This window comes from Duganella sp. HH101 (assembly GCF_001758795.1).
In the GTDB taxonomy this organism is placed as follows: domain Bacteria; phylum Pseudomonadota; class Gammaproteobacteria; order Burkholderiales; family Burkholderiaceae_D; genus Rugamonas; species Rugamonas rivuli.
Window position 1 is genome coordinate 221,624 of the sequence record NZ_LRON01000009.1, and the last position, 43,343, is coordinate 264,966.

A 43,343-nucleotide genomic window follows, 5' to 3' on the forward strand; every position below is an offset into this window, starting at 1 on the left:
CCCTCGAATCCCACGCCGCCGATGCAAAAGACTGGCAACTGCGCCAGCTGTTCGCCGCCGACGCGCAGCGCTTCCCCAAACTGACGGTGGACGCGGCCGGCCTGTTCCTTGATTATTCGAAGAACCGCCTGGACGCCGACACCATCGGCCTGCTGCTGGACCTGGCCCGCGAACGCGGCGTGGAGCGCCAGCGCGACGCCATGCTGGGCGGCGAAAAGATCAATCTTACCGAACATCGCGCAGTGCTGCACACGGCGCTGCGTATGCCGCGCGGCAAGGCGCTGAGCGTCGACGGCCAGGACATCGCCCACGACGTGCACGCGGTGCTGGACCATATCAAGGACTTCACCGACCGCGTGCGCAGCGGCGCCTGGCTGGGCTACACCGGCAAGCCGATCACCGACGTCGTCAACATCGGCATCGGCGGCTCCGACCTGGGGCCGAAGATGGCCGTGCTGGCGCTGCGCTCTTACGCCCACCCTCGCCTGAAGATGCACTTCGTCTCCAACGTCGACGGCCATGACATGGACGCCGCGCTGGCGCAAGTCAATCCGGAGACCACGCTGTTCATCGTCGCCTCCAAGACCTTCGTCACCGCCGAGACCATGCTCAACGCCGGCACCGCCCGCACCTGGTTCCTGCAAACGGCCAAGGAAGAAGACCTGGCGCGCCACTTCGTCGCCGTCTCCACCAACACCGCGGCAGTGCAGGCCTTCGGCATCGATCCGGCCAATATGTTCCCGTTCTGGGACTGGGTCGGCGGCCGTTATTCGGTATGGTCGGCGATCGGCCTGGCGGTGGCGCTGGCGGTGGGCTTCGGCTACTTCAGGGCCTTCCTGGACGGCGCGCATGCGATGGACGAACACTTCCGCACCGCGCCGCTGGAGCAAAACATGCCGGTGCTGCTGGCGATGATCGGTTTCTGGAACCGCCAGTTCCTGAACGCCGGCTCGCTGTCGATCGCGCCGTATCACCAAGACCTGAGCCGCTTCCCGGCCTACCTGCAACAGCTGGACATGGAGAGCAACGGCAAGCGCGTCACGCGCGCCGGCGCCGAAGTCGACACGCCGACCTGCCCGGTGGTGTGGGGCGAATGCGGCACCAATGCGCAGCACGCTTACTTCCAGCTGCTGCACCAGGGCACCGACGTCACGCCGATCGACTTCATCGCCGCGCTGCGCGCCACGCACGACCTCGCGGGACACCACGATTCGCTGCTGGCCAACTGCTTCGCGCAATCGGAAGCCTTCATGACCGGCAAGACCGCCGCCGAAGTGCGCGCCGACCTGACCGCGCAGAAGCTGAGCGAAGCCGAGATCGGCGAACTGGTGCCGCACAAGACCTTCCCCGGCAACCGTCCGTCCAACACCATCCTGATGGACCAGCTGACGCCGTCCACGCTGGGCGCGCTGATCGCGCTGTACGAGCACAAGACCTTTGTGCAGGGCGTGATCTGGGACGTCAACAGCTTCGACCAATGGGGCGTGGAGCTGGGCAAGGTCCTGGCCAAGAACATCCACGCGGAGCTGACCGGCGACATCCAGCCGGAACGCCACGACAGTTCCACCAATGGCCTGATCATCATGGCCAAAGCCGCACAGCACATCTAAGACCATGAGAACACCACACATCGAAGTAGCCTGCGACGCCGTCATGCAAACCGGCGAGTGCCCGCTGTGGCACGCGCAGGAGCAGGCGCTGTACTGGGTCGACATCCCCGCCTTCACCGTACACCGCCTCGATCCGGCCAGCGGCGCGCACCGTTCGTGGAAGCTCTCCAGCGAACCGGCCACGCTGGCCGTCAGCGACCAGGGCGGCCTGGTGGTCGCCATGCGCAGCGGCTTCGCCCACCTGGACACCGGCAGCGATGAAGTGCGCCTGACCGAAATCGCCGCCGCGCCCTACGACACCGCCATCACCCGCTTCAACGACGGCCACGTGGACGGCGCCGGACGCTTCTGGGTCGGCACCATCTACGAGCCGCGCGACAAGCCGGCCGCCGAGATGTTCGTGCTCGAAAAAGGCGCGATCCGCAAGGCCTGGTCGGGCGGCATGACCAACTCCAACGGCCTCGGTTTCAGCCCGGACTACACGGCCATGTACCACGCCGACACCAGCGCCCACCGCGTCACGAAGCTGGACTTCGACGTCGCCACCGGACTCGCTTCCAACCAGCGCCTGCTGCACCAGTTCTCGATGGACAAGGAGCACAACTACGGCGGCCGTCCCGACGGCGCCGCCGTCGACAGCGAAGGCAATTACTGGGTGGCGATGTTCGAAGGCGCGCGCCTGGCCAAGCTGTCGCCGTCCGGCGAATTGATCGGCGAGATCGCGCTGCCGGTGCGCTGCCCGACCATGATGGCCTTCGGCGGCGCCGACCTGCGCACGCTGTACGTCACCAGCGCCGGCGCCCGCCCCGCGCCCGAACTGGAACAGTATCCGCTCAGCGGCAAGCTGCTGGCGATCAGCGTCGATGTGGCCGGCCGCACGGAGCCTGCGTATATCGAATAAACTATATGCTGCAACCGCAGCATTTGTAGTAAATTTTCTTGCAAAACGATAATTTGCGTAGTAAATTTACGGTCACGACTGGACATCCCTCTTTCAGCACTCTACATACTGCGAATAATTATGGCTCTTACCGATTTTGACCTGGTTCTGTTTGGCGGCAGCGGCGATCTGGCGATGCGCAAATTGCTGCCCGCGATGTACGCCCGCGACGTGGCCAACGACTTGCCGGCCACCGCCCGCATCATCTGCGTCGGCCGCGCCGACGCCAGCCAGCAAGACTTCCTCAACACGGTAGAGACCACGTCCAAACCGCACATCAAGTCGCCGGCCGTCACGCCGGCCGCCTGGGCCAAGTTCACCGCCCGCATCGTCTACGTCTCGCTCAACGCCACCGACTCCGACAGCTACAAGACGCTGGTCGAGGCGCTGCGCAAGGACGACGCCATCACCAAGGTCTACTACCTGGCGACGCCGCCGGCGATCTTCTCGCAGATCTGCGAGAACCTGAAGGCCAACGGCCTGGTCACGGCCAATTCGCGCGTGGTGCTGGAAAAACCGCTGGGCCGCGACCTGGCCTCGGCCAAGCAGATCAACGCCGAAGTGGGCAAGGTCTTCGAGGAATCGCAGATCTACCGTATCGACCACTACCTGGGCAAGGAGACCGTGCAGAATCTGCTGGCCCTGCGCTTCGGTAACATCCTGTTCGAGCCGCTGTGGCGCCGCGAGTGGATCTCCGACGTGCAGATCACCATCGCCGAGAAGCTGGGCGTGGGCAACCGCATGGGTTACTACGACACCTCGGGCGCGCTGCGCGACATGCTGCAAAACCACCTGCTGCAACTGCTGTGCATCGTCGCCATGGAACCGCCGACCTCGATCGCGCCGGACGCCGTGCGCGATGCGAAATTGCAGGTGCTGCGTTCGCTGAAAAAATTCACCCCGACCACGCTGGCGCAGAACATCGTGCGCGGCCAGTACCGCGCCGGCCACGTCGACGGCAAGGCCGTGCCGAGCTATCGCGACGAACCGGATGCGCCGGAACATTCGCGCACCGAGACCTTCGTGGCGATGAAGGCGGAGATCGACACCTGGCGCTGGGCCGGCGTGCCGTTCTACCTGCGCACCGGCAAGCGCATGGCCGACGGCCTGGCCGAGATCGTCGTGCGCTTCAAGCAGATCCCGCATTCGATCTTCGCGCAGCCGACCAACAGCTTCCAGCCCAACTCGCTGGTCATTCGTTTGCAGCCGGACGAAGGCCTGCGCATGAACCTGATGGCGAAAACGCCGGGCGACGGCATGCGCCTGAAGCAGGCCGAGTTGGAACTGGACTTCCGCGAATCGTTCAAATCGCCGCGCATGGACGCCTACGAGCGCCTGCTGCTCGACGTGCTGCGCGGCCAGCTGACGCTGTTCATGCGCGGCGACGAGCTGGAAGCGGCGTGGGAATGGGTCGAGCCCATCCTGAACAACTGGGAAGCCGACGACAGCTTCCCGATTCCCTACGCCTCCGGCACGTGGGGCCCTGCCGCCGCGTCGGCACTGATCGGCCGCGATGGCCTGCAGTGGCGCGAAGAAGCCTTGCCTGAGGATTAAATGCTTTTAGACTCCATCCGCACCCAGCTCGACTCGCTCTCCAAATCGGAGCGCAAGGTCGCGCTGGCCGTGCTCGATCATCCGGGCCAGACGGTCAGCCAGAACATCACGGCGCTCGCCAAGAGCGCGCAGGTGTCCGAGCCGACCGTGGTGCGCTTTTGCCGCACGCTGGGCTACGACGGCTGGCATGAGTTCAAGCTCAAGCTGGCGCAGGGCCTGGCGCTGGCCCTGCCCGGCCTGAACGAGCAGCCGACCCAGGACGACCTGGCCGCAGACCTGGTCAACAAGATCTGCAGCCGTTCGATCAACACCCTGCTGGACCTGCGCAACAACCTCGACCCGGAAGCGATCCAGAAGGCGCTGGACATCCTGTCCAAGGCCAACAAGATCGAGTTCTACGGCCAGGGCACATCGGGCATCGTGGCGGCGGACGCGCAGCACAAGTTCTTCCGTTCCGGCGTGCCGACGGTGGCCTACGCCGACCCGCACATCCACAGCATCGCCGCCGCCCTGCTGCGCACCGGCGACGCCGTGGTGGCGATTTCGCAGCGCGGCAACAGCCCGTCGCTGGTGCGCTCGATCAAGCTGGCGCGCCGTGGCGGCGCCGACGTCATCGTGCTGGCGCCATCCGGCACGCCGCTGGCCGACCTGGCGACGGTGCTGATCCCGATCGACCTGATCTTCAACATCGATCCCTACACGCCGATCTCGGCGCGCCTGGCCTACCTGGTGGTGATCGACGTGCTGGCGGTCGGCCTGGCGCTGCAACGCGGCCCCGAGTTCCGCAAGAAAATGCAGAACGCCCAGAAGGCGCTGCAGGAGTTCGACCTGCAGTTCGATTCCTTCATCGGCTGACCAAGCCGGCCAACAAAGCTTCTTGACGTCTTGCGACACGTGTCACATAATGCGTGACATCTGTCGCACAAAGGCGCCGCATGGCCATTTCCACCCTCCTGCTCTTCCGTTTTCTGCTCGCCAGCCTGGGCTGCATGGCCGCCGGCCTGGTGGTGTGGGCGTTGACGGCCGCTTGCCGCCGCTGCCTGCCCCAGGTCGCCGTGCAGCGCTCCACCTGGCTGCTGGGCCAGATGACCATCATCGCGACCTTCCTGGTCATCCTGCTGCCGCACAGCGAGCGGCTGCGCCTGCTTCCAGCGATAGAACTGCCCGAGACCATGCTGGCCGCCGCTGCCGCGCCGGACCATGCCGCCACGCCTGCGCCGGCAGCCGCCGTGGCCGATAGCGGCGATGCGCCAACCGACTACCGCGCCTGGCTGACCGGCGGCGCGCAAGCCTGGCTGTCGCTCTACTTGCTGGGGCTGGCCTACACCACGGGCCGCGTGCTGCAGGCGCACCGCACGCTGAACGGCCTGGCCGCCACCGGCGAGCGCCTGATCCTGGCGGGCCGGCATCCGGGCCTGGACGCCGCCGCAACGCGGCCGCCATCGCTCACCGTCATCGAAGTCGATGCGCCGATCTCGCCGATGCTGTTCGGCTGGTTCCGCCCGCGCCTGCTGCTGCCGCGCCACCTGCGCAGCTTCGACCCCGGGCAGCAGCAGATGATCGTCGAACACGAACTCACGCATCTGCGCCGTCACGACTTGCAATGGATGAGCGCCGGCATCGTGCTGCAAACGCTGCTGTGGTTCAATCCTTTCATGCGTCTGCTGCGCGACAACCTGGCATGGGCGCAGGAGCTCGGCTGCGACCGCGATGTGCTGCGCCATCGTCCGTCGGCGCAGCGCAAGGCGTATGCGGCCGCGCTGGTGGCGCAACTGCGCCTGCAGCCGCATCCGGCCACGCATCCGGCCACGCATCCGGCCACGCATCTGGCCAATACCGCGCTGGCATTCGGCGGCGTCTGCGCCCGCACGGTGGCCGCGCGCATCAGCCTGATCCGCGAACCGGGCGCCACGCCGCGCGGACCGTGGGCGCGCGCCGCCACCATCACCGGCCTGGCGGGCGTCTTCGCCACCAGCCTGGCATTCCAGCCCGCGCTGGCCGACCGCGCCGCGACGCCGGCGCACGCGGCAACGCCGGCCACCTTCAGCTGCACCGAAATGGTCGATGCCGCCAGCGGCAAGCGGCTGGTCCACGACGGTCTTTGCGACGAGCGGGTCACGCCGGCATCCACCTTCAACATCGCCGTCAGCCTGATGGGCTATGACAGCGGCATACTGCGCGACGCCCACGCCCCCAGCCTGCCGTTCAAGCCCGGCTATATCGACTGGAACCCCGACTGGCGCGCCACGACCGACCCGACCAGCTGGATACGCAATTCCACCGTGTGGTACGCGCAGCAGGTGACGGCCGGTCTCGGCGCGCGCCGCTTCCAGCACTATGTGAACAGCTTCGGCTACGGCAACCGGGATGTCTCCGGCGACGCCGGCAAGGACAACGGCCTGGCCATGGCCTGGATCGAATCCAGCCTGAAGATATCGGCGACCGAGCAGACCGCCTTCCTGCGCAAGATCGTCAACCGGCAGTTGCCGCTGTCGGCCCACGCCTACGACATGACCGCCCGCCTCACCGCACTGGGCACCTTGCCGAACGGCTGGCAGCTCCACGGCAAGACCGGCACCGCCTCGCCGGTGCTGGCCGACGGCAGCGACGACCCGCGGCACAGCTACGGCTGGTTTGTCGGCTGGGCCGCCAAGGATGGGCGCACCGTGGTGTTTTCCCGCCTGGTACTGGCCGACAAACAGGCCGGCTCCGCCGCCGGCCCCAGAACCAGGGACGCGTTCCTGCGCGATCTGCCGGCGCAACTGGACGCCCTGTAGATCCGCCTCAACCCACCGAAGGAAGCCTATGAATTTTCGCCACATCATGATGGGGGCGCTGTGCGGCGTCGTCTCGATTTCCGCCGCGCGCGGCGCCGAAGTGTGCACGGCGCTGGCCGACAGCGGCGGTGTGCCGCTGTTCCAGCGCGGCGATTGCCAGCGCCAGGTGACGCCGGCGTCGACGTTTAAAATCGCCATCAGCCTGATGGGCTACGACTCGGGCTTCCTGCACAGCGAGCACGCGCCCACGCTGCCGTTCCGCGCAGGCTATGTCGACTGGCGCCCCAGCTGGCGCCAGCCCGCCGATCCCGCCCGCTGGATGAGCGAATCGGTGGTATGGTATTCGCAGCAGGTCACGCGCTCGCTCGGTACTCGGCGCTTCGCCGACTACACCCGCCGATTCGGATACGGCAACGCCGACGTCTCGGGCGACGCCGGACACGACGGCCTGACGCTGTCGTGGATAGGCTCGTCGCTGAAGATCTCGCCGCTGCAACAGCTGGCGTTCCTGAACCGGCTGGTCAACCGCCAATTGGCCGTCAGCCCCCGCGCCTACGACATGACCGGGCGCCTGACCGCGGTCGACAAGGAACTGGCCGGCTGGCGCCTGCACGGCAAGACCGGCGCCGCCGACGGCTACGGCTGGTACGTCGGCTGGGCGTCGCGCGGCGCGCGCACCGTCGTCTTCGCGCACCTGCTGCAAAAGGACAGCACGCAGCCGCAAGACGTGCCGGCCGGCGTGCTGGCGCGCGAGGCGCTGCTCGCGGAACTGCCACGGCTGCTGGCACAAGCGAGTGTGGGCTGGCGAACAGCGGGGGAACAATAGTTCTTCTACAATCCCTTCCGGTACGCTACAGTGCGGCTTGTACGCCGCACGCGCAATATTGCGCTTTTTGCAACTGCAACATTTGCGGCCGCATACAGCCCCGTGAGAGTGGACATGACGACCTTGACTTCCAGCACCGCCCATAGCACGCCGCGCATTCCCCTGCTGCGCACCGGCGTGGACGGTTTCGACCATATTCTGGGCGGCGGCTTTCCCGCCCACAGCCTGTACCTGATCCAGGGCCTGGCCGGCAGCGGCAAGACCACGCTGGCCTGCCAGATCGGTTTCCAGCACGCGATCGAGGGCAAGAAAGTCCTGATCCTGACCCTGATCGCCGAGACCCACGGCAAAATGCTCAACCACCTGAGCAGTTTCTCCTTCTTCGACGAGAAACTGGTCGGCGACCGCATCGTCTTCCTCGGCGCCTACAGCGAGCTGCTCAAGGGCGGCCTGCGCCAGCTGCTCAAGTCCATCGCCGACACGCTGGCCGAGCAACGCCCCGACATCATGATCATCGACGGCTTCCGCACCGTGCGCGACGCCAAGCCGTCCGACGTCGCGCTGTCCGAATTCATGCTGTCGCTGAACTCGCTGGTGTCGACCATGGAATGCACCACCTTCCTGCTGTCGCCCACCGAGGGCAACGTGGCCGATTCGGAAAACACCCTGGTCGACGGCTTGATCGAACTGAGCCAGTACGAACAGGGCCTGCAACTGGTGCGCGAAATCAAGGTCTTCAAGCTGCGCGGCAGCAAGCACCTGCTGGGACGCCACGTGTTCGAGGTCGGCGAGCATGGCGTGGCCATCTATCCGCGGCTGGAGGCGGTCAGCTCGCTGTCCGGGGCGGCGCCGTCGGCGTCGCGCCAGCGGCTGGGCTTTGGCATCGAAGGCTGGGACCGGCTGACCAACGGCGGCGTCGCCAAGGGCTCGACCACGGCGCTGCTGGGCAATCCGGGCGTCGGCAAGACCTTGATGGGTTTGCATTTCATTTACGACGGCCTGCAGCGCGGCGAGAATTGCCTGATCGTCGGCTTCTACGAGTCGCCGCAGCGGCTGATCGAGAAAGCCGGCAGCGTCGGCATCCATCTCAAACCGTATTACGACAGCGGCGCGCTGCAGCTGATCTGGCACCCGCCGCTCGAAGTGCTGGTCGACAGCCTGGCGCAGCAGGTGCTGCGCCAGGTCGAGCAACGGAGCGTGTCCCGGCTGCTGGTCGACGGCCTGGACGGCCTGCGCGAGATCGTGCTGCACGAGGGCCGTTCGCGCTCCTTCCTGGCGGCCTTCGTCAACGAACTGCGCTGCCGCAACGTGACCACCTTCTTCACGCAGGAACTGCCCTACTTCGGCCAGGGCTTGCCGCACGGAGAGATCTCGGCGTCGATGCTGTTCGAGAACATCATCCTGCTGCGCTACGTCGATGTGAACGGCGTCAACCGGCGCCAGATCGGCGTGCTCAAGCTGCGCGAAAACAGCTACGACGCGGCCAACCATATCCTGCTCATCACCGACCAGGGCATGAGCATCGAAGGCGCCGTCGGCGGCGCCGTTAGCCCCGGTCCGACGCTGTAGGCCGGCATGATGAGCGACACCTCCGCAATCATGGACGCCAACCCGGACGGCAAGCTGATCCTGGTGGTCGACGACGAGTTCGACGTGCTGTCGGCGTACACCATGCTGTTCGAGTATCACGGCTATCGCGTCCGCACCGCCGCCAACGGCGAATTGGCGCTGGCGGCCGCCGCGGCCGAGCGGCCGGACATCGTGGTGTCCGACTACATGATGCCGGTGATGGACGGCGCCGCGCTGTGCCTGCGCTGGCGCGCCGATCCGGCGCTGCGCGCCATCCCCTTCATCCTGGCCAGCGCCGGTATTCCGCGCAAGGATGTCGAGCTGCCCTACGATACTTTCTTCAAGAAGCCGATCCGCTTCGAAGTGCTGCTGGCGGAGATCGAGCGCCTGATCGCCGGACGGCCGCCCGGGCCCGGCATTGCCGAATCGGCAAACTGAGCTTTATTGCGTGTCTATATGGAGACTATTGGATTTCGCTTTCTTTAACAATTCTTCACGGTTGAGTACAATAAGACAACCCATCCCCCCTCAACTGATTGGCAGCGCACATGAACCAGCTCGAACAGCTCAAGAAATTCACCACCGTAGTGGCCGACACCGGCGATTTCCAGTCCATCCAGGCCTACACCCCGCGCGACGCCACCACCAATCCTTCGCTGATCCTCAAGGCGGTGCAAAAGGACGAGTACAAGCCGCTGCTGGAAAAGGCCGTCCGCGACAACCTCGACAACTCGATCGCCGACACCATCGACCATCTGCTGATCGCCTTCGGCAAGCAGATCCTGCGCATCATCCCGGGCCGCGTGTCGACCGAGATCGACGCCCGCCTGTCGTTCGACGTCGAGGGCTCGGTGGCCAAGGGCCGCGAGCTGATCAAGCTGTACGAGCAGGCCGGCATCGAGCGCGAGCGCGTGCTGATCAAGATGGCCGCCACCTGGGAAGGTATCCGCGCCGCCGAGATCCTGGAAAAAGAAGGCATCCACTGCAATATGACGCTGCTGTTCTCGCTGGGCCAGGCCATCGCCTGCGCCGAAGCGGGCGCGCAGCTGATCTCGCCGTTCGTCGGCCGCATCTACGACTGGTACAAGAAATCGACCGGCATCGACTACGTCGGCGCCGAAGACCCGGGCGTGCAATCGGTGCGCCGCATCTACAACTACTACCGCAAGTTCGGCTACAAGACCGAGGTGATGGGCGCGAGCTTCCGCAACACCGGCCAGATCCTGGAACTGGCCGGCTGCGACCTGCTGACCATCAGCCCGGACCTGCTGCAAAAGCTGGCCGACTCCAACGCGCCGGTCGAGCGCAAGCTGAGCGCGGAGAGCGTGCCGGGCGCCGGCATCATCAAGCTGTCGCAGGATGAGAAGACCTTCCGCTTCCAGCTCAACGAAGACCAGATGGCGTCGGAAAAGCTGGGCGAAGGCATACGCGCCTTCTGCGCCGACTCCGGCAAACTGAAGCAAATCATCTCCGGCATGCGCTGATACGGCGCAGTGCGGAACACCAGGCGGGGACGCGGCGCAGGCCGCGTCCCCGCTTTTTTTCGCCTTTGACCTATACAAAACGTTACATTACTGGCTGTATTACAATGTTGCGACCTTAGCCAGCGCCCCAGCATGGCTGACCAAGCTCGATACATACCTCCTTTCACGAGACCCATCCATGAGATCAGTCCCTCGTAATACCGCCGTCGCCTCCGCCGTTTTCGCCTTATCCCTGTTGGCCGCCTGCGGCGACAAAGCCGCGGCGCCCGCCGCTCCGCCCCCCGCCACCGTCGCCGTCGTCACCGTCGCTCCCGCCGCCCTCACGCTGAGCACCGAACTGCCGGGCCGCACGGAAGCGTCGCGCATTGCGCAGGTACGCGCGCGGACCGCCGGCATCGTGCTGCAGCGGGTGTTCAAGGAAGGCGGCGACGTCAAGGCGGGCGAGGTGCTGTTCCGCATCGATCCGGCCCAGTTCCAGGCGTCCTACGACAGCGCCCAGGCGGCCGTCGCCAAGGCCGAGGCCAACGTGGCCCAGGCCGAGTTAAAGGTAAAACGATATAAACCGTTGTTGGCCGCGCAGGCAGTCAGCCAGCAGGAATACGACGATGCCGTCACCGCGCAGAAGCAGGCCGCCGCCGACCTGGCCACGTCCAAGGCCGCGCGCACCAACGCCGGCCTGACGCTGGGCTACGCCACCGTGACCTCGCCGATCTCCGGCCGCATCGGCCGCGCGCTGGTGACGGAAGGCGCGCTGGTCGGCCAGGGCGAAGCGACGCCGATGGCCACTGTGCAGACGCTGGACCCGATCTACGTCACCATCACCCAATCGTCGACCGAGCTGCTGAAGCTGCAGCGCGCGCTGGCCGAGGGCAAGCTCAAAGGCGCCGGCAAGAACGAGGCGCGCGTGACGCTGGTGACGGAAGACGGCCAGGCCTACCCGCAAGCCGGCCGCCTGCTGTTCTCCGACGTGTCGGTGGACGAGAGCACCGGCGCGGTGGCGATGCGCGCCGAATTCCCCAACCCCAACCGCACCCTGCTGCCCGGCATGTATGTGCGCGCCCGCCTGGAGCAAGGCGTCAGCGAGGCGGCCATCAGCGTGCCGCAGCAAGCCGTGGTGCGCAGCCCCGAGGGCTCGTCGGTGCTGATCGTCGGCGCCGACAACAAGGTGATCTCGCAGCCGGTGACGGCCACCGCCAACGACGGCCAGAACTGGGTGGTCAGCTCCGGCCTCAAGGGCGGCGAGCGCATCGTGGTCGAAGGCTTCCAGAAGGCCAAGCCCGGCGCCACCGTCAATCCGCAGCCGTGGAAAGGCCCGGCGGGCACGGCGCCAGCCGCCGCGCCGGCTCCGGCTGCCGCTGCCGCCGCAGCTTCCGCCGCATCCGATCGCGGCACCGCCAAATAACCCCGGAGAGTCCTGATGGCCAAGTTTTTCATCGACCGCCCCGTGTTCGCGTGGGTGATCGCACTCTTCATTTTGCTGGGCGGGATGCTGGCGATCACGGTGCTGCCCGTATCGCAATACCCGACCATCGCGCCGCCATCGATCGTGGTGACGGCCAACTACCCCGGCGCCACCGCGCAGGTGCTGGACGACGCCGTCACCAGCGTGATCGAACAGGAGATGAACGGGGCCGACGGCCTGCAGTACGTCGAATCGTCCAGTGAGGCCAGCGGCGCCGTCACCATCACCGTCACCTTCGTCCCCGGCACCAATCCCGACCTGGCGGCGGTCGATGTGCAGAACCGCATCAAACGCGTGGAGTCGCGCCTGCCGGCAGCCGTCACGCAGCAGGGCGTGCAGGTCAACAAGGCGCGCTCCAACATCCTGATGTTCGTCGGCCTGACCTCGACCGACGGCCGCCTCGATCCGACCGGCCTGGGCGACTACATGGCGCGCAACGTGGTCAACGAGATCAAGCGCATACCGGGCGTGGGCCAGGCGCAGTTGTTCGGCACCGAGCGGGCGATGCGCATCTGGGTCGATCCGGCCAAGCTGATCGGACTGAAGATGAACATGGCCGACGTCACCGCCGCCATCCGCGCGCAGAACGCCCAGGTCACATCGGGCACGCTGGGCGACCTGCCCAGCCCCGCCAAGCAGACCTTCTCCGCGCCCATCGTGGTGACGGGCCAGCTGTCGTCCACCACCGAATTCGGCCAGATCGTGCTGCGCGCGAATCCCAACGGCTCGCTGGTGCGGCTCAAGGACGTGGCGCGCATCGAAATGGGCGGCGCCAGCTTCAGCATCAACGCCCGCCTGAACGGCGCGCCCTTCTCGGCGATTGCGGTGCAGCTGTCGCTGACCGGTAATGCGCTGCAGACAGCGACCGCGGTGCGCGAGAAGATGGACCAGCTGGCCAAATACTTCCCGCCCGGCGTGAAGTACACCATCCCCTACGACACCTCGCTGTTCGTCAAGATCTCCATCGAGGAAGTGGTCAAGACCCTGCTCGAAGCGGTGGTGCTGGTGTTCCTGGTGATGTACCTGTTCCTGCAAAACTTCCGCTACACGCTGATCCCGACCATCGTCGTGCCGGTGGCGCTGATGGGCACTTTCGCCGCGATGCAGCTGTTCGGCTTCTCGATCAACGTGCTGACCATGTTCGGCATGGTGCTGGCCATCGGCATCCTGGTCGACGACGCCATCGTGGTGGTGGAGAACGTCGAGCGCATCATGAGCGAGGAAGGCCTGTCGCCGCGCGACGCCACCCGCAAGGCGATGACGCAGATCACCGGCGCCATCATCGGCATCACGCTGGTGCTGATCGCCGTGTTCATTCCGATGGCCTTCTTCGGCGGCGCGGTCGGCGCGATCTACCGCCAGTTCTCGCTGGCGATGGTGTCGGCCATGCTGTTCTCGGCGCTGATGGCGCTGACGCTGACGCCGGCGCTGTGCGCCACCATCCTGAAACCGGTGCAGGCCGGCCATCACCACGAGAAGAAAGGCTTCTTCGGCTGGTTCAACCGCCAGTTCGCGGTGACGGCCACCGGCTACCAGGGCGTGATCGCCAAGATGATCAAGCGCACCGGCCGTTACCTGGTGGTGTTCGCGCTGATCTGCGGCGTGGTGGGCTGGCTGTATGCGCGCCTGCCGTCGTCCTTCCTGCCGAACGAGGACCAGGGCTACCTGATCGCCAACGTGCAGTTGCCGGCCGGCGCCTCGACCAGCCGCACGCAGGCCGTGCTGGCGCAGGCCGACGCCTACTTCCGCAAACAGCCGGGCGTGGCCCGCACCATCGCGGTGGCCGGTTTCAGCTTCTCCGGCAACGGCCAGAACGCCGGCCTGGTGTTCATTCCGCTGAAGGACTGGAAGGAGCGCGGCCCCGAGGAATCGGCACAGGCGATTGCGCAGCGCGCGTTCGGCGCGCTGTCCGGCATCGCCGACGCGGTGATCTTCCCGCTGTCGCCGCCGCCGATCCGCGAACTGGGCAACGCCACCGGCATCACCGCGCGCCTGCAGGACCGCAGCGCGCTGGGGCACGACGCGCTGATCGCTGCGCGCAACCAGCTGCTGGGCATGGCCGGCAAGAGCGCCATCCTCAAGGGCCTGCGTCCCGAAGGGCTGGAGGATTCGCCGCAGCTGCAGGTGGATATCGACCGCGAGAAGGCCAACGCGCTGGGCGTGAGCTTCGCCGACATCAACTCGATGATGTCGACCGCGCTCGGTTCGTCCTACGTCAACGACTTCGCCAGCAGCGGGCGCCAGCAGCGCGTGATCGTGCAGGCCGACGCGCCGCGCCGCCTGCAGCCGGAAGACATCATGCAGCTCAACGTGCGCAGCGCCAGCGGCACGATGGTGCCGTTCTCCTCGTTCGCCAAGTCGCACTGGATACAGGGGCCGGTGCAGCTGGTGCGCTACAACGGCTACCCCGCCATCAAGCTGACCGGCGACGCCGCGCCAGGCCGTTCGACCGGCGAGGCGATGGACGAACTGGAACGCCTGGCGGCGCAGCTGCCGCCAGGATTCAGCATCGAGTGGACCGGCCAGTCGCTGGAAGAGAAGACCTCCGGCTCGCAGGCGCCGATGCTGTTCGCGCTGTCGCTGCTGGCCGCCTTCCTGGTGCTGGCGGCGCTGTATGAAAGCGAATCGATCCCGGTGGCGGTGCTGCTGGTGGTGCCGCTCGGCGTGCTGGGCGCGCTGCTGGGCGCCACCATGCGCGGACTGCCGAACGATGTGTACTTCAAGGTCGGCCTGATCGCCATTATCGGTTTGTCGGCCAAGAACGCGATCCTGATCATCGAATTCGCCAAGGACTTGCAGGCGCAGGGCAAGGGCCTGATCGAAGCGACGCTGGAGGCGGTGCACCTGCGCTTCCGTCCCATCATCATGACCTCGCTGGCCTTCATCCTCGGCGTGCTGCCGCTGGTGATCGCCACCGGCGCGGGTTCGGCCAGCCAGCGCGCCATCGGTACCGGCGTGATGGGCGGCATGATCACGGCCACGGTGCTGGCGGTGTTCCTGGTGCCGGTGTTCTTCGTCGTGATACGCAAGATCTTCAAGGGCAGCGAACGTCAGCGCAAACTGGCCGCACATGAAATGAACGATAAGAACCATGAAACCTATGACTAAGTTTGTCCATAAGCCTGCCCTGCCCCTGGCCGTATTGGCGGCGGCCCTGCTGTCGGCCTGCTCGATGGCGCCGACCTACCAGCGTCCGGCCGCGCCGGTGGCTGCGGCCTTCCCGGTTGATACGGCCGGTGCCGCCGCCCGCACCAGCGTGCCGCTGCCGTTGGCGGCCAGCGCCCGCGACGCGGTCGATACCGGCTGGCGCGATTACTTCGCCGACCCGCGCCTGCAGCAGTTGATCGCCGCCGCGCTGGAGAACAACCGCGACCTGCGCACCGCCGCGCTGCGCATCGAGGAGGCGCGCGCGCAGTACGACATCCAGTCGGCCGACCGTCTGCCCAATCTGAACGCCAATGCGGCCGTCACCAAGGCCAAGACGCCGGCCTTCCTGTCGCCGAGCGGGCAGACCTCGATCGGCAAGCGCTATGACGCGGGCTTGGCGATTTCCGCTTTCGAACTGGATTTCTTCGGCCGCGTGAAGAGCCTGAACGATGCGGCGCTGGCGGCCTACCTGGCCACCAGCGAAGCGCGCCAGGCGGCGCAAATCAGCCTGGTGGCGCAGGTGGCGCAAGCCTATTACACCGAACGCGCCTACGCCGAGCAGTACGCGCTGGCGCAGCAGACCTACGACGCCCGCGCCCGCACCTACAAGCTCACGCATCAGCGCGCCGAAGTGGGCGCCTCGTCGCGCCTGGACCTGCGCTCCAGCGAGACGCTGATGGAAACCGCCCGCGCCGCCGCGCTGACGCTGGCCCGCCAGCGCGCGCAGGCGGACAACGCATTGACGCTGCTGGTCGGCCAGCCCGCCAGCGGCGCGGGCGCCAATGCCGTTGCCGGCGCTGGCGCTGACGCCGGTGCCCATGCCAATGCCGGCGCGGCCGGTACCGCAGGCGCCATGCCCAACGACCGCCAGATCGATGACCTGAGCGCGCTGCCGGCCGGCTTGCCGTCGGACCTGCTGGCCCGGCGTCCCGACCTGCGCGCCGCCGAGCAGCGGCTGATCTCGGCCAACGCCAACATCGGCGCCGCGCGCGCCGCCTTCTTCCCGCGCATCAGCCTGACGGCCGCGCTGGGCAGCAGCAGCCCGTCGCTGAGCAGGTTGTTTGACGGCGGCTCGGGCAGCTGGTCGTTCGCCCCGCAATTGACGCTGCCGATCTTCGACGCCGGCCGCAACCGCGCCAACCTGGGCCTGGCCGAAGTGCGCAAGAACATCGCCGTAGCCGACTACGAGAAAGCCATCCAGACCGCCTTCCGCGAGGTAGCCGACGCATTGGCCGCACGCGACTACCTGGGCGAGCAAGTCTCGGCGCAGCGCGCGGTGCAGGAAGCGCAGGCCGACCGCCTGAAGCTGCTGCAACTACGCCAGGACAACGGCGTCGCCAGCTCGCTGGACGTGCTGGACGCCCAACGCGAACTGTTCAGCGCACAACAAGCCCTGGTGCAAGCCCGCCTGCTGCGCACCACCAGCGCCATCGACCTGTACCGCGCCCTCGGCGGCGGCCTAAAATAACCCTGGGGTCAAGTCTGACATTTGGACACGAGCCCTGCCGTAATGGACGCTACAGCCGAGTTCGTGTCCGAATGTCAGACTTGACCCCGACTTGCTACGGCCGAGTTCGTGTCCGAATGTCAGACTTGACCCCCGACTTGAAATGACTGCTCCGATCACCATCCGCCTGGGCGCGCGCGCCCGGCAGCGTATTGCCGCCGAGGGCGTGCGGGCGGCCGATGTCGCCATCGTGCCGGCCGCCGCCGGCGGCCCCAAGGGCCTGATCCTGCACGGCCTCGATTGCTGGATGTTCGGCGGCTGGCTGCAGGCCGCGCCGCGCCGGCGCCGCCTGGTCGGCGCCTCCATCGGCGCCTGGCGCATGGCCGCCTCCACCTTCGACGACCCGGTCGCCGCCCACCAACGCCTGGCCCGCCTGTACGCCGCCCAGCGCTACCCCGCCAAGGTGACGCCCGCCTACGTCAGCCAGACCTGCCGCGCCCTGCTCGACGAACTGCTCGACGGCCGCGCCGCCGAAGCAGTCGGCCATCCCGACCACCACCTGTCGGTGCTGACGGTGCGCGGCGTCGGCCCGCTGGGCCGCACCGGCGGCCGACGCTGGCGCGAGATGGCCGGCTTCCTGCGCGCGGCCGCCAGCAACGCCGTCGCCCGCCGCCATCTGGCCGCATCGATGGAACGCGTGGTGTTCCACCACGCAGCCGACGACGCCGGCTGGCTGCGCCAACCCTTCGACGCCTTCGCCGCCCACTTCGTCGGCCTGGACCCGGCCAACCTGCGCGACGCCCTGCTGGCCTCGGGCTCTATCCCGCTGGTGCTCGACGCCGTCTCCGCCATCGCCGGCGCCCCGGACGGCGCCTACTGGGACGGCGGCCTGATCGACTACCACCTGCACCTGCCCTACCAGCGCGATCCTGGCCTGGTGCTGTATCCGCACTTCAGCGACTACATCGTGCCCGGCTGGCTGGACAAGGCCATGCCCTGGCGCCGCGCCGGCGGCGGCGATCCGGCGCTGGACAATGTGATCCTGGTGTCGCCGTCGCCCGCCTTCGTCGCCAGCCTGCCCAACGGCAAGCTGCCCGACCGCCGCGACTTCAAGTTCTACGGCCAGGACCACGCCGCCCGCACCCGCGACTGGACCCGCGCCATCGCCGAAAGCGAACGCCTGGCCGAGGCCTTCGCCCGCTGGTGCGAGCGGCCCGACCTGGGCCAGGCCGCCGCCTTCTGATTGTTTCAAAAAAGCAACGGGATCATCCGAAGTTGCATGACCGCCGGCCGGCGGCAGGCGCATACTTAGGTCCTGCAAGCCGTGCCTTCCGGCACGGCCAGCCGCCTCCGGAGTGACATCATGAACTTTCTGGCTCATCTGCGCATCGGCACCCGCCTCGCCGTCGGCTTCGCCATCGTCCTGCTGCTGGCCATCTTCGCCACCTCGGTGGCGCTGTACAACGCCCGCGCCAACGCCGAGGCCACCCGCCACATGATGGAAAAACCGCTGGCCAAGGAGCGCCTGGCCTCCGACTGGTACGTGCTGATCTACTCGGCCGTGGCGCGCACCGCGCTGATCGCCCGCAGCAGCGACGATACGCTGTCGACCACCTTCGCCGACGTCATCGCCGACAGCACCAAGCGCGGCGGCGAACTGATAGGCAAACTCAAGGAGCTGCTGGTCAGCGACGAGGAAAAGGCCGTGTTCGACGCCTCCGCGGCGCTGCGCGCCACCTACCAGAAGGCCAAGACCGACATCATGAACGCCAAGAAGGCCGGCAGCGCCGAGGAGGCGGAAAAACTGTACAAGGATGTCTTCATGCCGGCGGCCACGGCTTACCAGAACAAGGTGCAGGCGCTGCTGACCTTGCAGCGCAAGGCCATCGACGACACCGCCCATGCGATCGACGCCGCCAACGACCGCAGCAACATGCTGCTGATGGTGCTGGCGGCGCTGATGGTGTCGATAGGCTCGCTGGCGGCGTGGGTGATCTCGCGCTCGATCACGGTGCCGCTGAAGTCGGCGGTGGACATCGCCGCCACCGTCGCCAACGGCGACCTGACCACCCGCTTCGACGCCGAGACCACCAAGTGCGAGATCGGCGACCTGATGACCGCCCTGAAGGGCATGAACGATGCGCTGCGCAACGTGGTCAGCCAGGTGCAGAGCGGCACCACCACCATCGCCACCGCGTCCAACGAGATCGCCGCCGGCAATATGGACCTGTCGTCGCGCACCGAGGAACAGGCCAGCTCGCTGGAGGAAACCGCGTCGTCGATGGAGGAGCTGACCTCCACCGTCAAGCAGAACGCCGAGAACGCCAAGCAGGCCAACCAGCTGGCCCAGGCCGCGTCCGACGTGGCCGAACGCGGCGGCACCATCGTCGGCCAGGTGGTCGACACCATGGGGTCGATCAACACCTCGGCGCGCAAGATCGTCGACATCATCGGCGTCATCGACGGCATCGCTTTCCAGACCAACATCCTGGCGCTGAACGCGGCGGTGGAAGCGGCGCGCGCCGGCGAACAGGGGCGCGGCTTCGCGGTGGTGGCTTCCGAAGTGCGCAACCTGGCGCAGCGTTCGGCGGCGGCGGCCAAGGAGATCAAGGAGTTGATCGGCAATTCGGTCGAGCAGGTCGACATCGGCGCCAGGCTGGTGCAGCAGGCCGGCACCACCATGGGCGACGTGGTGGCCAGCGTGCGCCGCGTTACCGACATCATGGGCGAGATCACCTCGGCCAGCAGCGAGCAAAGCCTGGGCATCGACCAGATCAACATCGCCATCGGCCAGATGGACGAGGTGACGCAGCAGAATGCAGCCCTGGTGGAACAGTCGGCGGCGGCCGCGGCCAGCATGCAGGAACAGGCAGCGCGCCTGGCCGATGTGGCTTCGTCGTTCAGGCTCGGGGACGAGGTGCGGCAACCGGCGCTGGCCGCGCCGGCGCGATCGGCCCCTGCCCCTGCCCCGGGAAAGGCGGCGGCGTTGCCGCCGGCACGCCCTGCCCGTCCGGCCTCCGCGCCGGCCCTGCGCAATGCGGCGCCGGCAACGGCGGCGCCGGCTGCCTCGCGGTCGGCCAGCAAGCCGGCCACCGTCGGCGGCGACAAGGACTGGGAAGAGTTCTAACCCTTCAGGAACATCTGCTGCAGGTCGTTGAGGAAGCGCTGGCCCAGCTCGGTCGGCTTGATCAGCTTGTAGTCGCGGTAGAGCAGGCCCTTGGCTTCGGCCGCGTTCAACTGCTGCTCGATGGCGTTCAGGCTTAAGCCCGTGCGCTCGCTGAACAGGTTGGGATCGAAGCCGCCGTGCAGGCGCAGCGTGTTGAGCATGAACTCGAAGCCCATGTCGTCGCGCCCGATCTCGTACTCGTCCTGCACCGGCGCGCCCAGGCGCACCTGCTCCATATACGCCTTGGGCTGCTTGTAGCGCGCCTGGCGCAGTATGCGGTGCGGGAACGACAGCTTGGAGTGCGCGCCGGCGCCGATGCCGAGGTAGTCGCCGAATTCCCAGTAGTTCAGGTTGTGGCGCGCGCGCCGGCCCTCCTTCGCATAGGCCGACACCTCGTACTGGCCGTAGCCGTTGGCGGCGGTCAGCTCGGCGATCAGGTCCTGCATGTCGGCGCTGGCGTCGTCGTCCGGCAGCGCCGGCGGGTACTTGGCGAACAGCGTGTTCGGCTCCATCGTCAGGTGGTACAGCGACAGGTGCGGCGGCTGGAAAGCCATCGCGGTCTCGACGTCGTGGCGCGCTTCCTCCAGCGTCTGCGACGGCAGCGCGTACATCAGGTCGAGGTTGAAGTTGTCGAAGTTGGCCTGCGCGATTTCCACCGCGCGCCTGGCTTCATTGTCGTCATGGATGCGGCCCAGGGCCTTCAGGTGGCGGCTGTTGAAACTCTGGATGCCGATCGACAGGCGGTTGATGCCGCTGGCGCGGTAGGACTTGAACTTCTCGGCCTCGAAGGTGCCGGGATTGGCTTCCATCGTGATCTCGCAGTCGCTGTCGAGCGGCAGCAGCGTGCGCACGTCCGACAGCAGGCGGTCCAGCCCTGCGGCCGACATCAGGCTGGGCGTGCCGCCGCCGATGAATATCGTATAAATCTTTCTGCCCCAGATCAGCGGCAGCGCCATTTCCAGGTCGGTGCGCAGCGCGTCCAGGTATTCCTGTTCGGGGAAGGCGTGGCCGTCCCTGGCCTCGTGCGAGTTGAAGTCGCAGTAGGGGCACTTCTTCACGCACCACGGGAAGTGGATGTACAGCGACAGCGGCGGCAGCGCCTGCAGGTTCAGCGAACCGGCCTGCAGGTATTTGGCGGCGACGCCGGCCGCTTCGCTGATGTCGGTGGCCGGCTTGGCTGCCTTGCTGGTGGCGCCGACGATTTTAATCGGGATCATTTCAGTTTCTCTACCAGCGCGCGCAGGGCCTGGCCGCGGTGCGACAAGGCGTTCTTTTCATCGGCCGTCAGTTCGGCGGCGCATTTGCCCAGCGCCGGCACGTAGAAGTGCGGGTCGTAGCCGAAGCCGCCGTTGCCGCGCGGGGTGGCGATCATTTCGCCGTTCCAGCGACCGTCGGCGATGACCGGCTGCGGGTCGTCGGCGTGGCGCACGAACACCAGCACGCAGTAGTAGTACGCGGACTTGTCGGCGTGGGCGGCAAGGTCGGCGATCATTTTCTCGTTGTTGCGGGCGTCCGATTTCGGTTCGCCGGCGTAGCGCGCCGAGTACACGCCAGGGGCGCCGCCCAGGGCGTTGACGCAGACGCCGGAATCGTCGGCCAGCGCCGGCAAGCCGGTCAGGCGCGAGGCGTGGCGGGCTTTTTGCAGGGCGTTTTCAACGAAGGTGTGGAACGGCTCGTCGGCCTCGGGTACGTCGTACTCGCCCTGGGCGTGGACGGAAAAGCCCACGGTGGACAGCAGTTCGTTGAATTCCTTGAGTTTGCCGGCGTTGTTCGAGGCGAGGATCAGGCGTTGGGTCATGGTGTAGGGCTGCATGTGGCGGTGAAGCCGACATTGTAAACCTTTTGCCCGCAACCCAGCCGGCCCCGGCCGGGAGGACATGCATGCCCCCTCCCCCCGCACGGCCCTTGGGGCATCGCTACTCGTTTGCTTGTCTCGTTCTGTCTCGTTTCGTCCTGTTTGAACTTTGTGCAGTGCAGCGGGTCTAACGAGACAGAACGAGACAAAACAGGACACAACAATGAAGGAGAACGAGTATGAATGCCCTAAGCATCGGCGCCGTGCCACCAGCCGCATATACCGAACTGCTTGATTATTTGCGTCAAAGCGGCAGCACCTTATCGCCTGCCGAGGCGATCGTCAGCGCGCTCAAACAGTGGATCGCGGCCGGCCGCACTCTGGCCGCCCCGGTGCGCGGCTATCAATGGAAATGCCTGTTCCTGCCGGAAGCCACGCGCGTACGCATGAAATACCGCGACGATTACCATCACGCCGAGGTAGTGGGTGACGAATTGATCTTTCGTGGCGAAGCGGTATCGCCGCGCCGGATGACGATGGAAATTGCAGGGGATGGCCGCAACGCCTGGCGCGACCTGTGGGTACGTCTGCCCGGAGAGCGCGACTGGGCAAACGCGGCGCTGCTGCGCGCCAGGCTGGAGCGGCAAGCAGCCTTGCCGCAGCCCACGCCGGCCACGGCGATGAGCGCCGCCGTCAAAACGATGAGCGACGCCTTGAACGCCGCCCTGATGTTGATTGAGCACGTAGACCATCAAACCAAGACCATGTCCGAGCGCCGCCTGCCGAAACATCGGCGCGCCGACGACACGCTGACCGACGACCACTAACCCGGCATTACAAGCCCAGCGCCTGCTTCTGCAGCTTGATCAGGTCGGCGATGCCGCCCTGGGCCAGGTCCAGCAGGCGGTTCATGCCGGCGCGGTCGAAGGCGGCGCCTTCGGCCGTGCCCTGCACTTCGATGAAGTGGCCGGCGTCGTTCATCACCACGTTCATGTCGGTGTCGCAGCCGGAATCCTCGATATAGTCCAGGTCCAGCACCGGCATGCCCTGATACACGCCGACCGAAATCGCCGCCACGAAGCTCTTCAGCGGAATCGCCGGCACCGCGCCGCGCGCCACCAGCTTGGAAAACGCATCGTAGGCCGCCACCATCGCGCCGGTGATGGACGCCGTGCGGGTGCCGCCGTCGGCCTGGATCACGTCGCAGTCGAGGTGCAAGGTGCGCTCGCCGAACGCTTCCAGGTCGAACGCCGCGCGCAGCGAACGGCCGATCAGGCGCTGGATCTCCTGCGTGCGGCCGGACTGCTTGCCGCGCGCCGCCTCGCGGTCCATGCGGGTGTGGGTCGAGCGCGGCAGCATGCCGTATTCGGCCGTCATCCAGCCCTGGCCCTTGCCCTTCAGGAAGCCCGGCACCTTGTCTTCGATGCTGGCGGTGCAGATCACCTTGGTGTCGCCGCATTCGATCAGCACCGAGCCTTCGGCGTGCTTGGTGTAGTCGCGGGTCAGGCGCAGGGTGCGCAGCGCATCGACGGCGCGGCCGCTCGGGCGGGATTCAAACGTCATAAACAGTATTCCTTATTTCAGGGTTATTTCAGGATTTGGGAGGATTTTTCGATGGCGCCGCGGATCTCGGCGATGGCCTTCTCGATTTCATCGTCGTCGAAGGCGTCGATGGCGTCGGCTTGCGGCGCCGGCGCGGCGGCCTGCCCCGGCACCGGCGCGCTGTTGATCGTGGTGCTGTGCAAGCCCTGCGGCAGCGCTTCGGTCGACACCACGGTCGACAGTTCGGCCGCCGCGAGCGTGCTGGCGCCCACGCCGTCGACCAGGGAGCTGCCCTGCCACATGATGGCCAGCGCCGTGACGTTGTCGCTGGCGCTGCCGGCCGCGGCCAGCGCCGCCTGCAGCAGGTCCGGCACGGCGCGCACCACGGTCTGGCTGTGCAGGCGCCGCACCATGTCGTCGTCCGGCAGCATAGACCACAAGCCGTCGGAGCACAACAGCATCAGGTCGCCCGGCAGCATGCCGGCGCCGGCCGAGATCTCCACTTTCGGCGGGCTGTCGGCGCCGAGGCAGTTGTACAGCTTGTTGCGGTCGGGATGGGTGGCGCGCTCGGACGGCCGCGCCAGGCCCTTGGCGATCAGGCTTTCCACGTGCGAGTGGTCGCGCGTGCGCGCCAGCACCTGGCCGTCGCGCATCCAGTACAGGCGCGAGTCGCCGCAGTGGGCCCAGGTCGCCGTGTTGTGCTGGATCAGGCAGGCGACGATGGTGGTGCGCGGCGTCTCCGCCAGGCCGTGCTCGGCGCGGTACTGGTGGATGTCGCGGTGCGCCGTCAGCAGCGCCTCTTCCAGGAAGCGCTGCGGCTTTTTCACGTAGGGCGTGGCCTGCTGCTGGAACAGCGCGGAAATCGATTGCAGGGCGACGGCGGCGGCGATCTCGCCGCGCAGGTGGCCGCCCATGCCGTCGGCCAGCACCAGCAGCAGCGCGTCGCGGGTGAAGCTGTAGCCCATGCGGTCCTGATTGACCTTGCGGCCGCCGATGTGGCTTTCCTGATACACGGAGAATTGCATGGGTAAGCCTTTTGTCAGTTAAATCAGCGTGTCGGGGCCGGCCTTGGCCCTGGCTTTGCCGCGGCCGCCCAGCCGGCCGACCAGGCCGCGCAGGCCGTCGCCCAGCCGGTCGATCACGCCCTGCGGCGCCGGCGGCGGCGTCGGCGCGGCGGCCGGCGCGGCCTGCAGCACCTTCTGCAGCGCGAACAGGCTTTGCGGGCGTTCCAGCGGGTCCAGCTCCAGGCACCAGCGCACCATGGCGACCAGCTCCGGCGTGTACTGGCCGGCCAGCTTGTCGTAGTGGCCGGCCATTTTATCCTCATTCTTGCGCTGGTCGGCCGGCTGTGGCGGCGAGCCGACCATGCAGGCGAACATAGCCGCGCCGATGCTGTAGACGTCCGACCACGGCCCCAGGCCGCCGGTCTTGGCGTACAGCTCGGGCGGGGCGAAACCGGGAGTGTACATCGGCGTCAGCGTCGGCATGTCGTTGTTGACGGTCTGGCGGGCGGCGCCGAAGTCCAGCAGCATCGGCGTGCCGTCGGTGCGCAGGTAGATATTGGCCGGCTTCAGGTCCAGGTGCAGCAGCTTGTTGGCGTGCACCTCGCGCAGGCCCTTGAGCACCTGCAGGAAGATGGTGCGGATGAAGGCCTCGCCCACTTTGCTGCCCTTGCCGCGCTGGCGTTGTATGTGTTCTTGCAAGGAATGGCCCGATTCGTAGGCCATCACCATGTAGACGGTGTCGTTGGCGCGGAAGAAATTGAGCACGCTTACAACATTCGGATGGGAGATGCGGGCCAGCGCCCGGCCCTCCTCGAAGAAGCACTTGAGGCCGATGCGGAACACCGGCAGGTGCGCTTTCGCGATGGCCGGCACCAGTTCGCCCTGCTGGCGCAGGGCCAGGGAACTGGGCAAATACTCCTTGATGGCCACCGCCACGCCGTCGCCGTCATACGCGAGGTAAACAATACTGAACCCACCGGACGCAATTTTCTTTACAATGCGATATCCAGCAATTTCCAGACCATCTGGTAACGGGGCGTTGTTTTGTGCAGCCATAGGATTCCTCGCCTCAACAACCGGATTGTGTGGATAAATCACTGTTTTGTAAAGATTAAATCGGGGACATCCATTGAGCATTTCCAGCATGACGGGCTACGCGGTCGCCACCAGTGAAAGTGCGGCGGGAACACTGACTATCGAAATCAAGAGTGTCAACTCGCGGTTTTTAGATTTGCAGTTTCGAATAAACGACGATTTACGCGCGCTGGAACCCGATTTGCGCTCGGCAATCATGGCGGCTATCACCCGCGGCAAGGTGGAATTGCGCCTGAGCTTTGGCCGCAAGGCCGCCACCGCCGGTTCGCAGGCGCTGAACCTGCCGCTTTTGACCGAATTACAACGCTTGCAGGCGGAAGTGAGCGGCCATTTCCCGGCCGCGTCCACCATGTCGGTGGCCGAGCTGCTGCGCTGGCCCGGCGTGATCGAGGAAGCCCAGATCGGCCAGGAATCGCTGCAGGCCGACGTCGCCGCGCTGACCGCGCGCACGGTGCAGGCCTTCGTCGTCAGCCGCCAGCGCGAAGGCGCGGCGCTGGAAGCGATGCTGACCTCGCGCATCGAGGCGATGGAAGTGATCGTCAAGCGCATCACGCCGCTGATCCCGCAGGTGGTGGCGGCGTTCCAGCAAAAAGCCGTCGAGCGCATGCAGGACGCGCTGGGGCTGGCCTGCCAGGGCTCGAATTCGGCGCTGTCGCGCCAGGACGCGCTCGAGCGCATCCGCCAGGAAGTGATCCTGTATGGCATCCGCATCGACGTGGCCGAAGAGCTGGGCCGCCTGTCGGCCCACCTGACCGAGACCCGCCACATCCTGAAAAAAGGCGGCCAGGTCGGCAAGCGCCTGGACTTCATGATGCAGGAACTGAACCGCGAAGCCAACACGCTGGGCGCCAAGGCTTCGGTCAAGGAACTGGCCGACGCCTCGATGGAACTCAAGCTGCTGATCGAACAGATGCGCGAACAGGTGCAGAACCTGGAGTAAGCGGCACACAAAGGGAGCTTCGGCTCCCTTGTTTTTTGGCGCCGGTGCTCGATCCGTGACTACAGCAGCTGGTTCAGCTTGAGGATCTGGATATCGGCCAGGCCGTCGATGGTCTTGACCAGTTCCAGGAAATGCGGCGTGGCGAGATGGCGTTGGTGCGCCTCGGCGTCGCGCCAGGCTTCGACGATGACGTAGCGGCCCGGATGCTCCAGGTCGATATGCGGATCGTAGCGGGTGCAGCCGTCCTCGGCCCGCGTCGGCGGCACGATGCGCTCCACCGCGGCCTTGATCACGGCTTCATGGCCAGGCTTGGCGCTCAGGGTGGCGATGACGATCAGTTCTTGCATGGGGACTCCTGTAGTGGACGAGCACCCCAAATAGGGACGATTAGCAAATCAGCAAGCCCCCTCGCTAAAAATCCCGCTATCATCGGCGCATCGGCTTACGAGGAGATGCGCATGGCACAAGTCAGGGTGGGCATAGGCGGCTGGGATTTCGCGCCATGGCGCGAAACGTTTTATCCCAAAGGCGTGCCGCAAAAGAAGGCGCTGGAATACGCCAGCCGGCAAGTGAGCAGCATCGAAATCAACGGCACCTTCTACCGCACCGCCAAGCCCGAACACTTCGCCTCCTGGGCCGCGCAGACGCCGGACGACTTCGTGTTCTCGGTCAAGGCCAGCCGCTACGCCACCAACCGCAAGGTGCTGGCCGAGGCCGGCGAATCCATAGCACGCTTCATGGGCAGCGGCCTCGATGAACTGGGCGGCAAGCTCGGCCCCATCCTGTGGCAGCTGGCCGCCACCAAGCAGTTCGACCCCGACGACCTGCAAGCGTTCTTCCAGCTGCTGCCAACCAAACTCGGCACGCGCAAGCTGCGCCACGTGCTCGACGCCCGCCACCCCAGCTTCCTGTGCGACGACTTTTATAAGCTGGCGCGCAAGCACAAGATCGCCACCGTCGTCACCGACTCGCCCAAGTATCCGAACCTCACCGAGATCACCGGCGAGTTCGTCTACGCGCGCCTGATGAACGCCCGCAGCGAACTGGACACCGGCTACACCAAGGCCGAACTGAAACAGTGGGCCGCGCAAGCGCATCAATGGCAGCAAGGCGCCAAGTCCGGCGACGCCTACGTCTACTTCATCAACGGCGCCAAGGAACGCGCGCCGGCCGCCGCCCTGCACTTGCTCGCACTGCTGTAAATTGGATGCAACTGCTTGCTCTTGGTAAAATACGTCTTTGGGCGACGCAGTTGTTCGCCCGCTGACGTTTTCGAAAGAGAGACATGAGCTCAACCACCTCATTCGCAGGCAGCCTGTTCATGGTCGTCGCGCCTTCGGGCGCCGGCAAGTCCACGCTGGTCAACGCGCTGCTGGCGCAGGAACCGACCATCAAGCTGTCGATTTCCACCACCACCCGCGCGCCGCGTTCGGGCGAGACCCACGGCAAGGAATACTATTTCACCACCGCCGACGATTTCGTCAAGCGCGCCGACGCCGGCGAGTTCCTGGAGTGGGCCGAAGTGCACGGCAATTACTACGGCACTTCGCGCATCATGGTGGAAGAACAGATGAAGACCGGCACCGACATCCTGCTGGAAATCGACTGGCAGGGCGCGCGCCAGGTGAAGAAGCAGTTCCCGCAGGCGGCCGGCATTTTCATCCTGCCGCCGTCGATCGACGCGCTGGAGGAACGCCTGAAGAAACGCGCCACCGACGCGCCGCATGTGATCACGCGCCGGCTGCTGGCGGCGGGCGGCGAAATCGCCCACGCTCCCGAGTTCGAGTATGCTATCATCAACGAAGAATTTGCAGTCGCCCTGTCGGAACTGACGGCGATTGTCAGAGCGGCCCGTTGCCGGTTTGCGCAACAAGCGGCGCGCAACGCCTCGCTCTTTGCCCAATTGGGTATCCACGCTGAATAATTACACAAGATTTTAGGAGTTAAGATGGCCCGCATCACTATTGAAGATTGTTTGAAAACTATCCCTAACCGTTTCCAGCTGACGCTGGCCGCGACCTACCGCGCCCGCCAGCTGCTGCAAGGCCACACCCCGAAAGTGGAAGCCAAGGACAAGCCTACCGTCGTCGCCCTGCGTGAAATCGCCGCCGGCAAAGTCGGCCTGGAAATGTTGAAAAAGGTCCCAATGTAAGTTGGGCCCAGCGTTCCCGAACAATGTGAATGGTGCGGTTTAGCAGTAGTATGGGATATCCGTATCACATATCCGATTTCACATTCTCATCTCGACGGAACGCAACCGTATGAATCTGATCCCTGCCGATCCGACACTGAGTGGCAAGCCCGCCCGGGCCAAACAGCCGGCCACCACGCCGGCTGAAGCCATGTCCGGCGCCGACGCAGGGGACAGCACCGCCTCCACCATCGCCTCATCCGCACCAGCTCCCGTCCCGCCTGTGATTTCTTCGTCGCCCCTGGCCACGCCCACCCTGACCGCCGGCGTCGCCTCCGTCACGCACCTGACTGAAAAACTGGCCGAGTACATGAACGCCGCCGACCTGAAAAAGGTCAAGGAAGCCTACCGCTTCTCGGATGAAATGCACCTGGGCCAGGTGCGCAAGTCGGGCGAGCCCTACATCTCGCATCCGATCGCCGTGGCCGAGATCTGCGCCGACTGGAAGCTCGACGCGCAAGCCATCATGGCGGCGCTGCTGCACGACGTGATGGAAGACCAGGACGTCAAGAAGGAAGAGCTGATCGAACGCTTCGGCGCGCCGGTCGCCAACCTGGTCGACGGCCTGTCCAAGCTGGAAAAAATCGAGTTCCAGAGCCAGATCGAAGCGCAGGCGGAAAACTTCCGCAAGATGCTGCTGGCCATGGCCTCCGACGTGCGCGTCATCCTGATCAAGCTGGCCGACCGCCTGCACAATATGCGCACCATGGAAGTGATGGCGCCGGCCAAGAAGGCGCGCATCTCCAGCGAGACCATGGAAGTGTATGTGCCGATCGCCCACCGCCTCGGCCTCAACAACATCTACCGCGAGCTGCAGGACCTGTCGTTCTCGCACCTGTATCCGCTGCGCTACCGCACGCTGGCCAAGGCCGTCAAGGCGGCGCGCGGCAACCGCCGCGAGGTGGTCAAGAAGATCCTGGAATCGGTCAAGAACACGCTGTCCATGGCCAGCATCGAAGCCGAGGTCTACGGCCGCGAAAAAACGCTGTACGGCATCTATAAAAAAATGCGCAGCAAGCACCTGTCGTTCTCGCAGGTGCTGGACGTGTACGGCTTCCGCGTGGTGGTCGACAGCTTCCCCAACTGCTACGTCGCGCTGGGCACGCTGCACTCGCTGTACAAGCCGATGCCGGGCAAGTTCAAGGACTACATCGCGATCCGCAAGCTCAACGGCTACCAGTCGCTGCACACCACCTTGATCGGCCCGTACGGCACGCCGGTGGAGTTCCAGATCCGCACCCAGGAAATGCACCGCACCGCCGAGTCGGGCGTGGCCGCGCACTGGCTGTACAAGAACGGCGAAGCCAATATGTCGGACCTGCAGCAGCGCACCCACGCGTGGCTGCAATCGCTGCTCGACATCCAGCAGCAGACCGGCGACTCGGCCGAATTCCTCGAACACGTCAAGGTCGACCTGTTCCCGGACTCGGTGTACGTGTTCACGCCGAAATCGAAGATCATCGCGCTGCCGCGCGGCGCCACGCCGATCGATTTCGCCTACTCGATCCACACCGGCATCGGCGACCACACGGTGTCGGTCAACATCAACAACGAACCGGCCTCGCTGCGCACCGAGCTGCGCAACGGCGACATCGTCGAAATCGTCACCGACGCCAACTCGCGGCCCAGCCCGACGTGGCTGTCGTTCGTGCGCACCGGCAAGGCGCGCTCGGCGATCCGCCACCACCTGCGCACCATCAACCTGCCGGAATCGATCACGCTGGGCGAGCAGCTGCTGTCGCAGGCGCTGTCGTCGCTGGGCATCAAGCCGGAGCTGGAAGAGCACCTGGCCGAACGGCTGCTCAACGAATCGAGCGCCAAGTCGCTCGACGAGCTGTATGCCGACATCGGCATCGGCAAGCGCATGGCGGCCTTGGTGGCGCGCCACATCTTCGGCCTGCGCGGCGGCGAATCGGCCAGCGCGCCGGTCGACCACAACAGCGCGGCCGAGCTGGACCCCGTCACCATCTGCGGCAGCGAAGGCGTGTCGGTGCAACTGGCGCCGTGCTGTTTGCCGATCCCGGGCGACTCCATCATCGGCCAGCTGCGCCGCGACCAGGGGCTGCTGGTGCACACCAACGATTGCACGCTGGCCAAGCGCCAGAAGGTCAAGGAACCGGACCGCTGGATCGCGGTCAAGTGGGGCACCGAGCTGAACCGCCGTTTCGACAGCCGCATCAAGCTGCTGATCAACAACGAGAAGGGCATCCTGGCGCGCGTGGCGGCCGAGATCGGCGAGTCCGACGCCAACATCACCTATGTCGGCATGGACGAGGACAAGGAACACGTGCTGCACCAGCTGCGCTTCACGATCCAGGTGAAGGACCGCGTGCACCTGGCGGGCCTGCTGCGCAACGTGCGCCGCGTGGCCGGCGTCAACCGCATCCTGCGCGAGCGCAGTTAACCGGGGGTCAGGTCTGACATTTGGACACGAACTGTGCTGTAGCGGCCGCTACAGCACAGTTCGTGTCCAAATGTCAGACCTGACCCCATGTTGTTTTCAGCCTACTTTTGCTCGAAGGGATCGTACCAATAGGCCTTGTTGGCCAGCGGCGTCTGCGGGGAGAGGAGTGGATTGTCCAGCCTGAACAGGCGGCGTTTGCGCAAGCCCGTCTTCTCGATCAGGCCGTCATAGAACTCGTGGAAGATCTGGTCGAAGCGCCCGTCGGCGACCAGCAGTTGCAGCCCGTACTCCAGCCGCTGCGCCAGCCTGGGCTGGGCGCCGACGAAGAAGTAGCGCGGCAGCGGTACGTAGATCGCCATGCTGCGCTCCAGCGCCAGCTGCGGGAAGCCCGCCGCATATTCGCCCTGCTCGAACAGCGCCTCGTCGATCGCGCGCGGAAAGTGCTGAAAACGGTGCGCCGCCAGCATGCGGTGCAAACCCGACGTGGTCGCCCCGGTCTGCACCGTGAAGCCGTTGCGCGCAAACACCACGGTCGAACTCCACTGCCGCCCCGCCCCCATGCTCATGGCCTTCAACTGCGCCAGCGTGCGCACAGCGGTGAAATCGGCCTGGTCGCGGCCGTCGATCAGCGAGATGCGGTAGCCCGACACGCCCTTGTCCACCGGAATGCGCACCGGGATCAGCTTCTGCTCCCACTCGGGCGACGTCACCTGCGCGCTCAGGTTGACGTCCTGCCCCTTCATCATCTCCAGCATCAGCCGGTCGCGCTGCACGCGCAGGGTCGAGATCTTGATGTCGTAGGCGCCGTACTTCGGGCTCGACGCATCCAGCGCAGCCACCAGCAGACGCCGGATATGGCTGTTATAGAAATCCGATTTGCTGGAGTTCAGGTCGATGATGTAGCTGTCCAGCGCCAGCGCGGACGCCTGCCAGCCCAGCAGCGCCAGCAGGCACAGCCCGCGCAATGACCGGCGGACGCTAGTCGGCAGACGGGGCCGGATAGCTCACCTCGAGGATTTCCAGCTCCTCCACGCCGTGCGGCGCCTGGAAGGTGATGACATCCCCTTCGCGCGCCTTGGTCAGCGCGCGCGCCACCGGCGCCACCCAGCTGATCTTGCCGTTCAGCGGATCGAGCTCGTCGATGCCGACAATGGTGATGGTGCGCGTTTCATCGAGCTGGTTGCAATAGGTGACGGTGGCGCCGAAGAACACCTGGTCGCTGCCGTGGTGCACGCTGGGATCGACGATGGCGGCCGAATCCATGCGCTTGGTCAGGAAGCGGATGCGGCGGTCGATCTCGCGCAGCCGGCGCTTGCCGTAGATGTAGTCGCCGTTTTCCGAACGGTCGCCGTTGGACGCGGCCCAGTGCACGATGCGCACCACTTCCGGCCGGTCGACGTCGATCAGCTGCAGCAGCTCATCCTTGATGCGCTGGTAGCCTTCCGGGCGGATATAGTTCTTCGACCCGGCCGGAATGGCCAGCGCCAGCGCGGCGGCTTCCTCGTCGTCGTCCTGGTCCGACTCTTTGACAAATGCTTTGTTCATGCGGGCTATTGTAACGGCTTCGTGCGCTGGCGGGGCTGTTGTGCACGTTCGGTGTTTTTCCCCGCGCCGGCGATGCTTTCACGTATCATGATAACGATAGAACAACGCTTCAACGATGAAACTATTCCACCGCTTCTGCCGCTCGCTGTTTGCCCCGCTGGTCTACCTGGCGGCGCTGCTGCTGTTGCTGGAGGACTGGCTGTGGGACATCGGCATGCGCGTGCTGCGCCGCCTGTCGTCGTGGCCGCCGCTGCACCGGCTGGAGGACTGGATCTGCTCGCTGGGGCCCTACGCCGCGCTGACGCTGTTCGTGCTGCCGGCCACGCTGCTGTTCCCGGTCAAGCTGCTGGCGCTGTGGGCGATGGCGCACGGCCACGCGCTGCTGGGCCTGCTGGTGATCCTGCTGGCCAAGCTAGCCGGAGCGGCGGCGGTGGCGCGCATCTTCCTGCTGACGCGGCCAGTGCTGATGACCATCGTCTGGTTCGCCCGGCTGCTGCACTGGTTCCTGGCGCTGAAGGAACGCTGGATAGCACGGCTGCGCGCCACCGCCGCCTGGCGCCGCGTCGACGCGCTGGCCAAGACGTGGCGCCACTGGCGCCAGCACGCGGTGCCGGCGCCGGGCAGCTGGACGGCGCGCTTCCGCCGCCTGCTGCGGCGCTTCCGCGCGCGCTGGCGCGCCCGCTGACGTGGTCAAATCAACCATATTATTTATAACATTATCATGAGCGCAGCTTCCCCTCCCCGCCCCGACAGCGCGGCCCTGGCCGCCGAACTGGAACAGGTGCGCGCGCGCTTCGACGCCATCGTCTCCAACACGCCGGGCCTGGTCTACCAGTTCGTGCTGCACGCCGACGGCGCCGTCTCCTTCCCCTATCTGAGCGACGGCTGCCAGGCGCTGCTGGGCCTGACGGCGGCCGAGCTGCACGCCCATCCCTCCCGCTTCCTCGAACTGATACTGCCGGACGACCGCAAGTCCTATCTGGACGCCATGCAAGCCTCGGCCGCCGCGCTGTGGAGCTGGAACTGGGAGGGCCGGATCTGGGTCGACGCCTGGAAGGACGTCAAGTGGATCAACCTGCGCTGCACGCCGCACGCGCTGGCCGGCGGCGCGGTGCGCTGGGACGGCATCATGACCAATATCAGCGACAGCAAGCAGGAGCAGCTGGAGGTGCGCCACTCGCGCGCCCGGCTGGCCGAGCTGAGCGCGCATGCCGAGCGCGTCAAGGAACAGGAGCGCACCCGCATCGCGCGCGAAATCCACGACGAGCTGGGCGGCAACCTGACGGCGATCAAGATGGCGCTCGCCATGCTGGCCGCGCGGCTCGACGAGATCGGCGACTACCCGGTGCTGCGCGAGAAAACCGACTACGTCGACGCCCTGGTCGACCGCACCATCGACGCCGTGCACCGCATTTCGCTGGACCTGCGGCCCGCCGTGCTGGACCTGGGCCTGGTCGAGGCGCTGGAGTGGCAGGTCAAGGAATTCGAGAAACAGGCGGGCATCGCCTGCACCTTCAACGCCAACCAGCGCGACGTCGAGCTTGACAACGAACAGGCGACGGCGCTGTTCCGCATCGCCCAGGAGGCGCTGACCAATATCGCCAAGCACGCCGGCGCCACGCGGGTCAGCGTCAAGCTGGCGCGGCTGCGGCACCACGTCAGCCTGAAAATCAGCGACAACGGCAGCGGCATCCGCCAGGCCGACCGCGCCAAGCCCGATTCCTTCGGCCTGCGCGGCATGGCCGAACGCGCGCGCGCGCTGGGCGGCACGCTCAGCCTGAGCCACGCGGCCGGCGGCGGCACCGTGGTGACGATCAAAATTAAACGCGAAACCGAGCGCGCGGCCCTCATCGCGGCCGCCGCCGGCGCTACAATAGCGGGTGAAAACATTTCTGCTGTGAAATAGTAAAAGATAGGATCAAGAGTCACATGTCAGAAAAAGCCATCATCAAGGTCTTCATCGCCGACGACCACGCCATCGTGCGGGAAGGCTTGAAACAAATCCTGGCCGAGACGCGCGACATCGTCGTCGCCGGCGAGGCGGAAAACGGCCTGGACGCCATCAAGCTGTTCCGCAAGTCGGACTGCCAGGTCATGCTGCTCGACATTTCCATGCCCGACCGCAGCGGCATCGAGGTGCTCAAGCAGATCAAGAAGGAAAAGCCGGAGCTGGCGGTGCTGATGCTGTCCATGCACCGCGAGGACCAGTACGCGATCCGCTCGCTGAAAGCCGGCGCGGCCGGCTATCTCACCAAGCAGAGCGCGCCGCGCGAGCTGGTGACGGCGATCCGCCAGGTCGCCGGCGGCCTCAAGTACATCAGCCCGGCGCTGGCGCAGGAACTGGCCAACCACGTCGGCGAGGACCACGAGGCGCCGCCGCACGACAGCCTGTCCGACCGCGAGTACCAGACGCTGACCATGATCGCCTCCGGCAAGACGGTGGGCATGATCGCCAAGGAACTGTCGCTGTCGGTCAAGACGGTCAGCGAATACCGGGCACGGCTGCTGGTCAAGATGAAGCTGAAAAATAGCGCGGAGCTGACCCATTACGCAATCAAGAACCAGTTGATAGAATAGGCACTGGACGGCGCGCGCACGCGGTTGCTGGAATGCTCAGGCTTAATGCCATGATGAAAGGTACCTTCCGGCCTTTTATCCGGGCTATGCCCAAGGCAACGCGCACTTATCATGGTAGGAATGAGTAAACCTTCAAGAGGCCGCGCGTAACATGTCCAGCAAACCCACCACTCCCGAGCAGAATCCGGCCGACATCGCACGCGAGGCGTTCAAGCGCCTGGCGGTGCGCCGCATAGCGCCGACGCCGGAGGCCTACCGCGACATCTACAACGAAATCGCCGGCGTCGCCGCCGAACCGGCCGCCGCGCCGATCGTCGCGGTCGATCCCGGCCCGGAATCGGTGCTGAGCCAGTTCGCCACCCGCCTGACCGAAAACACCGGCGACCTGGCCGACTTCGGCCGCCGCTTCAACCGCGCCGTCAAGTCGCGCGACTGGGAAGGCTATGCCAAGACCCTGTCGCAGCTGGTGGAAAAACACTTCATCAGCCGCAAGACCGGCATCGAAGTGGCCGGCCTGCCGGCCGAGGACGAGCAAAGCCGCACGCTGCGCGACCTGCTGAGCCGCACCCTGACCTTCGCGGTCGCCTCGCTGCTGTCCGGCGCCCCGGTGCTGGTGGCCGAGGCCGAATCGCTGGGCGCGGCCACCAAGCTGGCCCACAGCGAGGAGGCGCTGGCCGAGATCGCCCTGCGCCTGAAGCAGCTGTGCTACCAGATCGAGCTGCGCGGCGCCGACAGCGGCGAACAGCAGGAACTGCTGCTGCGCCTGTTCAAGCTGCTGCTGGAAAACGTCAGCGAGCTGCTCGACGACGACAGCTGGCTGCGCGGCCAGATCGAATCGGTGCAAAACCTGATCACCGGCCCGATCGACGTGCGCGCGCTGGAGGAAGCCACGCGCAGCCTGAAGGAAGTGATCTACAAGCAGGGCCAGCTCAAGCACAGCCTGTCGGACGTCAAGCTCACCGTCAAGAACATGATGATGACCTTTATCGACCGCCTCGGCCAAGTGGCGGCCTCGACCGGCGACTTCCACGAAAAGATCGGCGGCTATTCGGAAAAGATCAGCAAGGCCGACAATATCGCCGAGCTCAACACCATCCTCGACGAAGTGCTCAAGGAAACCCGCCTGGTGCAGAGCGAGGCCCTGAAGGCGCGCGACAAGATGGTGCTGGCGCGCCAGGAAGTGCAGGACGCCGAGAACCGCATCCACGCGCTGGAGGCCAAGCTGCAGCATTTGAGCGAGCTGGTGCGCGAAGACCAGCTGACCGGCAGCCTCAACCGCCGGGGCCTGGACGATGTGTTCGAGCGCGAGACCGCGCGCGCCGACCGCCGCGGCACGCCGCTGTGCATCGCCATCCTCGACCTCGACGATTTCAAAAAGCTCAACGACACCTACGGCCACATCGCCGGCGACGCCGCGCTCAAGCACCTGGTCAAGATCGTCAAGGACACGCTGCGCTCGATGGACGTGATCGCCCGCTTCGGCGGCGAGGAATTCCTGATCCTGATGCCGGAGACCTCGGTCGAGGCGGCGGCCAGCACCATGACCCGGCTGCAGCGCGAGCTGACCAAGCATTTCTTCCTGCACGATAACGAGAAGGTCTTGATCACCTTCTCGGCCGGGGTGGCGCTGCGCCGTCCGAACGAGGAGCAGACCGAGCTGGTCAAGCGGGCCGACAAGGCCATGTACACCGCCAAGCAGACCGGCAAGAACCGGGTGGTCGTGGCCGACTGAGCCGTTTTATTATCAAAACACTTACAGCCCGGCGCCCGCCGGGCTTTTTTTTGCCCCAAACAAAGAGCGAAATATAATTATTTTTGCCCTAAAGATTCCCCGAATGCGGTCGTTTAAACGGGCAAGCGTGTTGAACTTTAGGCCTGATGCAGAAAATTTCCCGCCTTTTTGCCCCTTAATTTTCCCACTGGGCAACCGTTACCGATTACAACAGCGGTTTGATTGTCTCGGAATGTGGAGGCAGACCAATGGGAACTGAGCATATCGCCGAATCGAAGTATTTTGGAGAAACATCATGGCACAAGTCATTAACACTAATATTGCATCGCTGAATTCGCAACGTAACCTGACCACCTCGCAAGCAAACCTGTCGACTTCGCTGCAACGCCTGTCCTCCGGTCTGCGTATTAACAGCGCCAAAGACGACGCCGCAGGTTTGGCCATTTCGGAACGCTTCACTTCGCAAATTCGCGGCAATACCCAGGCAGCACGTAACGCCAACGATGGCATCTCGCTGGCGCAAACGGCTGAGGGTGGCTTGAGCACCGCCGGTGACCTGCTGCAGCGTATCCGCGAACTGGCAGTCCAGTCCGCCAACGGCACCAATTCCGATTCCGACCGCAAGTCGATCCAGGGCGAGGTTTCGGCCCTGTCGCAAGAGCTGGACCGCGTGGCCAACACCACCCAGTTCAACGGCCAGAACGTGCTGGATGGTTCGCTCACCGCTGCCCAGTTCCAGGTCGGCGCCAACGCCAACCAGACCATCAATGTCGGCGTCCAGTCGGCCAAAGCCACCGACATCGGCAACAACACGCTCGATTCGGTGGTTGACGGTACCGCCAACAACACCGCTTCGGCGGTCTCCGGTGGCGCCAACCACATCACGACGGCGCAGAAACTGACGATCACTTCCGGCACTGGCACCACCACCAACGTCAACGTTGACATTGGCGAGAGCGCCAAGAAAATCGCCGCCGGCGTTAACGCGCTGAGCAGCTCGAGCGGCGTCAAGGCAACCGCCGTCACCACGGCCACCATCGCCGGCGGCGCGGCCGGCAATGCTGCCATCCCTGACGGTTCGGTCCAGTTCCAGCTGCGCGGCGACAACTCGGTGGAAAGCGACGCCAACTCGACGGCAGTCACCATCTCGGCCCAAGTCAAGGGCGGTGACTTGTCGGGACTGGCTCAGGCGATCAATGCGCAAGTCGGCACCACCGGCATCAGCGCCTCGATCCAGACCAACGCCACCAGCGGCTTCAAGGAAGTCAAACTGACCAATGCATCCGGTGCAGACATTCAGATCACGAACACCAACGTGGTCAGCGGCACCGGGGTTGACTCCTTGGCAGGATCGGCATTGCGTGGCGCAGACAAACCGGCCAGCGGTGCGACTGCCGCCATTCCTGGTAACGTCGTGGCAATCCCGACCGGCGCCGTCGGCGGCGGCGCAGCAACCCAAGTGACCGTGGGCGGCAGCCTGAGCTTCTCGTCGGATTCCGGCTTCACGGTGGCTTCCGACGTCGGCACCGACATCGTCAACGTCACCGCCGGTTCCAACCTGCAATCGGTCTCCAAGATCGACGTCAGCTCGGTGGCCGGTTCCAACGCCGCCCTGCTGACCATCGATTCGGCTCTGAACCAGATCAACAGCAACCGCGCTGCACTGGGTGCGATCCAGAACCGTTTCGCCTCGACCATCTCGAACCTGAACACGACGACGGAGAACTTGTCCGCTTCGCGTAGCCGGATTCAAGATACCGACTTCGCGTCGGAAACGGCCAACCTGACCCGCGGCCAGATCCTGCAACAAGCTGGTACCGCCATCTTGGCCCAGGCCAACTCGCTGCCGAACGGCGTGCTGTCGCTGCTGCGTGGCTAAAATCCGGGGCAGGGTTGACCCGATAAGGTCGCTCTGACTAGGTTCCCCGGTTGATTTATTCAACCGGGGATTTTTCACAAAGGAAGCATCATGACTATCGATACCATCGGCACGGCCACCCAGGCCCGCCCAGTAGACCGCCCGGCCACCGCCGCCGGCGGCGAAGTCGCCGCCCAGGGCGCCGCGCGCGCGCCGGCCACGGCCGTCGAAACCGCGGCCGCCGTCAAAGGCCCGGCCAACGTACCGACGCTGGAACAGGTCAACCAGGCCGTATCGCAGCTGAACAAGTCGTCGCAGGCCAAGTCGCAGGGCCTGGAGTTCTCGGTCGACAGCGACACCAAGCGCACCGTCGTCAAGGTGATCGACCAGACCACCAAGGAAGTGCTGCGCCAGATTCCATCGCCCGAAGCGCTGGAAATCGCCAAATCGCTGGAATCGAAATCCGGCGCCTCCGGCTTGCTGATCCAGCAAACCGCCTGAAGCGGCCGCGCTCGCGCGCGCCGCTTTTTCTGTCTTCATGGCATCCTGCAAGCAGGAATGCCGCCGCCGCGAATCTCACGGGCATGCCCGTTGCGCAGCCATACCGCCGCCCCGCCACGCCCTGCAGCGCCGACTGCTGCCCGTTTTTTCAGCTTTGCCTGAACTGGCAGGTATTCTCCCCTCTCAAGTCCGGTTTGATTCTGCCGATATTGTCTTATATTATTGCTTTACTTAGGAGCACATCGTGGGCATCTCTTCACCAGGCATAGGCTCTGGCATCAAAGTCGACGAGATCGTCAGCAAGCTGATGGCGGTTGAGTCCGCGCCGCTGGCCGATTACGACAAGAAGTCGGCCAGTTATCTGGCTAAGGTGTCTGCGTTCGGCAATTTATCCGGCGCGCTGGGCTCGTTTCAAAGCGCGCTGACAGGGCTGACCTCGGTATCCAGCTTTCAAACCTTGATCAGTACGCCCAGCGATTCTACGGTGATGACCGCCACCGCGAGCAGTACCGCGCAGCCAGGCAGCTACCGCGTCAACATCAGCCAGATCGCACAAGCGCAGACGCTGGCCTCGACCGGCTACAAGAGCACCACTGCCACCATCGGCCTGGGCGGCAAGACCACTATTAATTTTTCGCTCGGCACCACCAACGGCGGCACCTTCGGCATCGCCGGCACCCAGCTGGGCGCCAGCCTGTCCAGCGGCGGCCTGACGCCAGGTTCGCTGAGCATCAACAATACCGCGATCGCCACCGATGGCACCACCCGCAGCGCGCGCCTGCTGGCCGACGCCATCAACGCCAAGAGCACCACGACAGGTGTCTCGGCCAAGGCGTCCTCCACGCTGACCAGCGCCACCCTGTTCGGCGCCGCTGGCGCCTCGACTTTCGGCAATATCGACACCAGCGGCGGCGGCACGTATTCGCTGTCGGTCGGCGGTGTGGAAATCGCCACACAGGCCACCGGTGTGGCCGCCGGTGCCGCCGGGGGCATCACCGCCGCCTCGCTCGACGCCGCACTGGCGCCCAACACCGCCATCGGGCGCGCGCTGGCCGACGCCAACATCAAAGTTCTAGGCACGGCCGCCGGCGGCGACCTGCAATTCAAGAATGAAGACGGCAGCAACATCGCGATCGCCGAAGCGGTCAGCGGCAGCGTCACCGGCGGCATCGGCAACAGCGGCACCGCCAACATCGGGTCCAGCACGACGGCGGTGAGTTCCATCACGCTGGTGTCGACGGACGGCAGCCCGATCACCGTCGGCGGCACCGATCCCACCAAGGCCGGCTTTACCGCCGGCGTCGGTGGCGCCTACCTCGGCGCCAGCTTTGCGGCGGACTCCAGCCGCACCAGCGGCAACATCGTCATCGACAGCAGCAACAACACCTTGCAAGGCATCATGGCTGCCATCAACAAGGGCAACTTCGGCGTCACCGCCAGCATCGTCTCGGACGGTTCCAGCGGCACCAACGCCACCCCGAATCACTTGATCCTGACATCGTCCGCCACCGGCGCCAGTTCAACCATGAAGATCACCCTGGCCGGCTCCGGCGGCAACCCGCCGGATGACAAACTGGTTGAACTGCTGGGCTACGATCCGGGCGGCACCCAGAATCTGAGCCAGAAGGCAGCAGCAGCCGATACCAAGGCGACCGTCAACGGCATCGCCGTCACCAGCACCAGCACCAGCATCAGCGGCGCGATCAGCGGCATCACCATCAACGCCCTCAAGGTCGGCAGTTCATCGCTATCGGTAAGCAAGGACAGTGGTTCCTTGTCCACCTCCGTCAGCGGCTTCGTGAAGGCCTACAACGACTTGAGCGGCCAGATAGCGCAGCTGGGCGCCTACAATCCGGACACCAAGACCGGCGGCCCGCTGCTGGGCGATACGACGCTGCGCAATCTGCAAGCCTCGATCCGCCGCCAGCTGGGCACTTCGATCACCGGCTTGCAAGGCAGCAGCCTGACCAACCTGTCGCAGATCGGCATCTCGTTCCAGAAGGATGGCACGCTGACCCTGGACAACGCCAAGCTGCAAAAGGCCATCGCCAACAACTTCAACGACATCGCCAGCCTGTTCGCAGCGGTCGGCCACGGCAGCGATCCGGACGTCAAGTTCGTCAGTTCCGGCACCAACACCAAGGCCGGCGACTACGCGATCAACATCACCCAGCTGGCCACCCAGGGAACGCTGCAAGGCACCGCCGTATTGCCGACCGAAACGGTGATCGATACCGATACCACCTGGACCGTGACGCTGAACGACACCAAGCCGGCCACGCTGGCCAACACCGCCACCATTTCGCTGCCGGCCGGCAGCTACAATCCCAGCCAGTTAGCCACGCTGTTGCAATCGTCGATCAACGGCGTCAGCGCGTTTGCCAACGCTGGCGCCACCGTCACCGCCACCGTCGGCGACGATGGCAAGCTGAAGCTGGCCTCGACCAGCTACGGATCGAAATCGAACATCCATATCGCCACGGCGACCGGCACCGACATCTCGGCCGTGTTCGGCGCCGGCGCCTCGGTCGACGGCCTGGACGTGGCCGGCACCATAGGCGGCTATACCGCCACCGGCAGCGGCCAGACCCTGACCGGTTCGCCTGGCGCACCGGTCGATGGACTGAAGTTGACGATTACCGGCGACACCACCGGCGGGCGCGGCAGCTTCGGCTTCTCCCAGGGCTACGCCTACCAGCTCAACTCGCTGGCGGCCGGCTATCTGGGCGCCAACGGCGCGCTGACCAGCCGCACCACCGGCCTGAACAACTCGGTCAAGGATATCGCCAAGCAGAAGGACGCCTTCGCCTCCCGGCTGGGCGATATCGAAGCGCGCTACCGCGCACAGTACACGGCGCTCGACACCTCGATCGCCAGCATGAACACCACCGCGTCCTTCTTGGCGCAACAGTTCGCGGCGCTTGCCAAGCAATAACCGCTGACGCTTTAACAGGAGACAGAGTATGTTTGGATCTCGACAAACTGGCGTGCACGCCTATGCCAAGGTAGGCATGGAAACCGGCGTGGTCGCCGCCAGTCCCCACAAGCTGATCGTCATGCTGTTCGACGGCGCCATGGTGGCCTTGAACGCCGCGCTGAACGGCATGCGCAGCGGCGACATCGGCGAGAAGGGCAAATCGATCTCCAAAGCCATCATGATCATCGACAGCGGCCTGCGCGCCGCGCTCGACAAGAAAGCCGGCGGCGAAATCGCCGAAGGCCTGGACGCGCTGTACGAATACATGAGCGCGCGCCTGCTGACGGCCAACCTGACCAACGATCCAGCGATCCTGGAAGAAGTGCAGCGCCTGCTGACAGAGTTGCGCGACGCCTGGAATGCGATCGCCGACACCCCCGCCGCCACCGGCGTCCACCCGACCAATCTCGCGAGCGCCTGATTCATGATGACCAGCCAAGATATCTTATCCGTGTACGCCGCCATGGCCGACCTGACCGAACAGATGGTGCGGGCCGCCACGCACAGCGACTGGGACCAGCTGGTGCTGCTGGAACAGCGCTGCGCCGCCCACGTGCAGGCGCTGCGCGAGCAGGAGCCGGCGCAGCCGATGCAGGGCGCCGAGCGCGAACGCAAGATCAACCTGATCCGCCAGATGCTCAACGCCGACCGCCAGATCCGCGACCTGACCATGCCGTGGATGGCGCAACTGTCCAAACTGCTCAACTCGACCGACACTGAACGGCGCGTGCTCAACGCCTACGGCAGCGTCTAAAGCAGGGGCGCGCCATGCTGCCGCCAGCAGTCACCATCCTGCCGGTTGGCCCGGCTGCCGGCGCCGGCGCTGTCGCCCCGGTCGGCGACGGCCGCCAGGCGGCCTTCCAGCGCGCGCTGCAAAGCCTGGTCGGGCAATCGGTCACGGCCGAGGTGATGTCCAAGTTCAACGACGGCAGCTTCCTGGTCAAGGTGGCCGACAACGCGGTGCGCATGATGTTGCCGCCGGGAGTACAGGTCGGCGCCGAAGTGCCGCTGACCGTGCTCAGCGCCCAGCCCCGCCCCACTTTCCAGCTCGGCAACGGTCCTCCCGGCAGTTCGGCCACGCTGGTCTACAGCGAAACCGCCGACGCCGGCGACGGCCTGTACTCGCCCGCACTCCCCTCGCAAGACGCGCCGGCGACGCCGCCGGGCACGTCGCGCGCGCCCGCCGGCAACGCTGCGCCG

37 protein-coding genes and 2 pseudogenes (1 of these 39 cut by a window edge) are annotated in these 43,343 nt (G+C 65.6%); 31 read left to right on the forward strand and 8 right to left on the reverse strand.

Going from position 1 to position 43,343, the window contains the following annotated elements; all coding sequences use genetic code 11:
- The 15 genes and pseudogenes from pgi to DUGA2_RS16780 all read left to right on the forward strand — a co-directional run.
- Positions 1–1,610 carry the 3' portion of a glucose-6-phosphate isomerase gene (pgi, locus tag DUGA2_RS16715; protein WP_070270541.1) on the forward strand. It extends 40 nt beyond the left edge of the window, so only the last 1,610 of its 1,650 coding nucleotides appear in the window; the start codon falls outside the window, past its left edge; its stop codon occupies positions 1,608–1,610.
- A gap of 4 nt (positions 1,611–1,614) precedes the next feature.
- The gene (locus DUGA2_RS16720; protein ID WP_070270456.1) at positions 1,615–2,511 is read left to right on the forward strand and encodes an SMP-30/gluconolactonase/LRE family protein; all 897 of its coding nucleotides are present in this window, start codon (positions 1,615–1,617) and stop codon (positions 2,509–2,511) included.
- Positions 2,512–2,631: 120 nt separating this feature from the next.
- Positions 2,632–4,104: a glucose-6-phosphate dehydrogenase gene (gene zwf, locus DUGA2_RS16725; protein WP_070270458.1), complete on the forward strand. Its 1,473-nt coding sequence runs from the start codon at positions 2,632–2,634 to the stop codon at positions 4,102–4,104.
- On the forward strand, positions 4,105–4,959 hold the full coding sequence (locus DUGA2_RS16730; RefSeq protein ID WP_008451275.1) for an SIS domain-containing protein: 855 nt from the start codon (positions 4,105–4,107) through the stop codon (positions 4,957–4,959).
- 80 nt (positions 4,960–5,039) lie between these two features.
- Positions 5,040–5,909 (forward strand): annotated as a pseudogene (locus tag DUGA2_RS35010) (M56 family metallopeptidase); the annotation flags it as partial.
- A 147-nt stretch (positions 5,910–6,056) separates the two neighbouring features.
- Positions 6,057–6,881, forward strand: coding sequence for a class D beta-lactamase (blaOXA, locus tag DUGA2_RS35015; RefSeq protein ID WP_070270543.1), 825 nt, complete (start codon positions 6,057–6,059; stop codon positions 6,879–6,881).
- 28 nt (positions 6,882–6,909) lie between these two features.
- Positions 6,910–7,707 carry a class D beta-lactamase gene (gene blaOXA, locus DUGA2_RS16740; RefSeq protein WP_070270460.1) on the forward strand — a complete coding sequence of 266 codons (798 nt, stop codon included), beginning with the start codon at positions 6,910–6,912 and terminating at the stop codon, positions 7,705–7,707.
- A gap of 114 nt (positions 7,708–7,821) precedes the next feature.
- Complete coding sequence (locus DUGA2_RS16745; protein WP_070270461.1) at positions 7,822–9,276, forward strand: ATPase domain-containing protein; 1,455 nt, start codon at positions 7,822–7,824, stop codon at positions 9,274–9,276.
- A gap of 6 nt (positions 9,277–9,282) precedes the next feature.
- The gene (locus DUGA2_RS16750) at positions 9,283–9,714 is read left to right on the forward strand and encodes a response regulator (protein WP_229214704.1); all 432 of its coding nucleotides are present in this window, start codon (positions 9,283–9,285) and stop codon (positions 9,712–9,714) included.
- Between the two features lie 110 nt (positions 9,715–9,824).
- Entirely contained in the window at positions 9,825–10,760 is a 936-nt protein-coding gene (tal, locus tag DUGA2_RS16755; protein ID WP_070270465.1) for a transaldolase, read from the forward strand.
- Between the two features lie 178 nt (positions 10,761–10,938).
- Positions 10,939–12,162, forward strand: coding sequence for an efflux RND transporter periplasmic adaptor subunit (locus DUGA2_RS16760; protein WP_070270468.1), 1,224 nt, complete (start codon positions 10,939–10,941; stop codon positions 12,160–12,162).
- A 15-nt stretch (positions 12,163–12,177) separates the two neighbouring features.
- Positions 12,178–15,330 carry an efflux RND transporter permease subunit gene (locus DUGA2_RS16765; protein WP_070270471.1) on the forward strand — a complete coding sequence of 1,051 codons (3,153 nt, stop codon included), beginning with the start codon at positions 12,178–12,180 and terminating at the stop codon, positions 15,328–15,330.
- Complete coding sequence (locus DUGA2_RS16770) at positions 15,323–16,837, forward strand: efflux transporter outer membrane subunit (protein WP_070270474.1); 1,515 nt, start codon at positions 15,323–15,325, stop codon at positions 16,835–16,837. Before DUGA2_RS16765 ends, DUGA2_RS16770 begins: the two co-directional genes overlap by 8 nt.
- 142 nt (positions 16,838–16,979) lie before the next feature.
- Positions 16,980–18,059, forward strand: a complete 1,080-nt coding sequence (locus tag DUGA2_RS16775) for a lysophospholipase (protein ID WP_070270475.1) — start codon at positions 16,980–16,982, stop codon at positions 18,057–18,059.
- A gap of 120 nt (positions 18,060–18,179) precedes the next feature.
- Complete coding sequence (locus DUGA2_RS16780) at positions 18,180–19,943, forward strand: methyl-accepting chemotaxis protein (RefSeq protein ID WP_070270477.1); 1,764 nt, start codon at positions 18,180–18,182, stop codon at positions 19,941–19,943.
- Here DUGA2_RS16780 and hemW read toward each other — a convergent pair.
- Complete coding sequence (hemW, locus tag DUGA2_RS16785) at positions 19,940–21,199, reverse strand: radical SAM family heme chaperone HemW (protein ID WP_070270478.1); 1,260 nt, start codon at positions 21,197–21,199, stop codon at positions 19,940–19,942. The two genes, DUGA2_RS16780 and hemW, sit on opposite strands and share 4 nt — an antisense overlap.
- A complete protein-coding gene (rdgB, locus tag DUGA2_RS16790; protein WP_070270546.1) occupies positions 21,196–21,780 on the reverse strand; it encodes an RdgB/HAM1 family non-canonical purine NTP pyrophosphatase in 585 nt (194 codons plus the stop codon). The genes hemW and rdgB overlap by 4 nt, the downstream gene beginning before the upstream one ends.
- Positions 21,781–22,016: 236 nt before the next feature.
- Between rdgB and DUGA2_RS16795 the strand changes: the two genes are divergently transcribed.
- Positions 22,017–22,604, forward strand: a complete 588-nt coding sequence (locus DUGA2_RS16795) for a hypothetical protein (protein WP_070270480.1) — start codon at positions 22,017–22,019, stop codon at positions 22,602–22,604.
- A gap of 7 nt (positions 22,605–22,611) precedes the next feature.
- On the opposite strand, the gene rph is transcribed toward DUGA2_RS16795, so the two are convergent.
- Genes rph through DUGA2_RS16810 form a run of 3 tightly spaced genes read right to left on the reverse strand, consistent with a single transcriptional unit; the run spans position 22,612 to position 25,379 of the window.
- Positions 22,612–23,340: a ribonuclease PH gene (gene rph / locus DUGA2_RS16800; protein ID WP_070270481.1), complete on the reverse strand. Its 729-nt coding sequence runs from the start codon at positions 23,338–23,340 to the stop codon at positions 22,612–22,614.
- Positions 23,341–23,363: 23 nt separating this feature from the next.
- Positions 23,364–24,344 (reverse strand): PP2C family serine/threonine-protein phosphatase, encoded by a 981-nt coding sequence (locus DUGA2_RS16805; RefSeq protein ID WP_070270483.1) that lies wholly within the window; start codon positions 24,342–24,344, stop codon positions 23,364–23,366.
- An 18-nt stretch (positions 24,345–24,362) separates the two neighbouring features.
- The gene (locus DUGA2_RS16810) at positions 24,363–25,379 is read right to left on the reverse strand and encodes a serine/threonine-protein kinase (RefSeq protein WP_070270484.1); all 1,017 of its coding nucleotides are present in this window, start codon (positions 25,377–25,379) and stop codon (positions 24,363–24,365) included.
- A gap of 88 nt (positions 25,380–25,467) precedes the next feature.
- Here DUGA2_RS16810 and DUGA2_RS16815 point away from each other — a divergent pair, with 88 nt between their 5' ends.
- The gene (locus DUGA2_RS16815; protein ID WP_008451298.1) at positions 25,468–26,358 is read left to right on the forward strand and encodes a YicC/YloC family endoribonuclease; all 891 of its coding nucleotides are present in this window, start codon (positions 25,468–25,470) and stop codon (positions 26,356–26,358) included.
- A gap of 59 nt (positions 26,359–26,417) precedes the next feature.
- On the opposite strand, the gene DUGA2_RS16820 is transcribed toward DUGA2_RS16815, so the two are convergent.
- A complete protein-coding gene (locus DUGA2_RS16820; RefSeq protein ID WP_070270486.1) occupies positions 26,418–26,705 on the reverse strand; it encodes a putative quinol monooxygenase in 288 nt (95 codons plus the stop codon).
- Positions 26,706–26,816: 111 nt separating this feature from the next.
- Here DUGA2_RS16820 and DUGA2_RS16825 point away from each other — a divergent pair, with 111 nt between their 5' ends.
- The 4 genes from DUGA2_RS16825 to DUGA2_RS16840 all read left to right on the forward strand — a co-directional run bounded on the left by DUGA2_RS16825 (position 26,817) and on the right by DUGA2_RS16840 (position 30,953).
- Positions 26,817–27,560 (forward strand): DUF72 domain-containing protein, encoded by a 744-nt coding sequence (locus DUGA2_RS16825; protein WP_070270488.1) that lies wholly within the window; start codon positions 26,817–26,819, stop codon positions 27,558–27,560.
- An 83-nt stretch (positions 27,561–27,643) separates the two neighbouring features.
- A complete protein-coding gene (gene gmk, locus DUGA2_RS16830) occupies positions 27,644–28,282 on the forward strand; it encodes a guanylate kinase (RefSeq protein WP_070270491.1) in 639 nt (212 codons plus the stop codon).
- A gap of 24 nt (positions 28,283–28,306) precedes the next feature.
- Positions 28,307–28,510 carry a DNA-directed RNA polymerase subunit omega gene (gene rpoZ / locus DUGA2_RS16835; RefSeq protein ID WP_008451304.1) on the forward strand — a complete coding sequence of 68 codons (204 nt, stop codon included), beginning with the start codon at positions 28,307–28,309 and terminating at the stop codon, positions 28,508–28,510.
- 109 nt (positions 28,511–28,619) lie between these two features.
- Positions 28,620–30,953 carry a bifunctional (p)ppGpp synthetase/guanosine-3',5'-bis(diphosphate) 3'-pyrophosphohydrolase gene (locus DUGA2_RS16840; RefSeq protein ID WP_008451305.1) on the forward strand — a complete coding sequence of 778 codons (2,334 nt, stop codon included), beginning with the start codon at positions 28,620–28,622 and terminating at the stop codon, positions 30,951–30,953.
- 101 nt (positions 30,954–31,054) lie between these two features.
- On the opposite strand, the gene DUGA2_RS16845 is transcribed toward DUGA2_RS16840, so the two are convergent.
- Together DUGA2_RS16845 and greB are read right to left on the reverse strand one after the other, a co-directional pair.
- A complete protein-coding gene (locus DUGA2_RS16845) occupies positions 31,055–31,918 on the reverse strand; it encodes a hypothetical protein (RefSeq protein ID WP_229214705.1) in 864 nt (287 codons plus the stop codon).
- A 13-nt stretch (positions 31,919–31,931) separates the two neighbouring features.
- Complete coding sequence (gene greB / locus DUGA2_RS16850) at positions 31,932–32,498, reverse strand: transcription elongation factor GreB (protein WP_070270499.1); 567 nt, start codon at positions 32,496–32,498, stop codon at positions 31,932–31,934.
- Positions 32,499–32,613: 115 nt separating this feature from the next.
- Here greB and DUGA2_RS16855 point away from each other — a divergent pair, with 115 nt between their 5' ends.
- From DUGA2_RS16855 to DUGA2_RS16900, 10 genes and pseudogenes are all read left to right on the forward strand, one after another.
- Positions 32,614–33,183 carry a hypothetical protein gene (locus DUGA2_RS16855; protein WP_070270501.1) on the forward strand — a complete coding sequence of 190 codons (570 nt, stop codon included), beginning with the start codon at positions 32,614–32,616 and terminating at the stop codon, positions 33,181–33,183.
- 36 nt (positions 33,184–33,219) lie between these two features.
- Positions 33,220–34,404, forward strand: a complete 1,185-nt coding sequence (locus tag DUGA2_RS16860) for a sensor histidine kinase (RefSeq protein WP_070270502.1) — start codon at positions 33,220–33,222, stop codon at positions 34,402–34,404.
- A gap of 23 nt (positions 34,405–34,427) precedes the next feature.
- Positions 34,428–35,075, forward strand: a complete 648-nt coding sequence (locus tag DUGA2_RS16865) for a response regulator transcription factor (protein ID WP_008451315.1) — start codon at positions 34,428–34,430, stop codon at positions 35,073–35,075.
- Between the two features lie 151 nt (positions 35,076–35,226).
- On the forward strand, positions 35,227–36,807 hold the full coding sequence (locus DUGA2_RS16870; RefSeq protein ID WP_070270504.1) for a GGDEF domain-containing protein: 1,581 nt from the start codon (positions 35,227–35,229) through the stop codon (positions 36,805–36,807).
- A 295-nt stretch (positions 36,808–37,102) separates the two neighbouring features.
- Positions 37,103–38,686, forward strand: a complete 1,584-nt coding sequence (locus DUGA2_RS16875) for a flagellin (RefSeq protein WP_070270507.1) — start codon at positions 37,103–37,105, stop codon at positions 38,684–38,686.
- 90 nt (positions 38,687–38,776) lie between these two features.
- A complete protein-coding gene (locus tag DUGA2_RS16880) occupies positions 38,777–39,166 on the forward strand; it encodes a flagellar protein FlaG (protein ID WP_070270509.1) in 390 nt (129 codons plus the stop codon).
- Positions 39,167–39,410: 244 nt separating this feature from the next.
- Positions 39,411–42,101 (forward strand): flagellar filament capping protein FliD, encoded by a 2,691-nt coding sequence (gene fliD / locus DUGA2_RS16885; protein ID WP_070270511.1) that lies wholly within the window; start codon positions 39,411–39,413, stop codon positions 42,099–42,101.
- A 28-nt stretch (positions 42,102–42,129) separates the two neighbouring features.
- A complete protein-coding gene (gene fliS, locus DUGA2_RS16890; protein ID WP_070270513.1) occupies positions 42,130–42,564 on the forward strand; it encodes a flagellar export chaperone FliS in 435 nt (144 codons plus the stop codon).
- A 3-nt stretch (positions 42,565–42,567) separates the two neighbouring features.
- On the forward strand, positions 42,568–42,897 hold the full coding sequence (locus tag DUGA2_RS16895) for a flagellar protein FliT (RefSeq protein ID WP_070270515.1): 330 nt from the start codon (positions 42,568–42,570) through the stop codon (positions 42,895–42,897).
- 14 nt (positions 42,898–42,911) lie between these two features.
- Positions 42,912–43,343, forward strand: a pseudogene (locus DUGA2_RS16900) (flagellar hook-length control protein FliK); the annotation flags it as partial.

What these genes read in the sequence shown, in the direction of transcription:
- DUGA2_RS16720 (WP_070270456.1), top strand. Translation starts at nt 1,615, where the DNA reads ATGAGAACACCACACATCGAAGTAGCCTGCGACGCCGTCATGCAAACC.
- zwf (WP_070270458.1), top strand. Translation starts at nt 2,632, where the DNA reads ATGGCTCTTACCGATTTTGACCTGGTTCTGTTTGGCGGCAGCGGCGAT.
- DUGA2_RS16730 (WP_008451275.1), top strand. Translation starts at nt 4,105, where the DNA reads ATGCTTTTAGACTCCATCCGCACCCAGCTCGACTCGCTCTCCAAATCG.
- blaOXA (WP_070270460.1), top strand. Translation starts at nt 6,910, where the DNA reads ATGAATTTTCGCCACATCATGATGGGGGCGCTGTGCGGCGTCGTCTCG.
- DUGA2_RS16745 (WP_070270461.1), top strand. Translation starts at nt 7,822, where the DNA reads ATGACGACCTTGACTTCCAGCACCGCCCATAGCACGCCGCGCATTCCC.
- DUGA2_RS16750 (WP_229214704.1), top strand. Translation starts at nt 9,283, where the DNA reads ATGATGAGCGACACCTCCGCAATCATGGACGCCAACCCGGACGGCAAG.
- tal (WP_070270465.1), top strand. Translation starts at nt 9,825, where the DNA reads ATGAACCAGCTCGAACAGCTCAAGAAATTCACCACCGTAGTGGCCGAC.
- DUGA2_RS16760 (WP_070270468.1), top strand. Translation starts at nt 10,939, where the DNA reads ATGAGATCAGTCCCTCGTAATACCGCCGTCGCCTCCGCCGTTTTCGCC.
- DUGA2_RS16765 (WP_070270471.1), top strand. Translation starts at nt 12,178, where the DNA reads ATGGCCAAGTTTTTCATCGACCGCCCCGTGTTCGCGTGGGTGATCGCA.
- DUGA2_RS16770 (WP_070270474.1), top strand. Translation starts at nt 15,323, where the DNA reads ATGACTAAGTTTGTCCATAAGCCTGCCCTGCCCCTGGCCGTATTGGCG.
- DUGA2_RS16775 (WP_070270475.1), top strand. Translation starts at nt 16,980, where the DNA reads ATGACTGCTCCGATCACCATCCGCCTGGGCGCGCGCGCCCGGCAGCGT.
- DUGA2_RS16780 (WP_070270477.1), top strand. Translation starts at nt 18,180, where the DNA reads ATGAACTTTCTGGCTCATCTGCGCATCGGCACCCGCCTCGCCGTCGGC.
- hemW (WP_070270478.1), bottom strand. Translation starts at nt 21,199, where the DNA reads ATGATCCCGATTAAAATCGTCGGCGCCACCAGCAAGGCAGCCAAGCCG.
- rdgB (WP_070270546.1), bottom strand. Translation starts at nt 21,780, where the DNA reads ATGACCCAACGCCTGATCCTCGCCTCGAACAACGCCGGCAAACTCAAG.
- DUGA2_RS16795 (WP_070270480.1), top strand. Translation starts at nt 22,017, where the DNA reads ATGAATGCCCTAAGCATCGGCGCCGTGCCACCAGCCGCATATACCGAA.
- rph (WP_070270481.1), bottom strand. Translation starts at nt 23,340, where the DNA reads ATGACGTTTGAATCCCGCCCGAGCGGCCGCGCCGTCGATGCGCTGCGC.
- DUGA2_RS16805 (WP_070270483.1), bottom strand. Translation starts at nt 24,344, where the DNA reads ATGCAATTCTCCGTGTATCAGGAAAGCCACATCGGCGGCCGCAAGGTC.
- DUGA2_RS16810 (WP_070270484.1), bottom strand. Translation starts at nt 25,379, where the DNA reads ATGGCTGCACAAAACAACGCCCCGTTACCAGATGGTCTGGAAATTGCT.
- DUGA2_RS16815 (WP_008451298.1), top strand. Translation starts at nt 25,468, where the DNA reads ATGACGGGCTACGCGGTCGCCACCAGTGAAAGTGCGGCGGGAACACTG.
- DUGA2_RS16820 (WP_070270486.1), bottom strand. Translation starts at nt 26,705, where the DNA reads ATGCAAGAACTGATCGTCATCGCCACCCTGAGCGCCAAGCCTGGCCAT.
- DUGA2_RS16825 (WP_070270488.1), top strand. Translation starts at nt 26,817, where the DNA reads ATGGCACAAGTCAGGGTGGGCATAGGCGGCTGGGATTTCGCGCCATGG.
- gmk (WP_070270491.1), top strand. Translation starts at nt 27,644, where the DNA reads ATGAGCTCAACCACCTCATTCGCAGGCAGCCTGTTCATGGTCGTCGCG.
- rpoZ (WP_008451304.1), top strand. Translation starts at nt 28,307, where the DNA reads ATGGCCCGCATCACTATTGAAGATTGTTTGAAAACTATCCCTAACCGT.
- DUGA2_RS16840 (WP_008451305.1), top strand. Translation starts at nt 28,620, where the DNA reads ATGAATCTGATCCCTGCCGATCCGACACTGAGTGGCAAGCCCGCCCGG.
- greB (WP_070270499.1), bottom strand. Translation starts at nt 32,498, where the DNA reads ATGAACAAAGCATTTGTCAAAGAGTCGGACCAGGACGACGACGAGGAA.
- DUGA2_RS16855 (WP_070270501.1), top strand. Translation starts at nt 32,614, where the DNA reads ATGAAACTATTCCACCGCTTCTGCCGCTCGCTGTTTGCCCCGCTGGTC.
- DUGA2_RS16860 (WP_070270502.1), top strand. Translation starts at nt 33,220, where the DNA reads ATGAGCGCAGCTTCCCCTCCCCGCCCCGACAGCGCGGCCCTGGCCGCC.
- DUGA2_RS16865 (WP_008451315.1), top strand. Translation starts at nt 34,428, where the DNA reads ATGTCAGAAAAAGCCATCATCAAGGTCTTCATCGCCGACGACCACGCC.
- DUGA2_RS16870 (WP_070270504.1), top strand. Translation starts at nt 35,227, where the DNA reads ATGTCCAGCAAACCCACCACTCCCGAGCAGAATCCGGCCGACATCGCA.
- DUGA2_RS16875 (WP_070270507.1), top strand. Translation starts at nt 37,103, where the DNA reads ATGGCACAAGTCATTAACACTAATATTGCATCGCTGAATTCGCAACGT.
- DUGA2_RS16880 (WP_070270509.1), top strand. Translation starts at nt 38,777, where the DNA reads ATGACTATCGATACCATCGGCACGGCCACCCAGGCCCGCCCAGTAGAC.
- fliS (WP_070270513.1), top strand. Translation starts at nt 42,130, where the DNA reads ATGTTTGGATCTCGACAAACTGGCGTGCACGCCTATGCCAAGGTAGGC.
- DUGA2_RS16895 (WP_070270515.1), top strand. Translation starts at nt 42,568, where the DNA reads ATGATGACCAGCCAAGATATCTTATCCGTGTACGCCGCCATGGCCGAC.